48 protein-coding genes (1 of these 48 only partly in view) are annotated in these 57,671 nt (G+C 37.4%); 14 read left to right on the top strand and 34 right to left on the bottom strand.

The features are described from left to right. From greA to H4J39_RS13150, 6 genes are all read right to left on the bottom strand, one after another. Positions 1-147: the beginning of a transcription elongation factor GreA gene (gene greA / locus H4J39_RS13175; protein WP_182177933.1), read on the bottom strand. The gene continues 330 nt to the left of window position 1, outside the view; 147 of the gene's 477 nt are visible here — the first part of the coding sequence; the start codon lies at positions 145-147; the stop codon falls past the left edge of the window. Between the two features lie 120 nt (positions 148-267). Further along, positions 268-3,486, bottom strand: a complete 3,219-nt coding sequence (gene carB / locus H4J39_RS13170) for a carbamoyl-phosphate synthase large subunit (RefSeq protein ID WP_182177931.1) — start codon at positions 3,484-3,486, stop codon at positions 268-270. Positions 3,487-3,518: 32 nt separating this feature from the next. Next, a complete protein-coding gene (gene carA / locus H4J39_RS13165; protein WP_182228879.1) occupies positions 3,519-4,658 on the bottom strand; it encodes a glutamine-hydrolyzing carbamoyl-phosphate synthase small subunit in 1,140 nt (379 codons plus the stop codon). 267 nt (positions 4,659-4,925) lie between these two features. Further along, positions 4,926-5,729, bottom strand: coding sequence for a 4-hydroxy-tetrahydrodipicolinate reductase (dapB, locus tag H4J39_RS13160; RefSeq protein WP_182228878.1), 804 nt, complete (start codon positions 5,727-5,729; stop codon positions 4,926-4,928). A 40-nt stretch (positions 5,730-5,769) separates the two neighbouring features. After that, positions 5,770-6,192: a hypothetical protein gene (locus H4J39_RS13155; RefSeq protein ID WP_182177915.1), complete on the bottom strand. Its 423-nt coding sequence runs from the start codon at positions 6,190-6,192 to the stop codon at positions 5,770-5,772. Positions 6,193-6,436: 244 nt separating this feature from the next. After that, positions 6,437-7,060, bottom strand: coding sequence for an FKBP-type peptidyl-prolyl cis-trans isomerase (locus H4J39_RS13150; RefSeq protein WP_182177914.1), 624 nt, complete (start codon positions 7,058-7,060; stop codon positions 6,437-6,439). 206 nt (positions 7,061-7,266) lie between these two features. On the opposite strand from H4J39_RS13150, the gene H4J39_RS13145 reads away from it, so the two are divergent. Beyond that, a complete protein-coding gene (locus H4J39_RS13145) occupies positions 7,267-8,586 on the top strand; it encodes a Na+/H+ antiporter NhaC family protein (protein WP_182228877.1) in 1,320 nt (439 codons plus the stop codon). A 161-nt stretch (positions 8,587-8,747) separates the two neighbouring features. Here H4J39_RS13145 and H4J39_RS13140 read toward each other — a convergent pair whose 3' ends face one another. From H4J39_RS13140 to H4J39_RS13115, 6 genes are all read right to left on the bottom strand, one after another. Next, positions 8,748-10,769: a TonB-dependent receptor domain-containing protein gene (locus H4J39_RS13140; RefSeq protein WP_182228876.1), complete on the bottom strand. Its 2,022-nt coding sequence runs from the start codon at positions 10,767-10,769 to the stop codon at positions 8,748-8,750. A gap of 288 nt (positions 10,770-11,057) precedes the next feature. After that, the gene (locus H4J39_RS13135) at positions 11,058-11,864 is read right to left on the bottom strand and encodes a M48 family metallopeptidase (RefSeq protein ID WP_182228875.1); all 807 of its coding nucleotides are present in this window, start codon (positions 11,862-11,864) and stop codon (positions 11,058-11,060) included. Positions 11,865-11,950: 86 nt separating this feature from the next. Further along, positions 11,951-13,432 carry a HAMP domain-containing sensor histidine kinase gene (locus H4J39_RS13130; protein WP_182228874.1) on the bottom strand — a complete coding sequence of 494 codons (1,482 nt, stop codon included), beginning with the start codon at positions 13,430-13,432 and terminating at the stop codon, positions 11,951-11,953. Next, positions 13,429-14,154, bottom strand: a complete 726-nt coding sequence (locus H4J39_RS13125) for a response regulator transcription factor (protein WP_259368837.1) — start codon at positions 14,152-14,154, stop codon at positions 13,429-13,431. The genes H4J39_RS13130 and H4J39_RS13125 overlap by 4 nt, the downstream gene beginning before the upstream one ends. A 176-nt stretch (positions 14,155-14,330) precedes the next feature. Continuing rightward, on the bottom strand, positions 14,331-15,074 hold the full coding sequence (locus H4J39_RS13120; RefSeq protein ID WP_182228872.1) for a spondin domain-containing protein: 744 nt from the start codon (positions 15,072-15,074) through the stop codon (positions 14,331-14,333). Between the two features lie 11 nt (positions 15,075-15,085). Continuing rightward, positions 15,086-15,823: a spondin domain-containing protein gene (locus H4J39_RS13115; protein WP_220462194.1), complete on the bottom strand. Its 738-nt coding sequence runs from the start codon at positions 15,821-15,823 to the stop codon at positions 15,086-15,088. Positions 15,824-16,041: 218 nt separating this feature from the next. Here H4J39_RS13115 and H4J39_RS13110 point away from each other — a divergent pair, with 218 nt between their 5' ends. Further along, a complete protein-coding gene (locus H4J39_RS13110) occupies positions 16,042-16,404 on the top strand; it encodes a hypothetical protein (RefSeq protein ID WP_182228871.1) in 363 nt (120 codons plus the stop codon). A 66-nt stretch (positions 16,405-16,470) separates the two neighbouring features. Here H4J39_RS13110 and ligA read toward each other — a convergent pair whose 3' ends face one another. The 3 genes from ligA to smc form a co-directional block, all read right to left on the bottom strand. Then, the gene (gene ligA / locus H4J39_RS13105; RefSeq protein ID WP_182228870.1) at positions 16,471-18,513 is read right to left on the bottom strand and encodes an NAD-dependent DNA ligase LigA; all 2,043 of its coding nucleotides are present in this window, start codon (positions 18,511-18,513) and stop codon (positions 16,471-16,473) included. Between the two features lie 75 nt (positions 18,514-18,588). Next, positions 18,589-19,653 (bottom strand): cell division protein ZipA, encoded by a 1,065-nt coding sequence (gene zipA / locus H4J39_RS13100; protein ID WP_182228869.1) that lies wholly within the window; start codon positions 19,651-19,653, stop codon positions 18,589-18,591. A 56-nt stretch (positions 19,654-19,709) separates the two neighbouring features. Next, entirely contained in the window at positions 19,710-23,210 is a 3,501-nt protein-coding gene (gene smc / locus H4J39_RS13095) for a chromosome segregation protein SMC (RefSeq protein WP_182228868.1), read from the bottom strand. 154 nt (positions 23,211-23,364) lie between these two features. On the opposite strand from smc, the gene cysZ reads away from it, so the two are divergent. Continuing rightward, complete coding sequence (gene cysZ / locus H4J39_RS13090) at positions 23,365-24,123, top strand: sulfate transporter CysZ (protein ID WP_182228867.1); 759 nt, start codon at positions 23,365-23,367, stop codon at positions 24,121-24,123. A gap of 177 nt (positions 24,124-24,300) precedes the next feature. Next, positions 24,301-24,687, top strand: a complete 387-nt coding sequence (locus H4J39_RS13085; RefSeq protein ID WP_182228866.1) for a hypothetical protein — start codon at positions 24,301-24,303, stop codon at positions 24,685-24,687. A gap of 96 nt (positions 24,688-24,783) precedes the next feature. Here H4J39_RS13085 and H4J39_RS13080 read toward each other — a convergent pair whose 3' ends face one another. Together H4J39_RS13080 and H4J39_RS13075 are read right to left on the bottom strand one after the other, a co-directional pair. Further along, a complete protein-coding gene (locus tag H4J39_RS13080) occupies positions 24,784-26,634 on the bottom strand; it encodes a M1 family metallopeptidase (RefSeq protein ID WP_182228865.1) in 1,851 nt (616 codons plus the stop codon). A 101-nt stretch (positions 26,635-26,735) separates the two neighbouring features. Further along, positions 26,736-27,602 carry an OmpA family protein gene (locus tag H4J39_RS13075; RefSeq protein ID WP_182228864.1) on the bottom strand — a complete coding sequence of 289 codons (867 nt, stop codon included), beginning with the start codon at positions 27,600-27,602 and terminating at the stop codon, positions 26,736-26,738. A 184-nt stretch (positions 27,603-27,786) separates the two neighbouring features. On the opposite strand from H4J39_RS13075, the gene rnt reads away from it, so the two are divergent. Beyond that, positions 27,787-28,500 carry a ribonuclease T gene (rnt, locus tag H4J39_RS13070; protein ID WP_182228863.1) on the top strand — a complete coding sequence of 238 codons (714 nt, stop codon included), beginning with the start codon at positions 27,787-27,789 and terminating at the stop codon, positions 28,498-28,500. 10 nt (positions 28,501-28,510) lie between these two features. Here rnt and H4J39_RS13065 read toward each other — a convergent pair whose 3' ends face one another. The 3 genes from H4J39_RS13065 to H4J39_RS13055 form a co-directional block, all read right to left on the bottom strand. Beyond that, positions 28,511-28,864: a hypothetical protein gene (locus H4J39_RS13065; protein WP_182228862.1), complete on the bottom strand. Its 354-nt coding sequence runs from the start codon at positions 28,862-28,864 to the stop codon at positions 28,511-28,513. 210 nt (positions 28,865-29,074) lie between these two features. After that, on the bottom strand, positions 29,075-29,680 hold the full coding sequence (locus tag H4J39_RS13060; protein ID WP_182177885.1) for a peroxiredoxin: 606 nt from the start codon (positions 29,678-29,680) through the stop codon (positions 29,075-29,077). A gap of 138 nt (positions 29,681-29,818) precedes the next feature. Beyond that, positions 29,819-30,157, bottom strand: coding sequence for a Grx4 family monothiol glutaredoxin (locus tag H4J39_RS13055; protein WP_182177883.1), 339 nt, complete (start codon positions 30,155-30,157; stop codon positions 29,819-29,821). A gap of 311 nt (positions 30,158-30,468) precedes the next feature. Here H4J39_RS13055 and sodB point away from each other — a divergent pair, with 311 nt between their 5' ends. From sodB to H4J39_RS13035, 4 genes are all read left to right on the top strand, one after another. Next, entirely contained in the window at positions 30,469-31,050 is a 582-nt protein-coding gene (gene sodB / locus H4J39_RS13050; RefSeq protein WP_182228861.1) for a superoxide dismutase [Fe], read from the top strand. Positions 31,051-31,412: 362 nt separating this feature from the next. Continuing rightward, positions 31,413-33,347 carry a PrkA family serine protein kinase gene (locus tag H4J39_RS13045; protein ID WP_182228860.1) on the top strand — a complete coding sequence of 645 codons (1,935 nt, stop codon included), beginning with the start codon at positions 31,413-31,415 and terminating at the stop codon, positions 33,345-33,347. 45 nt (positions 33,348-33,392) lie between these two features. Further along, positions 33,393-34,670: a YeaH/YhbH family protein gene (locus H4J39_RS13040; protein WP_182228859.1), complete on the top strand. Its 1,278-nt coding sequence runs from the start codon at positions 33,393-33,395 to the stop codon at positions 34,668-34,670. A gap of 26 nt (positions 34,671-34,696) precedes the next feature. After that, entirely contained in the window at positions 34,697-36,211 is a 1,515-nt protein-coding gene (locus H4J39_RS13035) for a SpoVR family protein (RefSeq protein ID WP_182228858.1), read from the top strand. Between the two features lie 39 nt (positions 36,212-36,250). On the opposite strand, the gene fadR is transcribed toward H4J39_RS13035, so the two are convergent. After that, positions 36,251-36,961, bottom strand: coding sequence for a fatty acid metabolism transcriptional regulator FadR (fadR, locus tag H4J39_RS13030; protein WP_070376454.1), 711 nt, complete (start codon positions 36,959-36,961; stop codon positions 36,251-36,253). A gap of 231 nt (positions 36,962-37,192) precedes the next feature. Between fadR and nhaD the strand changes: the two genes are divergently transcribed. The 3 genes from nhaD (at position 37,193) to H4J39_RS13015 (ending at position 40,057) form a co-directional block, all read left to right on the top strand. Further along, the gene (gene nhaD, locus H4J39_RS13025) at positions 37,193-38,590 is read left to right on the top strand and encodes a sodium:proton antiporter NhaD (protein WP_182228857.1); all 1,398 of its coding nucleotides are present in this window, start codon (positions 37,193-37,195) and stop codon (positions 38,588-38,590) included. 134 nt (positions 38,591-38,724) lie between these two features. Beyond that, the gene (gene dsbB / locus H4J39_RS13020; protein WP_182228856.1) at positions 38,725-39,243 is read left to right on the top strand and encodes a disulfide bond formation protein DsbB; all 519 of its coding nucleotides are present in this window, start codon (positions 38,725-38,727) and stop codon (positions 39,241-39,243) included. Positions 39,244-39,340: 97 nt separating this feature from the next. After that, positions 39,341-40,057 carry a ZIP family metal transporter gene (locus H4J39_RS13015; protein ID WP_182228855.1) on the top strand — a complete coding sequence of 239 codons (717 nt, stop codon included), beginning with the start codon at positions 39,341-39,343 and terminating at the stop codon, positions 40,055-40,057. Positions 40,058-40,159: 102 nt separating this feature from the next. Here H4J39_RS13015 and H4J39_RS13010 read toward each other — a convergent pair whose 3' ends face one another. The 3 genes from H4J39_RS13010 to H4J39_RS13000 all read right to left on the bottom strand — a co-directional run bounded on the left by H4J39_RS13010 (position 40,160) and on the right by H4J39_RS13000 (position 43,325). Further along, positions 40,160-41,536, bottom strand: a complete 1,377-nt coding sequence (locus H4J39_RS13010; protein ID WP_182228854.1) for a DASS family sodium-coupled anion symporter — start codon at positions 41,534-41,536, stop codon at positions 40,160-40,162. Between the two features lie 47 nt (positions 41,537-41,583). Beyond that, positions 41,584-42,597 (bottom strand): beta-N-acetylhexosaminidase, encoded by a 1,014-nt coding sequence (nagZ, locus tag H4J39_RS13005; RefSeq protein WP_182228853.1) that lies wholly within the window; start codon positions 42,595-42,597, stop codon positions 41,584-41,586. 107 nt (positions 42,598-42,704) lie between these two features. After that, entirely contained in the window at positions 42,705-43,325 is a 621-nt protein-coding gene (locus tag H4J39_RS13000) for a TetR/AcrR family transcriptional regulator (RefSeq protein ID WP_182228852.1), read from the bottom strand. A 517-nt stretch (positions 43,326-43,842) separates the two neighbouring features. On the opposite strand from H4J39_RS13000, the gene H4J39_RS12995 reads away from it, so the two are divergent. Next, the gene (locus H4J39_RS12995) at positions 43,843-46,371 is read left to right on the top strand and encodes an acylase (RefSeq protein ID WP_404842693.1); all 2,529 of its coding nucleotides are present in this window, start codon (positions 43,843-43,845) and stop codon (positions 46,369-46,371) included. Between the two features lie 229 nt (positions 46,372-46,600). After that, positions 46,601-48,442 carry a M2 family metallopeptidase gene (locus H4J39_RS12990; RefSeq protein WP_182228850.1) on the top strand — a complete coding sequence of 614 codons (1,842 nt, stop codon included), beginning with the start codon at positions 46,601-46,603 and terminating at the stop codon, positions 48,440-48,442. A gap of 185 nt (positions 48,443-48,627) precedes the next feature. Here H4J39_RS12990 and H4J39_RS12985 read toward each other — a convergent pair whose 3' ends face one another. The 10 genes from H4J39_RS12985 to H4J39_RS12940 form a co-directional block, all read right to left on the bottom strand. Then, positions 48,628-49,548 carry a hypothetical protein gene (locus H4J39_RS12985; RefSeq protein WP_182228849.1) on the bottom strand — a complete coding sequence of 307 codons (921 nt, stop codon included), beginning with the start codon at positions 49,546-49,548 and terminating at the stop codon, positions 48,628-48,630. 63 nt (positions 49,549-49,611) lie between these two features. Beyond that, a complete protein-coding gene (locus tag H4J39_RS12980) occupies positions 49,612-50,259 on the bottom strand; it encodes a hypothetical protein (RefSeq protein ID WP_182177861.1) in 648 nt (215 codons plus the stop codon). Positions 50,260-50,343: 84 nt separating this feature from the next. Next, the gene (locus tag H4J39_RS12975) at positions 50,344-50,805 is read right to left on the bottom strand and encodes a hypothetical protein (RefSeq protein WP_182228848.1); all 462 of its coding nucleotides are present in this window, start codon (positions 50,803-50,805) and stop codon (positions 50,344-50,346) included. A gap of 55 nt (positions 50,806-50,860) precedes the next feature. Then, positions 50,861-51,121, bottom strand: coding sequence for a DnaJ domain-containing protein (locus H4J39_RS12970; protein ID WP_182177859.1), 261 nt, complete (start codon positions 51,119-51,121; stop codon positions 50,861-50,863). A 212-nt stretch (positions 51,122-51,333) separates the two neighbouring features. Beyond that, a complete protein-coding gene (locus H4J39_RS12965) occupies positions 51,334-51,771 on the bottom strand; it encodes a group 1 truncated hemoglobin (protein WP_182228847.1) in 438 nt (145 codons plus the stop codon). Beyond that, entirely contained in the window at positions 51,771-52,601 is an 831-nt protein-coding gene (locus tag H4J39_RS12960; RefSeq protein ID WP_182228846.1) for a DUF3034 family protein, read from the bottom strand. Before H4J39_RS12960 ends, H4J39_RS12965 begins: the two co-directional genes overlap by 1 nt. Beyond that, positions 52,585-54,912, bottom strand: a complete 2,328-nt coding sequence (locus tag H4J39_RS12955) for an EAL domain-containing protein (RefSeq protein WP_182228845.1) — start codon at positions 54,910-54,912, stop codon at positions 52,585-52,587. Before H4J39_RS12955 ends, H4J39_RS12960 begins: the two co-directional genes overlap by 17 nt. Further along, on the bottom strand, positions 54,902-55,567 hold the full coding sequence (locus H4J39_RS12950) for a methylamine utilization protein (protein ID WP_182228844.1): 666 nt from the start codon (positions 55,565-55,567) through the stop codon (positions 54,902-54,904). The genes H4J39_RS12955 and H4J39_RS12950 overlap by 11 nt, the downstream gene beginning before the upstream one ends. A 289-nt stretch (positions 55,568-55,856) precedes the next feature. Further along, a complete protein-coding gene (gene speE / locus H4J39_RS12945) occupies positions 55,857-56,714 on the bottom strand; it encodes a polyamine aminopropyltransferase (RefSeq protein WP_182228843.1) in 858 nt (285 codons plus the stop codon). Then, entirely contained in the window at positions 56,704-57,666 is a 963-nt protein-coding gene (locus H4J39_RS12940) for an adenosylmethionine decarboxylase (protein WP_182228842.1), read from the bottom strand. The genes speE and H4J39_RS12940 overlap by 11 nt, the downstream gene beginning before the upstream one ends. Positions 57,667-57,671: the final 5 nt, after the last annotated feature.

Here is a 57,671-nt window from a genome sequence, read left to right as displayed (position 1 = left end):
ATGATATTCTGCATTTTCTTTTAAATCACCATGCTCTCGGGCAACCGCAATGTCTTTTACAATGCGAGGGCGTTTTTCTGTTTTTAAAACTCTAAGCTCTTCTTTTAGCTGTTCAGCACCAAGAAGTGTCATTGGATATTTTGTCATTTTTCTCTTCTTTTTCAAATGATAAAGGTGGCTTACTTAAAAAGTATAACCACCCTTATATAATATATTTTTAATAAGGTATTTACTTAATGGTAAGCAAACACCCTACATAGTTCGATATTAACTACATTGTTTATGCAGTTCTTGTATCGATGTTACCGTATTTCTGTCGTCAGCGGAATGAGATTGGCATGTAGCAAATGCTGCATTCAAGGTCGTAGTATATTCCACCTTATAGCGCAATGCTCCTCCACGCAAGACTTTAGAATCTTCAATCGCTTTGCGACCTTCTGTGGTGTTAATAATATAACTATACTCACCATTTTTGATTCTATCAAGAATATGCGGTCGCCCCTCTTGAACTTTATTTACAAGACGGCATGGTATATTAGCTTCACCCAATATTATCGCTGTTCCATGAGTCGCATCAACATCATACCCTAAAGCAACCAACTGTTTCGCTAATTCAACAACACGTACTTTATCACTATTACGAACAGAGATTAACGCACGGCCTGATTTAGGTACTGAAACACCGGCACCCAAACAAGCTTTTGCATACGCTTCTTCAAATGTCTTGCCAACGCCCATCACTTCACCCGTAGAGCGCATTTCTGGTCCTACTAATGGATCACTGCCATGAAACTTGTTAAACGGAATAACAACTTCTTTCACAGAGAAATAAGGTGGAATAATTTCTTTCGTTATACCTTGCTCTTTCAATGACTTTCCTGCCATAACACGTGCACCTATTTTAGCTAAAGGAACAGAAGTCGCTTTAGATACAAAAGGAATAGTACGTGCAGCACGAGGGTTTACTTCAATAATGTAAACTTCGTTATCCTTTACCGCCATCTGGGTATTCATCAAGCCAACAACACCTAGCTCAAAAGCTAAATCAGTGACTTGTTTGCGCATAACATCTTGAACTTCTTGGCTTAAGCTATAAGCAGGCAATGAACATGCTGAATCGCCTGAGTGAACACCTGCTTGTTCAATATGTTGCATAATCCCGCCAACAACCACATCGGTACCGTCACAAATAACGTCAATATCAACTTCAATCGCATCATCAAGGAAATGGTCAAGTAATACTGGCGAGTCATTTGAAACGCTAACCGCTTCGGTCATATAACGACGTAAATCGTCTAGGTCATAAACAATTTCCATTGCACGGCCACCTAGAACATAAGACGGACGAACAACTAATGGGAAACCAATCGCTTCGGCTTTCGCCATTGCTTCTTCGATTGACGTAACAGTAGCATTTTCAGGTTGCAATAAACCTAAACGTTCAACGGCTTGTTGGAAGCGTTCTCGGTCTTCTGCTCTGTCGATAGCATCAGGAGACGTACCAATGATTGGCACACCGGCAGCTTCTAAGGCACGCGCTAATTTAAGAGGCGTTTGACCGCCATATTGCACAATTACGCCTTTAGGCTTTTCAATACGAACAATCTCAAGTACATCTTCGAAAGTGATTGATTCAAAATATAAACGGTCAGATGTGTCGTAATCGGTTGAAACAGTTTCAGGATTACAGTTCACCATAATTGTTTCATAACCGTCTTCGCGTAGTGCTAATGCAGCATGAACACAACAGTAATCAAATTCAATTCCCTGACCAATACGGTTTGGACCGCCACCTAAGATCATAATTGATTCTTTATCGGTTGGGTTTGCTTCACACTCTTCATCATAAGTTGAATACATGTAAGCTGTATCAGAACTAAATTCAGCGGCGCAGGTATCAACACGTTTATAAACGGGGAAGATATTAGCATTATGACGTTTTTTACGCACTTCAGCTTCAGCGATACCAATTAAATCAGCAAGGCGAGAATCAGCAAAACCTTTGCGTTTAAGTTTGCGTAAATAATCGGCTGTTAATATTTTCAAACCGCCTTCAGCAACTTTTGCTTCTTCTAAAACGATATCTTCAATTTGAATAAGGAACCAACGGTCAATCATGGTTAAACGGTAAATATCATCAACTGTTAATCCTAAACGGAACGCATCTGCAATATACCAGATACGGTCAGAACCCGCTTCTTGAAGCTCGTGCATAATTTTAGTTTTAGCGCCAGGTTGCGTTACATCAACCATAGAGTCAAAACCATTAACACCGACTTCTAAGCCACGTAATGCTTTTTGTAAGGATTCTTGTTGGTTACGACCAATTGCCATTACTTCGCCAACAGATTTCATTTGCGTGGTTAAACGGTCTTCACAACCCGCAAATTTTTCAAAGTTAAAACGTGGGATTTTAGTAACAACATAATCGATAGTTGGCTCAAATGATGCTGGTGTTGCGCCACCAGTGATATCGTTAGTTAATTCGTCAAGCGTATAACCTACTGCTAATTTTGCAGCGATTTTTGCTATCGGAAAACCTGTTGCTTTGGAAGCTAATGCCGATGAACGAGAAACACGTGGATTCATCTCAATGATAACCATACGGCCAGTCTTAGGACAAATACCAAATTGTACGTTTGACCCCCCAGTTTCAACACCGATTTCACGTAAGACTGCAATCGAGGCATTACGCATAATCTGGTATTCTTTGTCTGTTAACGTTTGCGCAGGAGCAACCGTTATAGAATCACCGGTATGAATACCCATAGGGTCAAAGTTTTCAATCGAACAGATAATAATACAATTATCATTTTTGTCACGAACCACTTCCATTTCATATTCTTTCCAACCGATTAATGATTCATCAATCAATAATTCAGAGGTTGGAGAAAGATCTAAACCGCGCGTACAAATTTCATGGAATTCTTCGCGGTTATAAGCAATACCGCCACCACTGCCACCCATCGTAAATGAAGGACGAATAATACAAGGAAAACCTAGAACTTTACTGGCTGCATGCGCTTCTTCAATCGTATGCACAATTTCGGCATTGGGTGTATCTAAGCCAATCGCTTTCATTGCTTTGTCAAAGCGAGATCTATCTTCTGCTTTATCAATCGCATCAGCGGTTGCGCCGATCATCTCAACATTGAATTCTTTTAGTACGCCTTTTGCTTCAAGTTCTAAAGCACAGTTTAAAGCGGTTTGACCACCCATTGTCGGTAAAACCGCACAAGGACGTTCTTTTTCAATAATTTTACGTACAACTTCCCAGTGAATAGGCTCGATATAAGTTGCATCAGCCATTTCTGGATCAGTCATAATTGTAGCTGGATTTGAGTTAACTAATATAACTCGATAACCTTCTTCACGAAGTGCTTTACAGGCTTGTGCGCCTGAATAATCAAATTCACAGGCTTGACCAATAACGATTGGACCCGCGCCTAAAATCAAGATACTTTTTAAATCAGTACGTTTTCCCATTTTTTAATTCTCTCTTATATCTTGTTGAAGGGCTAAGCTTTTTTATCGTTCATTAGATCGATGAAGTGATCAAATAATGGTGCAGCATCTGCAGGCCCTGGGCTTGCTTCTGGGTGACCTTGAAAACTAAAGGCTGGCTTGTCTGTGCGATGAATACCTTGAATTGACTGATCAAATAACGAGACGTGCGTGACTTTCAAATTCGCGGGCATTTTGTTTTCATCAATCGCAAAACCATGATTCTGCGCAGTTATCATAACGACATTGCGTGCGAAGTCTTTAACTGGATGGTTGCCACCATGATGACCAAATTTCATTTTTACGGTACCCGCGCCACTGGCTAAGCCAAGGAGTTGATGACCCAAACAAATGCCAAAAATTGGGGTGTCTGTTTCTAAAAATGTCTTGATTGCGGAAATGGCGTAATCACAGGGTTCTGGATCACCAGGTCCATTTGATAAAAATATACCATCGGGATTCATAGCAAGAACATCACTAGCAGGTGTTTGTGCTGGTACGACGGTTACTTTACAACCGCGGTCAACTAACATACGCAAAATATTACGTTTGGCACCAAAATCGTAGGCAACTACGTGAAACTGTGAATTTTCAGGAGTAATATGACCTTTACCTAATTCCCAGCTACCTTCTGTCCATTGATATTGCTCTTTCGTTGAAACAACTTTTGCTAAATCCATACCTTTAAGGCCCGGAAAAGCTTTAGCTTGAGCTAAAGCCTCTTTTTCTAAAGCCTCAGACATTGTATCAACAGTCATGATGCAACCGTTTTGAGCACCTTTTTCACGAAGAATACGCGTTAATTTACGCGTATCAATATCTGCAATCCCTAAAACATTACGTGCTTTTAGGTAGTCGCTTAAATTCTGTTCATTTCGAAAATTACTCGCTAATAGCGGTAAGTCACGAATAACTAAACCTTTAGCCCAAATAGTGTTTGATTCTTCATCTTCACTATTGGTACCTGTATTACCTATATGCGGGTACGTTAGGGTAATAATTTGCTCTGCATATGATGGGTCGGTAATAATTTCTTGGTAACCGGTCATTGAAGTATTGAATACTACTTCACCAACAGCCGCTCCGTCTGCACCAATAGCGGTGCCTTTAAATACAGTGCCGTCTTCAAGCACTAAAATGGCAGATTTAGTCAATTTAACCTCCGTAAAGAAGAAAGAAGCTTAACGATGCAACTAAAAAACATCATTAAGTACAAATTACGTGTCGGCTGTTTCCTATAGAAACACCCATAAAAAATGCCAAAAATTTCGTTATTACTAACAGAACCACTAAATTTTTGACAAAATCCACTTATTTTACGCTTGTATCACATATTCGTCTAGCGATAATTGTAAAAACTAAGCGTTTAATTGAATATTCAGTTAAAACAGCCAAAAGTAACTGTTTTCCTTAAAATTTTATTATTTTAAGCCTAAAACATCCTGCATATCATAAAAGCCATTATCTGCTTCACTTAACCAGAATGCGGCTCTCATAGCACCAAGAGCGAAAGTCATTCTTGAACTAGCACGATGGGTGATTTCTAACCGTTCACCAATATCTGCAAAAAAGGCGGTATGCTCACCAACAATGTCCCCTGCTCGCACTGTGGCAAAACCAATGGTTTCTTTATCGCGTTCACCAGTAATACCTTCACGGCCATAAACAGCGACTTTATTTAAGTCTCTACCTAGAGTATTTGCTATAACTTGCCCCATTTTTACCGCTGTTCCAGATGGAGCGTCTTTCTTAAATCTATGGTGTGCTTCAAATATTTCTATATCAGTATAGTCACCAATTGCTTTTGCGGTAACTTCTAGTAGTTTAAACATTAAATTAACGCCGACGCTGGTATTGGGCGCCAAAATAACAGGCATACTTTTTCCTGCTTCTTCAATAATGTTAACTTGTTCATCACTAAACCCCGTAGTACCAATAACGAGTGCTTTATCGTGTTGTTGACACCACTTTATATTCTCTAACGTTGTTTCAATTGATGTAAAATCAATAAAAACATCCGCATTTATTAAGTCGTTTAAGTTTGTTGATGTTTTTTGGCCAATAGCGCCAATACCGGCGAGTTCACCTAAATCAAAATGAGCAAACGATGATGACTCTCGTACGCTGCCACCCACAAGTTCAATAGATTGGTGCTCAACGGCAGCTTGAATTAAGTTACGCCCCATGCGGCCGCTACATCCTAAGATGGCTACTTTTACTTTCATTTTAAATCTCTATAAATTTATATTCTGATACAAATCACTTTTAACGTACCAACACTAATGGTATTGCTAACTCAACACTGTTGGTTAAGTCGTGTGAAACAACACTGACTATTTTAAAGGCCTCGGCTATCTTAACAATATGAAAAAAAGCGGTAAAGTCAGCATAGATTTCATCATTGTTATCAATAAAAGCCCAATCAATACAAATATCGACTGATCCGTTAGCTGATTGATTATAGCTTGCAATTGTAGGGACTATTTTTTGTGTGTTTGCGTGCTTTAATACCGTAAAAATATTTTCAAATTCTTGATTGAATGTTTCACTATCCACTAAATAAGCAATTTTATCGGGGGTATGTAATGTACAAGGTAAATGGTAACAAGCACGTGCAGCAGCTAAATTACAATCTTCAAAGGCAGAAATATAATCTTTAAATAATTTGATCAGTGCTCGCTCTAACATGCGTTCCTACTTTTATGACATTGTTAAGGTTAAATATCTATTTACTTATATTAGTTATGTTTGCAGGGTATTCAACATTCATTACTATTACGGAAAGACTTCTGCGTTACTTCTTGCATCCATATAGTCAACGCACCACGATATTGCTGGCAAGGACTGTGGTACTTAGCTTTTGTCTGCAACTAAAGCTGACCAAGCATCACGCCCATAAAAAAGCCCTCAACGGAGGGCTTTAAAAAACGAATTAGCTAACAATGGCTAATAACTCAACATCAAATACCAATGTTGAGTATGGTGGTATAGCACCTTGTGAGCCTTGCTCACCGTAAGCTAAATGGTAAGGTACGTATAAACGCCACTTAGAACCTTCAGCCATTATCTGTAAAGCTTCTGTCCAACCAGGGATAACGCCACCTACTGGAAATTCAGCAGGTTGGCCACGGTCTACAGAACTATCAAAAATGTCGCCATTAATAAAAGTACCGTGATAATGAACACGAACCATACTTGCGGCTGTTGGCTTTTCGCCTTCACCCGTTGCTAATACTTCATATTGAAGACCAGACTCAGTAACCGTTACTTCATCACGCTTAGCATTTTCAATTAAGTATGCTTCGCCTTCAGCTGATTTTTCTTTAGCTGCAGCTTGTTCTAACTCTTGCATTTTTTTCGAAACAACTGAAAACGCAGCATTTAAATCTTCGTCTGATACTTGGCTTGCTGAATTAGCAATAGCATCAGCTAAACCCGCTTGTACAGCAGATACGTCAAATTCTTTGAAAGGGTTATTACGTAGTTGATCACCTAATTGACGACCTACACCGTAACTTACGCGTTGCTCAATAGTTTCAAATGTATTTTCTGACATGATATTCCTTATGTTTTCACCGACACAGTTATTGTGCAAAATGGCGATTAGATAAAAATTCGCGCAAGGATAACATAAAGTGGGGCTGGTCTGTAGCCTGAACTTAATACATTTTTTAATTTCCAGTTATGTCGCCCTTTTTTATCGTTTTGCTATCAGTAAACTTTACGATAGACTAGCGTTAACTTAATGTTAAAGATAATTTTATGAATACTGAAGTCGTGACAACTCCCCCTAAAAAACGTTTAGTTAGTCTATTACCTTTTGCTGTTTTTCTGGGCTTATTCCTCGGTACAGGTATTGTACTGACGCTACAAGGCGTTGAGTTTGCTTTTTATCAACTCCCTGCCAGTATCGCCATTATTCCTGCAATCTTAGTTGCTATATACCTAGGAAAAGACAGTATTAATGATCAAGTTAGCCAATTCATTTCGGGGGCTGGTCATGCAAATATTATTACGATGTGTGTAATTTATTTACTCGCAGGGGCTTTCGCTACGGTCGCCAAGACAACGGGGAGTGTTGATGCCAGCGTTCAATTAGGTTTGTCATTTTTCCCTGACTATTTACTGTTGCCTGGTTTATTTTTAGTGGCTGCTTTTTTAGCAACAGCCATGGGGACCTCTATGGGAACTATTGCCGCTATTGCTCCGGTTGCACTTGGGTTCATCGAGTCTGCAAATTTAGATGCTTCAATTGTTGCTGGTTGCATTATCTCTGGTGCTATTTTTGGAGATAACTTGTCAATAATCTCTGACACCACCATAGCCTCAACACGGAGTCAGGGAGCACATATGAAAGATAAGTTTAAGGTTAACTTTAAATTTGCCGTACCTGCTGCACTTTTATGTTTGCTTATTTATGCCTCGATGGGGGTAAGTATTCCACACGAGCAAGTTCAAGATATTAATGTGCTTGGTTTACTGCCTTACTTGATCATTTTAACGCTAGCTTTAATGGGCATTAATGTCTTTGTGGTTTTAATTGTTGGTATTATTCTCGCTGCAGCAATAGGCATGTATGATAACGGTTACCAATTGTCCAAATGGATAAGCGATATAAATGCAGGTTTTGGCAGCATGCAAGACATTTTCATTCTGTCGCTGTTTATTGGTGGTTTAAGTGAACTGATAAAGCGCCAAGGGGGATTAGCCGCCCTAACCCATAGTATTGAAAATTTTGCGCGTAAACTTAACCCTAACAATAAAAAACGAGCGGCAGGTTTTGGTATAGCTTCATTAGCTTTTGCCTGTAATTTTTTCACCGCAAACAATACGGTATCCATTATTGTCACAGGTGAAACGGCGAAAGAGCTTGCTGATGATGGTGGCGTTAGCCCTGCACAGTCTGCAAGCTTATTAGATATTTATGCCTGTATAAACCAAGGACTACTCCCTTATGGTGCTCAAGCACTATTATTAGGCGCAACCTTAAAAATATCACCCATTGAGGTGGTGTCGAGTGCTTTTTATCCGATGATTTTACTGGTTGTAGCAAGTATTGCCTTTTGGCGCATGACTAAGTAATGTCGAATACTCTTCTCTTTGCGTGCTTGTTATCAAAAATAAGTGCACTAACCCTTTAACTTAATTTTAGCTACTATGATTGTATAAATAACGCCCTTCAAGGGCGTTATTTATAGTGACAAGCTTTAAACAGGGTTATTAATAGCTCTATGTACTAAAGCCTAAAATTGATAACCGTATGTCAACATAGTTTGTCGACCACGTGCAGGGTATTCTTGAACAGACTGATTTTGGTTATTAATACCAAGAATAGAATAAGACGAGGTGTCGTAATTTATATCGGTCAAATTTTTCACGGTTAGCTTAAGAGTCGATTGATGGGTCAACTTCCACTGCACATGACTATTAACCAGCCATAAGTCATCTTCGTCAATCAGTACCTTAACCGATGAGCGCCAAGTACCATTAAGATTAAAAGACCATGCCTTCTTTTTATAATCAATGGAATAATTCATATAGGTGTTAGGCGCTATTTCTTCAGAAGTAGGTAAATCAATATATTCTCCCCTAGTGGTTTGGTTTTTCCATAAGTGAGTCACAGAGCCTTTAACACGTATGTTGTTGATAGGCTGCCATAACCAAGTAAACTCGACCCCTTGTGCTTCGTTGTTAGCAACATTGGCAAGTACTTGTTTGTCAGAGACGTCTGGTGTAAAGCCTATCAAATTTGACTGTTTATTATAAAAAAGCGTACTACTAATTTCAAAGTGAGACAACGACAGGAAATAAGCGAGTTCAGTTGTTCTTATCTCACTAGCCTTCAGGCTTTTACTGCCTATGGTTAAGCCACTTTCTTCATCATACAAATCCCCAAGTGAAGGTGCCCGATACCCTTCGCCATATAATAGTTTAATGGTTTGCTGATTATCCACTTGATAAATCAAACCAATTCTAGGCATGACTACATTATCAACATCGTTATAACCATCGAAGCGAAGTCCTGTGGTTAGGTTGAAACTGTCATTCAACTGCCACTTAGCTTGTAAATATAAACTGGTGATAATACGCTTTTTATCTAAAACTACACGTTGATCATCCCCATCAAAAATGATTACATCCGGCAGCTGTTCAAAGTCGCCATATAAATCAAAGTTACTTTGTAAAAAGCCCTCAGGAACTTGGCTATTAACATAAGATAAACCGGCATTGAGTAACAGTGAACTCCCCCATTGATATTTCCCATCAAGGGCAAGGTTTGCTGAACGATAAGTAAAATTTTCGCCAAATAAAAAATCGACGTCTTCAAATGGCTCCTCACCTTTAGGCTCAAGGGCTGTTAATGACTTTCTTTTACCTTGTTGGTAGCCAGCTGAAAAGTCTAAAGAAGCAGTGTCAGTATTGTAAAAATTATGATTAAGGCCCAACAAAATATGCCGTTGATTGATCTCACTAACATTATCCCTCAAGCGTCTAAATAAATAGTAATCTTGTCGTTCAGACTCTACATACTGGCCAAAAAATTGAGTTTGTTCATTCTCAAGATAAACACGAAGTTGTGTCGCGTTATGTGGATCTTTAGTCGTGTTTTGCAAACTATTGCGATCGAACACATCGGTAAATAAATCGCCATCATCTTGATAATGAGAAAATGTTGCACCTAACTGCCAATTTTCCAATTTATGAGTATAACTGGCGAGTAGTTTTTTGGCGTTGAACTCTCCCACAGAAAAAGCGACACGGTTTTCACTTTGAGTAATAATATTGATCACACCGCTATAAGCATTAGAGCCATATATAGCAGAACCCGGACCACGAATAATTTCCACCCGTTGCACATCAGCTAAATCCATATAGCGGATCAGATAATTAATACCGCCAGTGTAGTCGTCATTTATTCGATGGCCGTTTAATAAGACCAATAACGTATTGGCATATTTTTGAGCATGACCGCGGATAATTATATGAGATTGGTTTCCTTCTACTGCATTCATCATATTATAAAAACCAGGCACTTGGCTGAGTAAATCAGTCCAATTATTAATGCCAAGTTCGGCAATATCATGATAATTGAAAACAGTGACCGAAGAGGCAGTTTCACGAATAGATTCGGTGTTTTTCGAGGCGATAGCAACTTTAACGTCCCTCAGATCCGATAGGGATAAGGCAAATAAGTCGGTATTATCATTAGCGCTAAGCGGTAGGATAAAAAGTAAATACAGCGCATAAATCCATTTATTAATCACAGTAAATATTTTAATTTTTCACAAGCTCCTCTTTGATATGTGTTTTTATTATAGCAGAATTTTTATTATTGATAACAAACAAGATTATCAATGTATTTGGGCAATCCTCCTATTATCAAATTGATAAGTTCCTTCATTTATATAGCTGCAAACACAGTTAAGCGATGCGATTAACAGCGAAGACATGATTAACTCAAACTATTGGGCTAATCATGTCAGGGAGATAATCGCTAATTTTATCAATAACTCTTTTAAAGCGTGTCTTCATCCCCCTCCCATAATTAGCTTTTATATGTTATTTGGCTTTTTACAACTGGGCGCGTTACTCGCTTTATAATAAGTTAGAGACTTGGGTAAGTGTGCCGTTAACTGATTAATACGGGTTTTATTGGATGGGTGAGTAGACATAAATTCCGGTGGCGCTGCGTTTGAAAGTTTTGCCATATTCTGCCATAACGTGATGGCAGCCGAAGGAGCAAATCCGGACTTTGCCATTAAGTCTTGCCCTACAATATCTGCTTCACTTTCGTGGGTTCGACCATATGGCATTAACACACCATATTGTAAGCCTAAACCTAAGCCCGACATCCATAAGTTACGATTCTCTACATTTCCAGCAGATAATGCCGTGTCGACAACCGCCATGCCTGTTTGAGATATTTTACTTGATGACATACGTTCGTTCGAGTGACGTTCAATAACATGCCCAACCTCATGACCAATAATTGCACCCAGTTGGTTTTGATTTTCTGCAACTTTTAAAATACCGGTATAAACACCAATTTTCCCACCCGGTAAAGCAAAAGCATTCACTTGTTCAGAATCAAAAACAACCACTTCCCACTCACCTTGATGAGCTGATTTAGGCACATTAATTGTGATCGCTTTAGCGACACACTGTACGTAATTATTCACGGCTATATCAGTACTAATTTTTTCTTTTTCTTTCATTTGCTCAAATGAACTTGCCCCCATTTGGTCAAGCTCTGAACTTGAAAAAAGTGTTATTTGATTACGACCAGTAGAAGATTTTGCGCAACTTGCTAAAACAACGAGTGCAGCAAGCGTTAATGAGAGGGTAATTTTATTATTCAAAATTTTTCCTTAGGTGACTGCTTAAATGAAATCCTTGTGTGTATTCTAAGGAAATTAACAAGGAATTTCGACCGTTAAAATAAAACCTACAATATAACTTTACGTAAGTTGAATGAAAATGAGCTTCCTTTACCTAAAGTACTGGTTACTTTTATATCTGATTTTAATAATTCTAAAAGTTTTTTAGTGATCGCAAGACCTAGCCCTGTATGTTTTTCTTTGTCTTGTACCGCATTACTTGCGCGATAACGCGTATCAAAAATATAAAGTAACTCTTCTTCTTTAATGCCTGTTCCTGTGTCAGTAATCGTTAATTGGCATTGATGCTGATTGATATCAGTAATAACTAAGGTGATTTCCCCCGAGACAGGCGTATGGCGAATAGCATTCTCTAATAAGTTACTTAGCACGCGTTCTAATTTACCAATATCACTATGAACTTGGGTATAAGAACACTCAGGTATAATATTAATATCAATATTCTTAGCTGCAGTTTGCAAACTAAATTTAGCAACAACATCATATAACAGCTCGGCTAAATTGAATGCTTCAAGGTTTAAGGAAACTTGCCCGCCTTCTAAATGCGCTAGCTCAAAAATTTGATCAATAAGTCCCTTCAATTGTTGAGCATTTTTCAAAGCAATTTCAACATACTTCTGTCGTTGCTCTTTAGTGACCTGATCACTCTTTAAGGAGAGGGTTTCAATATATCCTTGCAAAGAAGACAATGGTGTTCGCAAGTCATGAGAAATATCAGCCAATAATTCACGTCGTTGCTCATCATGTTGTTGCAACATGTCAAATTGTTGATTAATTTGCTTAACCATTTGCTCAAACGCTACGCCAAGTTGATGCACCTCATTGCGACTGTTTGGCATCCATTGAGCGAGCTGTACTTTGTTTTTATCAAAGCCAACAGCTTGAAGTGCTTTAATGTCTTTACTTAATTTTCTTAATGGTCGAGTAAAATAAGAAAATATCCCTAACATCACCACGAATAAGAAAAGCATAGCGCCAAACATAACCATAATAGAAAGCTCTATTTTTCGGCTTGACTGCAAACGATTAAAGGCTGATTCATAACGCTCGCCCGCAACAATCACATATAAGTAGCCTTGCAAACTATTACCATTAAAAACGGGGGCAGCAGAAAATATTTTTTTGCGAGAAAGATGTTGAGGATCATCACCATAAATAGGTAATGGCGCTTGATTTTGTGTTAATTGAATTAGCGGAAGTAAATCAATTTTTGTACGTTTTATTAATGATGGCGCAATTGAATGAGTAACAATTTCACCTTCTGGGTCAACAAAGTAGAATTCAAATGCCGGTCCCATAACCATTAAGGTATGAAATAAATTTTTCAACGCTTTGTGATCATAAACTCCTTGTAGTAATAACGGGTTATCCCTGGCTAGACTTGCTGCTAACGATAAGTGTAAATGTTGCTCAGACTCATATCTTGTTTTCTGCTCGAGCTCTTGTGCCAAAATATAAAACACACTGATAATTGCGATAAATACCACCAATAAAGAAAGCGACAAACGGTGATATAAAGACAATTTCATGCGGCAACACCTTGTTTATTAAATTTATAACCCACCCCCCAAACTGTTTGTACTATTTCAGGTTTAGTGGCATTTTTTTCAACTTTATTACGTAAACGATTGATGTGGGAGTTTACGGTATGCTCATAGCCACTGTGGTGATAACCCCATACATTACTCAGTAGTTGCTCTCGAGAGAAAACTTGGTCTGGATGAGAGGCTAAAAATAACAGTAAATCGAACTCAGTAGACGTTAACTCTATTTCTTTCCCTGCTAATAACGTTATATGAGTGGTATTGTTTATTTGTAATTCACCCAACGTTAAATGCTGCTCAGGTTGTTGTTGCTGTGATTGTTGTTGTTCACGCTGAGCAGATAAATGTAAACGTCTTAGCTGGCTGCGAACGCGAGCTTGTAGTTCGCGAACACTGAAAGGCTTGCTCATGTAATCGTCTGCACCAAGTTCAAGGCCTAAAACGCGATCAATTTCACTGTCACGAGACGTTATCATTAAGATCACTTGTTCCGGTTTTTGTTCTCTAAGTTGACGGCAAACATCTAAACCTGAAATCCCCGGTAGCATGACATCCAATAAAACCAACGAATAGTTATTATGGCTTAGTTTATCTAGCGCTAACTCACCGGTGAGGCAATGTTCAACCGTTAATGACAGTTCTTGTAAATTCAAAATCATTAAATCTGCAATATCTTGATCGTCTTCAACCACTAATATCGTGTCCATGTATAACTCACTATTTATGTTCATGTTTTATTGATGAAATAAGAAATATAAATAGGAACTAAAATACAACGGTTAACATAAATACTCACCAACTTACTTGACTGATTGCACGCCTAAGTGCCCTCTCGTAAAGTCTTGTTGATGAGTATTTTAACGTCTTTACAACATTAAATTTATTACTCGGTGCGCGTGACCACGACGGCTAACGTTGGATTATCAAAACGATGTGCTTGTGTTAATGCTGAAACCATTAAACCATCATCAACAGAAACAATACCGCCGTGCATAGCCACTTTGTCAATATCGTCACGCTCAGCATTAAAGCCTTCACCTGTTCCACCGCCTGCGGGACCTGGAATAGTTGTCATTAACTCAGAGTTTTTTTCAGTACCTGAGTCATAAGAACTTGTTGTGAATGAAATACTTTCACCCTCAACTAAATTATTTATGGCTAAAGCATTTATACCTGTAAAAGCGTCGTTGGTATTGACGAGCATTGTCGCTAACGATAGCATCATCGGCGCGTTATTTACCTCTGTAAAAGTATACGAAACATCAATCACTTCAGTCATTCCTGGCAGTAAAAGCCCTGCACCTCCTTGTCCTGAAAGTACAATAGGGTCAACTAGTACTGCTGAGTTATCACCACTTTCTGCTAAATTTTCTAAAGCAACACTGGCCATTGCACCAATTGACCATAGCTGACCTTCATTATGTAAAATCAGCGCCACTGGCGACATAGGTTGTGAGTGAGTTAAATTTGTTATTTTTACTTGGTAGCTATAAGTGATCATAGCGACTGGTTCAGGCTCAGGTACTTCAACTACCATTTCTTTTGAGCTCGAAGATGAGCCACCACATGCACTTAGTATTACTGCTGTTAGTGCGGTTACCACTAGTTTTTTATTGATTGAAATCATGAGGTCGCCTCTTAATTAATCGTTACGGTAATACGAGCAACAGGGTTTAACCAACGATGAACAGTATTATCTAAATCACTTTTACCACCCGTTAAGTTATCATCACCTAAGCTGCCACGGTGTATGTGTACAGCAGTATTATCTTCTGTCATGGTAACGCCTGAACCACCAGTACCTGCATTCATGCCTGGTGCTGCTGGAATGCCTGCAACACCGGGAGCACCTCCACCCGTGATCATTTCATCATTCGCTTCAGTTCCTGCGTCATAAGCATTGACGGTAAACGAGTAAGTTCCTGCTTCTGTTGGGATTTTCCAACTGTTTAAACCTATAAAACCATCATTAGTGGGTAGCATCATCGCCACAACAGATAAATACATATTACCATCAGTGGTTGATAGCATTGCTGAAGTTGACATGGTGGGGGCTAACAATCCCATGGCTGGATTTTCTGCTTTATCCGCCGTTGTTAACATTGTTGATAATCCAGAAATGTCGCCACCTTCAGCCATCATTTTAAGTTGCGATGATGCCATAACACCCGATGTAAATAACTGTGTATCGCCATCATGTGCAGCAATTAAAATAGGTGTAAAGTGAATACCTTGAGTAAGGTTGGTTACCTTTATATCAAGCTCTTGTGCTTGTGTTAAAGCGGAAGTGCTTAGCAGTAATGCTGTTGATAAAAATAACGCTTTATTTTTAATTTTTGTTGTTTTCTTTACCGTATTTGAAAGTAGAGTATTCATAAATTTCCTTAGCTAATTAAGATGTCGAAATCAATTATGCAGAGGAAATATTACGAAGGTTTCACGAAGTTATCACAAATTTATCACAAGAATTAATTGTAAAAGTAATGAAATTTTTTTAAGAAAAGACGTTCTGTTGTTGATAATATTTTTAGAACTTGCAAATTCAGCATTAAGCATGACAAAATTATTATCAAATATAGTCTTTTAGAATTTATATGAAATATCGGTTAACACCAGCGTTATTTAATAACATCGCCATTACCTTATCTTCTTTTCGCTGGGTTTTATTAGCATGGAGCGGATTCTTCTTTGTGCTGTTTTTAATTTTAAGTAAGCAGATTACCCAAAGCACGCCAAGTGTTTTAGTGTGGTTCGCTATTTTCATTTTGTTTGCTGCCTTACAAACACTAGTTATTGCCAGTTTTATTTTTTTCTTTCAGGTTTTACCGTCGAATAAAGAAGAAAACAAACCATGGCAAAAGTTCTACCGCACTATTGAATGGTGTGAAGCCATCATTTTTACTATTATTTTGCCTTTACCCATGATGTTGTTCATTTACGCACTGTTCATTGTTTAAAGCACTTTCAATAACTTTAAGCCTTACTAATAAGATGAAATAAGGCTTAAATAATCAATTGTCGTTTTATTTATATTGAGTCAGTAACGAAACTAACTCATCTTCAGTGAGTATTTCAACACCCAGTTCTTGCGCTTTAGTGAGCTTTGAACCTGCCTTTTCGCCAGCAACTAAAAAGTGTGTTTTTGCCGAAATACTACCTGATACTTTAGCGCCAAGTGCTTGTAATTCAGCTTTAGCTTCGTTGCGCCCCATTTGAGTTAACGTACCAGTAAGTACAAACGTTTTATCTTTTAATGGCTGTTCGTCTTCAGATTTTACTTCAATGTCGGGCCACGAAATTATCGTTTCAAGTTCACTGACCACTTCAATATTATGGTCTTGCTGGAAAAATTGCGTAATGTTTTTAGCGACAATTGCTCCAACATCGGGTACTTCTTGCAATAAGGCTTCATCAGCCACTTTTATCGCAGAAAAATTCAAAAAGTAGTTGGCTAAATTAGCTGCCGTTGTTTCCCCTACTTCTCGAATACCCAGTGCGTAAATAAATTTGGGTAACGTGGTGGTTTTCGCTTTAAGTAGCCCAGCAATTAAATTGTCTGCTGACTTCTTTCCCATCCGCTCCATCGTGCTTACGTCTAGCTCGGTCAGTTTAAATAAATCAGCAGGCGTTTTGATCAGGTTTTCATCCACTAATTGCTCAACTAATTTATCTCCTAAGCCATCAATATCAAGCGCTTTTCGTGAAGAAAAATGTTTAATGGCTTCTTTGCGCTGAGCCGCACAGTATAAACCTCCCGTACAGCGTAATATCGCCTCTCCTTCAACCTTAACCACAGCAGAATCACAAACAGGGCAACTGATTGGAAAAGCAATATCACGGGAATTTTCAGGACGTTTTTGCAGTTGAACACTGACAATTTGTGGAATAACATCTCCAGCACGTCTAATGGTAACGAAATCATTAATCTTAATGCCTAACCGGTTAATCTCATCTTGATTATGCAAGGTCGCATTACTCACGGTAACGCCTCCGACAAAAATCGGATTTAAGCGCGCTACAGGAGTAATAGCACCGGTTCGTCCCACTTGGAAATCAACATCAAGTAATTGTGTCGTTTCTTCTTGAGCCGGAAATTTGTAAGCCGTTGCCCAACGTGGTGCTCGAGCAACAAACCCTAATTTTTGTTGTAATGCAATATCATCAACTTTGAAAACGGTTCCGTCTATTTCATAGGTTAAATTGTCACGTTCTTGCATGATATATTGATAAAAGCTGGCAACTTGTGACGAATCACTCAGTAACTTCACTTCAGGACACATAGGTAAACCCAATGTTTTTAACTGACAAAGGCGTTTATAATGTGAATTTTCTAACCACGCTTCGCCAAGTGTTTTACTGGCGGCTTGTTCAACATAACCAATGCCATAAACATAAAAAGCTAAGTTACGTTTAGCCGCTACTTTTGAGTCAAGTTGGCGCAAACTTCCTGCCGCTGCATTTCTAGGGTTAGCAAAAGATTTTTCACCTTTTTTTAACGCATTTGCATTTAAAGCATTAAAACTAGCTTTAGGCATGAAAACTTCACCCCTAACTTCTAATATATCAGGATAATTATCACCCTTTAGCTTTAATGGTATTGATTTAATGGTTCGAACATTTTCAGTGATATTTTCGCCAACAGCACCATCACCACGTGTTGCTGCTTGTACTAAAACGCCATGTTCATAACGTAGACTCACCGCTAGACCATCTAGTTTAGGTTCAGCACAATATTGAATTGTTTCTTTTGACGCAAGACGGTCTTGTACACGTTTTGCAAAAGCTTGCCACTCGTCAGCAGAGAAGACATTATCAAGCGATAACATCGGAACTTGATGAACCACTTGACTAAATGACTTAAGTGGTTGTCCTCCTACCTTCTGACTAGGAGAGTCAAGGTATTTTAATTCAGGCTCTGCAGTTTCAATCGAGATAAGTTCACGCATTAAGCGATCATATTCCGCATCTGGAACACTCGGTGCATCAAGGTCGTAATATTGATGATTTAATTGATTAATGAGTTGGTGAAGCTCTTGTATACGAATGGCGTTAACAGATGATGACATAAAGGTTATTTACTTTTGAAGGCGTTTAAATAACAGGCTAATGGCTATATTAACCTGTCGATGGTTTAATTAATATTAAGACGAAGCGATTAAATTTCTTCGCTCAAATTCACGAATTTTACCCGTGTAGTGTTGTTCTGTTTGTTTGGTCATAACATTACGTTTATCGTCTAATAGTTGCCCATTAAATTCTAAAGCGAGTTGTTTCGCGGCATTTAACATTTGTTCAAAAACAACAGCAGCATCTCCCACATTGGGTAACGTCATAAATAGACTAATACCTTGTGTTGTAAAACTTTCCATATTGTCGAGATCAAAGGTTCCGGGGTTCATAATATTCGCTAAGCTGAAGGTTACTTTACCCTTACCGGCGTTATCTTCATGGCGGTGAAAGATATTCATATCACCATATTTCATACCCAAGGTTAATAACATCGGTAAAAGCGCTGCGCCCGACATTTGCTGTTTTTCTGGCATAACAACTGAGACAATAAGCACTTCAGGCTCGATATTAACTTTTTTATGCTTAACTGTATCTGGGGCTTGTTGAGCCGTGCTTTGGGTTTTCTTGTTTTCATTACCAAAATTTATTTCTATTTGATCTCGCTTAATCGGTGCTTTATGACTAAAACGAGCACTGTTTTTTAATGGCTGCTTAGCTGATATTACCGGTGTTTGGTAAACCGTCGTTTCAACTTTTTTAGTCAGGGTCGCTTCTTTGTCTTTAACGTTATCAACCAAAGATGCTTCATGACCGTGAATATCAGATGTTTGGTTGCTTTTCTCTTTCGTTATATCATCTAAAGCAGACATATCGCCTAAACTTGGTTCATCATCTTCAGCACTAAATTCTCGATATGAACGATGTTGTTCTTCATAATCAGAGCGAGTAGACATGGGAATTTCTTGATCGTACGCTTCGTCGTCGAGCAAATTGTCGACCACTCTAGGCTTACTCACCCCATCTTGATCAAAACCTGAACCGTCAAAACCTCGATTATGCGGTTCAAGCTTCTCAGATTTTGCTTTGAGTTTATAAGGGTTTTTATTTTTTCTAATTGTCCAAAAACCATGAACAAATATTGCCGTGATCACTACAGCACTAATAACAATCAATGCGGTTCTGAAATTATATTCCATCTGATAGCCTTTTATTATTCTATTTCAGCTTTGTTTAGCTTTACTTTATTTTGTGCTTACGCTAATTCAGCCATAGCAATTGCTTCATCAATATCTACAGCGACCATTTTCGAAACGCCCGGTTCAAACATCGTCACACCAGTGAGTTGACTCGCCATTTCCATCGCTATTTTATTATGACTAATATAGATAAACTGCACGGTTTGTGACATTTCTCGAACCAAATTACAAAAACGGCTTACATTAGCATCGTCAAGTGGCGCATCTACCTCATCAAGCATACAAAATGGCGCAGGGTTTAATCTAAAAATTGCGAACACTAATGATAATGCGGTCAGCGCTTTTTCGCCACCCGATAATAAGTGAATCGTGCTATTTTTTTTACCTGGCGGTCTTGCCATAATAGTAACACCCGTTTCAAGCATGTCATCATCAGTTAACGCTAAATAAGCACTACCACCACCAAACACCTTAGGAAATAATGCTTTGAGATCATTATTAATTTTTTCAAAAGTGTCTTTAAATTTATGGCGGCTTTCTTTATCTATTTTAGCAATAGCTAATTCTAACGTATTAATTGCTTGGGTTAAATCTTCATCTTGTTGATCCAGATATGTTTTACGTTCAAATTGTATTTCATATTCATTAATAGCAGCAAGATTGATCGCGCCTAAACGATTAATATCTTTTCCCAAGTTAACAATATGAGCTTGCCATATTGCCTCTTTTGCCTGTTCTGGCATAGATGATTGCACCGCCAATAAATTTTGCTGCATTTCGTTTAATTGTTCAAGCGCGGCATCAGCTCGCAATCGATAACTTTCTGCTGTTAGGTGCACAGCATTAACCTGTTCTTTCTTATGGTTGATTTTTTTAGTTAATTGTTGAAGTTTTGTTTCAGCAGCATTGATTAACGTTTTAGTATCGGTTGTGTCATGTTGAATTTTTGCTGTTTTTTCATCAATCTTAGCAACATCGATCAACCATACTTGCAATTTTTGCTCATCTGCTTGTAAAGGTGATACAGAGTCTTCAATCATCTTTTGATGCATACGTTGCTGTTCAGTAAGTTGCTGAATACTCTCTTGCGCACGTATCAATGCTAATTGCCCCTGCACTTGTTCATGGTTTAATTTTTCAATCATTAAGGCTTGCTGGTGCTTTTGCTGATGGAGTTTTTGTGTACTCCCTTGACTGTCTTGAATTTTTCTTTGTAAATTCTCTTGTGCTGTACTGATGTCAATAAGCTGATTAGTATCATGTTTGGGCAATTGCGCTAATGTGTTTTCTTGTGCAAATAGTATTTCTTTATTTTTAATGAGAAAACGTTCAAGCTCGATAAGTTCTTGCTGATAGGTAGCACTTTGTTTATCACGCTGCTCTTTTGCTTGCTTGGCTAATGCGATCTGTTGCTTTAAAGCCTGCCCTTGATGCATAGACGCTTCAATAGTCGCGCTAAGCACTTTCGCTTCGCTAGCAAGCTGTTCTTTATGATGAGTGAATTGGTCCTCTTCATTTTGACCACTAGTTACATTGAGTTGTAGCTGACTAATTTTTGATGACGTATTCGTAATATTTTCAGATAACTGCAACAATGCGTTGAAATTTTCAGCACGGCCTTTTCTTAAAAAACGAGCGCTGAGCCACGTACCATCTTGACAAATAACTGACTGATGTTCGGCAATAGACAAGATAATTTTTTGTGCTTGTTGGTAATCATCTGCGATCAATATATTGTTTAAAAAAGCAGTAATTGCAGATAAACCTTTAACTTTCTCAGCTAAAGTACCTTTTATTGCTTGCACACAAGTCAACGAAGACGTTTTACCTTCTGTATCTCCGAGCACCAAAAATAAAGGGTCAATCGTTAATTGTTCTGGAAAACTTTCAACGAGCTCTCCTTGTAGCCAATGATGTAATACTAATTCAACACTTGCCTGCCAAGCTGTTTCAACGTCGAGTGACTGATAAACGGTACCTAAGACCTTCTCACCTTGCTCGGCTAGCCATTCCTTTTGCTTAACACTCCAATCTGCTTGTTGATTTTTTTGTGTCTGTAGCTGTTTTAAAGACAGGTTTAATGCTGAGATTTCACCACTACTCTGGGCTTGCAGTTGTGAAACTAGGCTAATTTTTTTAACGAGTGCTCGTTGCTTTATCTCATTCTCGTTATGTTGTTTCACAAAAGTCTGGTGCTGAATTTCTTGCGTGAGCAACTTGGTTTCAATATCAGCTAGACTTTCAACATTTTCTGAATGTTCTTCATCAGATAAACTGACGAGTAAGTGCATTAACGTCTTTTTTCGCTGCTGCTGCTGGTTTATTTGTTCGCTTAACTGAGATATTTTTTGTTTAACATTCAGTTGCTGATCGTTTGAATTTTTATGTTGGTGTTGCAAGGTTTGCCATTGCTGGTGTTCGTCGCGCTGTTGCTCAATAAAACTATCGAGTTGAGCTTGGCTCTCGAGTAATTGTTGATCAATTAATTCAAGCTCAGGTAAATGTTCAGCTATTTTAAACGAACATTTTTTAAGATGTTCTTGTTCAGCTAAAACCAACTGCTGGGCATTAATCAGTTGCTGTTGTGTAACACTGTTATCATGTTGGGATTTTTGTTTTTGTTGTTTTAAGTGTTTTATATTTTGCTCTACACGAGCAATATCATTACTTAACAATAATTTTTTCTGGTGGAGATCGCCGCTAGACTCTCCCCCAATCGTCATTTTTTGTTTAGCATCAAACAACTCAATATCAATTTTCTTTTGTTCAACAACTAATGCTTCAATTTCAGTTTGGTATTGGCTTACTTGTTGTTTTTGTTCATTGGCTTGTTGATCAAACTTTTGCCATTTTAAGACAGTGAACTCTGCTCGATATTTTCGCTCTTTAGTTTTTAAGGTTTTAAAACGTTTGGCGGCTTCCGCTTGCTGATGAAGTTTGTCAATTTGCACACCTAGCTCTATACGAATATCGTTTAAGCGTTCGAGATTTTCTCGCGTATGCCTAATTCTATTTTCAGTGTCTCGGCGGCGTTCTTTATACTTAGAAATACCTGCCGCTTCTTCAATAAAAACACGTAATTCTTGAGGTTTTGATTCAATAAGCTTTGAAATGGTGCCCTGCTCTATAATCGCATAACTGCGAGGACCCAGACCTGTACCAAGGAAAATATCCGTAATATCTCGACGACGACACTTACTGCCGTTTAAGTAATAAGTATTTTGGCTATCACGATTTATTACTCGTCGAATGGAGACTTGACTACGATCGGCCATATTACCTTGAATACGACCATCAATATTATCAAATAACAATTCAACGGATGCCTGACCAACGGGCTTTCGCGTAGCTGCTCCGTTAAAAATAACGTCGGTCATGGCGTCGCCACGCAAATTTTTCGCTGAGCTTTCACCAAGCACCCAACGAACCGCGTCAATAATATTTGATTTCCCACAACCATTCGGCCCAACTATAGCCGTCATTTTTTGCTCAAATGGCACTTTGGTTGGGTCAACAAACGATTTAAAACCCGCAAGTTTTATATGCTTTAAACGCATAAAACACAGAAACCTTTTATGTTATATTAGGATTAAACTTAACATTAAAATTTTACCAGAGTTATCTACTATTTGTAACATGAAACATCTGTTCAATTTATGAATTTATTTTATAATCACAAGTAAAACAGCGTGTAAGGATAAAAATCACCCAATGAATACAATTATTAATCAACCGTTTGCGAACAGTGGCGCAGGATATTTTATTAAAGGCTTTGAACTCATTAATATAAAAGGCATTCGCCGGTTTGTTTTTATACCTCTATTAGTCAATTTGGTTTTATTTAGCTTTGCCTTTTATCGTTTATTTATCGAACTAGAAACTTATATGGCTATGCTCGATAACTGGCTTCCTGCTTGGCTTTCTTGGTTAAGCACTTTTTTATGGCCAATCGCTTTACTCTTTTTGTTAGTGATGTTTTCTTTTATTTTTAGTTCTGTTGCGAATTGGATCGCAGCGCCTTTTAACGGCTTATTGTCAGAAAAAATGGAATTATTACTCTGTGGTAAAACAATCCCCCCCTCTTCTACCCTTGATGTTATAAAAGATGTACCTAGGACATTATCGAGAGAGTGGTGTAAGTTGCGTTATTATCTGCCACGCGCTATAGGATTTTTCATTCTTTATTGGATACTGCCTGTTGTAGGCCAAGTTATGTGGTTTTTGTTTTTAGCTTGGATGATGGCGGTTCAATACAAAGACTACCCTTTTGATAATCATAAAATTGACTTTAATGAAATGCGTCAAGCGTTGAAACAAAAACAAGGCTTAAGTTATAGCTTTGGGATCACAACCGCAGTATTTTCAATGATCCCCGTGGTTAATTTAGTCGTTATGCCTGTAGCAATATGTGGTGCAACCGCATTATGGGTTGACCATTATCGAGATGATTTTGTTGACCGTTCAGGTTAATTAATTATTAATCATTTAGTTAGGGATATTCATACAATTAGATGATTAATGACCCTATTGCTATTTATTATTTAAACAATAGATTAATACACATAAGTCTACGATTATTAAAAATAACCTTGATAGTTACGTTTCAACACACTAAATTGAAAAGAATCAGTGAAAGGATCAAAACCTATGCATAACCTTCGTCCCTTAAATTTCTCAAAAAAGTTAACCTGTTCACTCAATGCAATATTGTTGACTTTAACGCTAACAATCGTTAATCAGGCAGTTGCAGATGAGACGACAATAGTTACGATACCTACTATGAATGATGCTCGAGTTTTTGCAGAATTCAAAGATAAAATGCCTGCTGTCGTTAACTATTTCACTAAAAGTACTGAGGAAGATGTTATTGGTTTTTATCAAAAAGAGTATGGTCAAGCATTAAATCAAGAAAGAAAACGTGGACGTTTGACTCTAAACTTTAGCCAAGAAAAACATGATATTCGAGTGGTTATTTCACAGCAAAACCACCTTAGGCAAGTCGATGTGATTATTGAAAATAGTACGAGTAAATAATATAGAGTCTGCATAATTAATTGAGATAAAAAAAACGCCACGCTAAATAACGTTAACGTGGCGTTTTTTATGATTACTTTTTTGTTTTCTAAAAGGCTAATTAACCTTTAATACACCGTCGATAGTACCTTGAGCTAAACCATGATAACCCGGTCGTGCTTTTGCATAGACTTCAAGTGCCCAAGCTTTGCCTTTTGGTGTTTCAGCTAGCGCTTTATATAAAGGAACAATTAATTTCCGGCGACCGATTGATATTAGGTATTTTGACATCGCAGGATATACAGCATCGTAACCCGTTCTTAATGCTAATAAGTACCATGCATGAGCAATTTCGGCATTTGTACTAGCGGTTAGATTAAACGCTTTATCGAGTGAATTCATGCGCTCAGTAGACAAGTTTATAGGTAGGTTATTAATAAAATGCAACCATTCATGTAATGTCCACGCTTTAGTAGGTAAATTCGCTAAGGTAATTTTATCACTTAATAAACTATTGATTTGACCATCGATAGTTGTAAATGCACTTGAGGTAGGCTTTGGCGCATAACTCGGTAAACCTTGTTCATAAATCCATTCATTCACGACTTTGTCACTAACAATATTTGGATATTTATGCGTAAGATGCTTCTTCAAGTAGATAACAAAATTAGCCGTTCCTAAGCTTTCAAAAGCATGGCTATTAAAATAATCTAAAATGAATGGGTCAAACTTATCTCGACCAAATTTAGCTTCTAAAAACATTAAAAACAACTGACCTTTTACATAAGGTACACCAGAAAATGCATCGTCTGGATCTCGCCCTTTAAGATCAATGTAAAGTTGAGTATCACCTGGTGCTAATTCAGCAATTTCGTAGTTTAAGCTTTGTGCGCCAAGCGCTTGTTCCATAACCGCTCTTTCTTCACCAAATACCGCTTCCATAATACGATTTTCAACATAACTGGTAAAACCTTCGTTTAACCATAAGTCGCGCCAACTTTCATTAGTGACTAAATTGCCTGACCAAGAATGAGCAAGTTCATGTGCAATTAAATTGACTAAGCTTTTATCACCCGCAATAACGGTTGGCGTTATAAAAGACAAACGTGGGTTTTCCATGCCACCAAACGGGAAGCTAGGCGGTAAAATAAGTAAATCGTAACGACCCCAACGGTACGCACCAAAGATTTTTTCTGACTCGTCAATCATCGCCTGTGTATCATCGAATTCAGCGACTGCTGCATCTAATATACTCGCTTCAGCATAAATTCCTGTTTGTTTACTCATCGCTTTAAATTCTAAATCACCTGCACTAATCGCAATTAAATAAGGGGGAATAGCTTGTGGCATACTGAAAAAATAATCACCATCACGAGCAGTATCAGGTTCATTGTTCGCGCTCATTACCGCTAACAAGTTATCAGGAGTAGTAATACGTGCTGTGTAGGTTACACGTACACTGGGTGTGTCTTGTACGGGTATCCATGAACGCGCATGAATGGCTTGATTTTGACTAAATAGAAAAGGATACTTTTTACCCGCTGTTTGTTCTGCTGATAACCACTGCAAACCTGACGCTTTTTCAGTAGATTGGTAATAGACACGAATTTTTTGTGCTTTAAAGGTATTGTTAATTGTTAACTTTGAACCTAAAACGTCATCACGCTCAGCAAGTTTAAAACTTACCCCGCGCCACTGACCCGCTTTAGTTTGAGCCATAACGCGGTCAATGATCAAATCTCGGGTATCAAGAATAATCGGTTGTGAATTTTTACTTAACCACTCTAGTGATAATTCGGCAAAACCGATAAGTGATTTTTCATCAAAATTCACCGCTAGGTCTAAATAAATGTGGGTTGTTTTTACTTGGTCGTAATTAGCATAGGTGTAGGCATCATTAGTTTTTGCCAAACTTGTAAAGCTTGATAAAACCAATAGTGCAAATAGAAATTTAAACAATGGTCGCATTATGGAAGATCCAATAAAAAAATAGGCTGGTAGATTAAGATAACCTACCAGCCTATTCAACTGAATCTTTGTAAAATAATTTTTTAACAGTAAATTCGTCTTTACGGTTGTTCCATTCGGATCACGACACGTCTATTTTGTGCTCGACCAATAATGGTGTTATTTGAGGCAATATGACGTTTTTCCCCATAACCATTTGCTTCAATTCGACTCGGGTCAATACCATTTTTAACAAAATGTTCTCTAATGGTATTTGCACGGCGATTCGATACTTTCAAGTTATCATTTCTGCCGCCGTAACTATCGGTATAACCATCAATCAATACCAGCTCTAAATTTTTATCAAGCGCAAGATACTCGGCAATCATGCTTAAACGCTTTTTAGATGATTTAGTTAAACTGTCACCACCAAATTGATAATTTAAAACCGTGTAAGAGATATCATCAAAGTTATAGTTAAGTAAGTTACCAACACAGCCAATAAATTCTTGGTAGACACGGTTAAATTTAGCGGTTGAGATACCAACTGAAATTCTTTCATTATCACTATACCAATCATTATAGTAAAAAGTAGGGTTCATACCCTGCTCTAATTCATTAAGCATGTTCCAAGCAACTTTTTTAGGGAGGCTCGGAGCAAACTGCTTATAGAGTTTCATATCAGCAATAGTTCTACCGCTTTTTCCCGGACGCCAATTAGGCGCAACAGATCTAACTTCTGCTAAGGAATAAGTATCAGGTAGACGCATCATATCTAGCTCAAATTCCATATTCATTTTACGGTTTGCCGTACTGTAGAATTTTGCTTCACCGTAATTAGGTATTTGATGTGAGAGCGTACACTCTAGCCTAGAGTTATTGGTTAATTGCCAATTAGCGTGCTCTAAATCAGCGCCATACTGACGAATACCAGCATTGGCTTGGCTAACAAATATGCATAATAATAATGAGATGATAGTTTTTTTCATAAAATATTTATCTTTTATCTTGCCACTTATCTATTATCGACCAAGGTTTATATAACTTTAGCAGTTATCAGCAATATTTTCATAACTTTCAAGATTCATCGTATCGTTCGCATAGTGTTTCCATTTTTTTTCTGCGATAATTTACTTATTGAAATTGAATGCTAACTTAAAAAAAGATGTAAACATGAGTAAAAGCCCAGATAATAAAAATAATACTTCTGCTGATAAAAATACTAAGAGTGCTTTTGCACAACGTTTTAGAGGTTACTTTCCTGTTGTTGTTGATGTTGAAACCGCTGGTTTTAATGCCCAAACCGATGCTTTATTGGAAATAGCCGCAACGACTTTATCGCTCGATGAAAGTACGGGGCAATTTACTCTTGATGAAACTATTCACTTTAACGTTGACCCTTTTGAAGGTGCGAACCTAGAGCAAGCAGCATTAGAATTTACTGGCATCGATCCAACGAACCCATTACGTGGTGCAGTTGATGAAAACCAAGCACTGACCGATATTTTTAAATTAATTAGAAAAAAAATGAAAGCCGCGGGTTGCCAACGTGCGGTAATGGTTGCTCATAATGCTTCTTTTGATTTGGGTTTTGTTAATGCTGCTGTAGAACGTTGTTCAATAAAGCGTTCTCCTTTTCATCCTTTTGTCAGCTTTGATACAACAACACTTGCCGGCTTAGCCCTTGGACAAACCGTGCTTGCTAAAGCGTGTATGGCTGCAGGATTAGAATTCAATAATAGTGAAGCACACTCAGCACTTTACGATACCGAAAAAACAGCTGAACTTTTCTGTTTTATTGTTAACAAATGGCAAAAAATGGGAGGGTGGCCTTTAGCAATAAACGATGAAGAGCAGCAAGATGCTCAATCGTCGCCTGTCATTTAAAGTGCTTAGCCTAACTGATACGATTACTGTGGCGACACAATAAATTTCTAATGGCTAAAACAATCAACGTAAAAGCACAGAATTGAAAAAGTGCATTTTTTGTGACCATTATCGTAAAAACACCGACCGCACCATAAATATAAGGTAAATATTCATAAAGCAGCTCTGGTAATTTATTTTTAATACCAAGCTGTTTTTGTTTATCAAGTCTTCGAGATGCTGACCGCTTAACTAACATGATACAACCCGCACTATAAAATAACCCCGCTGAAGTTAGCATTGGCCACGTCATGTCAAAAGTGAGCAAATAACCACTGACGATAAAGTAAGCGAAAGGTAAGTTCTCATAAATAAACTTAGGCACAAACAAAACAATTCCATAAATCAATAAGATGATGCGTTAAGTGTAGATTGCTTTTCAATTTTTGATTAGCTTAAATATAAATATCGCTACTTGCTATTTTTAGCCTCTTACATAAAAACGTTGTCACCCTGAACATAAAAAACCGCAATTAAGCGGTTTTTTTAACTAACGATAATAACTAAAGGCTGACTACAGCCAAAGACTTTACGCTTAAAGTTTGTCTGCGTTATCAGTTAAGTAAGATGCAACACCTTCTGGAGAAGCTGTCATACCTTTGTCGCCTTTGTTCCAGCCAGCTGGACAAACTTCACCATGCTCTTGGTGAAATTGTAATGCATCAACCATACGGATCATTTCGTCAACATCACGACCTAATGGTAAATCATTAATCACTTGATGGCGTACATTGCCTTCTTCATCAATTAAGAATGAACCACGAAATGCAACGCCAGCTTCAGGATGCTCAACATCATATGCTTTACAAATTTCATGTTTAGTATCAGCAACTAAAGTATATTGAACCGGGCCAATACCGCCTTCGTTTACTGGGGTGTTACGCCATGCGTTATGTGAAAATTGTGAATCAATAGAAACACCAATAACTTCAACACCACGATTTTTAAATTCTTCCATACGGTGATCAAAAGCTAATAGCTCAGATGGACAAACAAAAGTAAAATCTAATGGGTAGAAAAATAATACCGCTTTTTTACCTTTAATTGCTGTCGATAACGTAAAGCTATCAACAATCTCGCCACTACCTAAAACAGCTGCTGCTGTAAAATCTGGTGCTGCACGGCCAACTAATACACTCATTTCATTCTCCAATATTTTTATTAAATTTATTTAAATCAAAAAACTGACGTATACCTATTATTGAGACGATAAGGTGTTTTTCAACTTATTTTCATCATTATTGATAAAAAAGTTAACGCCATCAGTTTTTATATTTGATTAAGCTTTTTCTTGTGAATTATTTTTCTCTGCTGCTTCTTTTATCAAGGTTTGTAATTCACCTTGTTGAAACATTTCCATAATGATGTCACAACCACCCACTAATTCACCATCAACCCACAATTGTGGAAAGGTCGGCCAATCAGCATATTTAGGTAATTCAGCACGGATATCAGGATTTTGTAAAATATCAACGTAAGCGAACTTTTCACCACATTGCATTAAAGCTTGTGACGCCTGAGACGAAAAACCACAACTAGGTAATTTCGGTGAGCCTTTCATGAAAAGTAAAATAGTGTTTTCTGAAATCTGTTCTTTAATACGTTCAATAGTGTCCATGGAGTACCTCTAAATGCGACCGAAACGATGACGGTCTTTAATATATAAAAATTTAATGTTTATTACTTTGATCAATTGAGTCTGACATTAAAATAATCAAGGCAATAAATACTAAAAGTATTTATTTAATCTAATAAGTAATAACAAGCTTGATATTTACACTAGCAAAACCTATATAAGTGGGTACACTATGCAAGCCTTAATAATACTTGACTAGTTTACTAGGTTTTAACTAAGTTTTAAATAAGAGCAAACAATTTCTTTATTTTTGCGCAAAAATAAATTTTTACAAACCATTTCTGGAGAAAATAATGGCTATTGAATTACCTGCATTACCATATGCACAAGATGCACTTGTACCACACATTTCAGCTGAAACGCTTGAGTTTCACTACGGTAAGCATCACAACACTTATGTTGTAAAACTTAACGGATTAATTGAAGGTACTGAGTTTGAAAGTAAGTCTTTAGAAGACATCGTTAAAACTTCATCAGCAGGCATTTTTAATAATGCTGCACAAATTTGGAATCATACATTCTATTGGAACAGCTTAAGCCCTAACGGTGGCGGTGAACCAACAGGCGCTTTAGCTGACGCAATCAATGCAAGCTTTGGTTCTTTCGCTGAATTTAAAACGAAATTTACTGAAAGTGCAATCAACAACTTTGGTTCAAGTTGGACATGGTTAGTGAAAAACGCTGACGGTAGTCTTGCTATTGTTAATACTTCAAACGCTGCAACACCATTAACTGATGATAGTGTAACGCCGGTATTAACTGTCGATTTATGGGAACATGCTTACTACATTGATTACCGTAATCTTCGTCCAAGCTACATGGCTGGCTTTTGGGCATTAGCTAACTGGGATTTTGCTGCGGCAAACTTCGCTTAATTTATATTCATTAAAGATTAATTTATTAACCTTTAATTAAGCATTTTATTAAAAACCAGAGTATCTACTCTGGTTTTTTTATGCTTAAAATTCAATAAAAGTGTCCTTTTTCTTTTTAATTCAATATAAAAGACTTTTATATTTTCCTCTTTACTTACAAAAAAATCTCTAATTATTCTCTACCTTAAAAAATAACGTCTAGACTTAATGGTAGACATACTCGTTTCAATGCAAAGTTTAGTGTCTTGTTGGAGCGAATATCGATAGTTTCTCGGTCTTATTTGAATGAGTTAAACAATATCGACTTTGTACTACGGTAAGTTTTTACTCATCTGCAAATTTTTTCCCTTATGGAGGCAGTTATGAGTATTTTTCAGCATTATCAATCACGTTACGATGAAGCTAAAGAAGAGAGCTTTAGTATTCAAGAATTTCTAGCTATTTGTCAAAAAGACAAACTTGCTTACGCCACCGCTTCTGAGCGCTTATTGAAGGCCATTGGCGACCCTGAAATGATAGATACCTCAAATGAACCTACCTTAAGCCGTATATTTTCTAATCGCGTAATTGCTCGCTATCCTGCCTTTAAGGAGTTTTATGGCATGGAAGAAGCTATAGAGCAGATTGTTGCCTACCTTAAACATGCTTCACAAGGACTGGAAGAACAGAAACAAATTCTCTATTTATTAGGACCTGTGGGTGGGGGTAAATCATCATTAGCTGAAAAATTAAAAGCATTAATGCAGCAAGAGCCTATCTATGTGCTCAGTGCTAATGGCATAAGAAGCCCGGTAAATGACCACCCTTTTTGTTTATTCGACGCAAATGCAGATGGCAAGATATTAAAAAAAGAATATAAAATACCAGAACGTTATTTAAAGACCATTATGTCACCTTGGGTGGCTAAAAGGCTGCATGAATATGAAGGTGATATTGCAAAATTTGAAGTGGTTAAGTTATATCCTTCAATTCTAGATCAAATAGCCATTGCAAAAACAGAGCCTGGTGACGATAACAATCAAGATATTTCAGCCCTTGTTGGTAAGGTTGATATTCGACAGTTAGAGCACTTTTCACAAAATGATCCTGATGCCTACAGCTACTCAGGCGCATTGTGTCGAGCGAATCAAGGCATGATGGAATTTGTCGAAATGTTTAAAGCCCCTATTAAAGTATTGCATCCGTTGTTAACAGCAACACAAGAAGGTAATTATAATCCAACAGAAGGGTTATCAGCCCTACCCTTTAATGGCATTTTGCTTGCGCACTCTAATGAGTCAGAATGGCAAACCTTTAGAAATAACAAAAACAACGAAGCCTTTTTAGACCGCGTTTATATGGTCAAAGTACCTTACTGCATGCGTGTTTCTGAAGAAGTAAAAATTTATAAGAAATTACTCGAAAACAGTGAATTAAAAAATGCACATTGTGCGCCGGATACGTTAGAAACCTTAGCGCAATTTTCTGTACTATCACGTTTAAAAGATCCAGAGAACTCTAGTATTTATTCTAAAATGCGCGTTTATGACGGCGAAAGCTTAAAAGACACCGATCCAAAAGCTAAGTCGTATCAAGAGTACCGTGATTATGCGGGTATGGATGAAGGCATGTCTGGGCTATCAACACGTTTTGCTTTTAAAATATTATCACGCGTTTTTAACTTTGATCATTTAGAAGTTGCCGCAAATCCAGTACATTTATTTTATGTACTCGAGCAACAAATTGAACGAGAGCAATTACCCCAAGAAACAGCCGAGCGGTATTTAGAATTCATTAAAGGTTACTTATCTGCTCAATACATAGAATTTATTGGCAAGGAAATTCAAACAGCTTATTTAGAGTCTTATTCTGAATATGGACAAAACATCTTTGATCGCTATGTCACTTATGCTGATTTTTGGATACAAGACCAAGAGTATCGCGATGCTGAAACCGGCCAACTTTTCGACCGAGAAGCCTTAAATAATGAATTAGAAAAAGTTGAAAAACCTGCAGGCATTAGTAACCCTAAAGATTTTCGTAATGAAATTGTCAATTTTGTACTACGTGCTAAAGCGAATAATAACGGTAAGAACCCTAACTGGACAAGTTATGAAAAACTCCGCACGGTTATTGAGAAAAAAATGTTCTCTAATACCGAAGATTTATTACCCGTTATTTCGTTTAACACCAAAACATCGAATGACGACCAGCAAAAACATGACGATTTTATAGAACGCATGATGAGTAAAGGCTATACAAAAAAACAAGTGCGGTTACTGTCAGAATGGTATTTACGCGTAAGAAAATCTTCTTAACTTGTACTTTATTGTTTTTAAAAGCCAATAAAGTAGGAGAAAACTATGGCGAATTTTATTGATAGACGCTTAAACAGTAAAAACAAAAGCACGGTTAATCGCCAGCGCTTTATTAAACGCTATAAAAGCCAAATAAAGAAATCGGTTGAACAAGCGATTAATAAACGTAGTGTTACTGACGTTGATCGTGGTGAGGACATTACCATCACCAAAAAAGATTTATCTGAACCTGTTTTTCACCAGGGCAAAGGGGGTATTAAAGATAGGGTTCACCCGGGTAATGACCAATTTACAACTGGTGATCAAATAAAACGCCCTCCTCCGCAGCAAGGACAAGGTAGCGGTAAAGGCGATGCCAGCAACACTGGTGAGGGAAATGATGATTTTATTTTTTCTATTTCTAAAGATGAATATTTGAACTTACTTTTTGAAGATCTCGAATTGCCAAATTTAGAAAAGAACCAATTGGATACGTTAATTGATTATAAGACTGTTCGCTCCGGTTATTGTGCTGAAGGCGTCCCCTCAAATATAGATATTGTAAAATCTCTACAGGGGTCAATAGCAAGACGTATTGCCATGACATCAACCAAGCGTAAAGAGTTGAAAGTCCTTGAACTCGCCTTAGCGGCATTAATGGCTGATAAACATGATCATGTCCAAAAAATTAAAGACCTAAACAATCAGATCGACATTCTTAAAGGTAAAATTAGTAAGGTCCCTTTTATTGACACCTTTGATTTACGTTTTAGAAACTATGCAAAACAAGCCCTACCTACGTCAAAGGCGGTGATGTTCTGTTTAATGGATGTTTCTGGCTCTATGGACCAAGCCACTAAAGATATTGCCAAACGTTTTTATATTTTATTGTATTTGTTTCTCACACGCACCTATAAAACGATTGATGTGGTCTATATTCGACACCACACGCAAGCAAAAGAGGTTGATGAAGAAGAGTTTTTTTATTCGCAAGAAACTGGCGGCACTATTGCTTCAAGTGCATTAGATTTAATGATTAAAATAATGGATGAGCGTTATAAGGAAAGCGAATGGAATATTTACGCCGCGCAGGCCTCAGATGGTGATAACTGGGCCGATGACTCTCCTCGTTGTCAAAAATTACTCACTGAACATATTCTACCTAAAGCACGCTACTTTAGTTACATTGAAATATCACAACGACCTCATCAAACACTTTGGCAGCAATATCAAGAAATTGCAGTATATACAGAGCATTTTGCAATACAACATATTAAAAGCGTTGAAGATATTTATCCTGTTTTTAGAGAACTTTTCAAGAAAAAACAAAATAAAGCAGCCTAAGTTAATAACGGCAAAGGAGGCAGAAAGTGGACAAACGTAACCCCTTAAGTGACCAATGTGACTGGAACTTTGACTTACTTGATCAATATCAAACTGAAATTGCACGAGTTGCAAAGCATTATCGATTGGACACTTACACCAACCAAATTGAAGTGATCACCGCAGAGCAAATGATGGATGCATACGCTAGTGTCGGTATGCCTATTGGATATAACCATTGGACATTTGGTAAAAAATTTATTCAAACAGAGCAAAACTATAAACGTGGACAAATGGGGTTAGCCTACGAAATTGTTATCAATTCTGATCCTTGTATTTCATATTTAATGGAAGAAAACTCTATGACCATGCAAGCACTCGTTATGGCACATGCTTGTTACGGACATAATTCTTTTTTTAAAGGTAATTATTTATTCAAATCCTGGACTGATGCGAGCTCAATAATTGACTATTTATTGTTTGCTAAAAACTACATTAGTGAATGCGAACAAAAATTTGGTATTAGTGAGGTTGAATCATGTTTAGATGCTTGTCATGCATTAATGAATCACGGTGTTGACCGCTATAAACGTCCACAAAAAATTTCATTAGAGGAAGAGTTACAACGTCAAAAAGACCGTGAAGCATATTTACAATCACAGGTGAATACATTATGGCGAACCTTACCCCAAAATAAGGGTGATGATAAGGATAAGAAACCGACATTCCCAAATGAACCACAAGAAAACATTTTATATTTCATTGAAAAAAATGCGCCCTTACTAAAACCATGGCAAAGAGAAATTGTGCGTATTGTTCGTAAGGTCTCGCAATACTTTTATCCGCAAAAACAAACACAAGTCATGAACGAGGGCTGGGCCTGTTTTTGGCATTACACACTGTTGAACCATTTATATGATGAAGGCTTAGTCACCGATAAGTTCATGATGGAATTTTTACATAACCATACCAATGTTGTCGCTCAACCCAATTACAACAGTCCTCATTATTCTGGTATTAATCCTTATGCGTTAGGCTTTAATATGTTTATAGATATTAGAAGAATATGCGAACACCCAACAGAAGAAGATAAACAATGGTTTCCCGAAATAGCTAACAGTAACTGGTTAGATACTTTACATTTTGCCATGGAAAATTTCAAAGATGAAAGCTTCATTAGTCAGTATTTATCACCAAAACTAATGCGCGATTTCAAGTTTTTTTATTTACACGATGATGAAAAAGAAAATTTTATTGACGTGGCGGCTATTCACAATGAAAGTGGCTACAAAAAAATTAGAAGCGCGTTATCTGAACAGTATAACTTGAGTAATCTAGAGGTTAATATTCAGGTAACAAATGCTGATGTTGACGGTGACAGATCGTTAACATTGAAATATACACCACACCAAAATGTTCCGCTAGACGATTCAAAAGATGAAGTGATGAAACATTTATATACCTTATGGCAATTTAACGTGCGGTTAGTACAAAACAATGAAGAGGGGGATGAAGAAGTTATTGCGCAATGCCCAGAACGAGAGAGCAATGAAGATAATTAAAAGGCAAGTTAACCCTTGCCTTTAATCACTATAGATAATTTATTCAGATAGCTCTTTTAATACGTCATCTTTAAGTTCTAGCCAAAGTTTACCTGACTCGATACCATATTTACGTACGGCAAATATAGATTCATCAAATTTATTTTCGCTGGCTAGTTCAATTAATTTTTTATAATAGTCGCGAGAAATTTCACGACCTTTAGGATGCGCAAAGTATAAAGTGCCTAAACGAGAGTATAAGCCTCTAAAACCATTTAAAATCAGTAGATATATAGAGTTTCCAGATGCAACCACTAACTCTTTATTTAATCGGTAATCAAATTCAGCAAAGGCTTCACCGTTATCTTCAACATCTTCATAGGCTTTAATGAGCTCAATCGCTTTTTCAGGGTTATTTTTAATCGCCCCACGAATGTAAATGGCACTGATATTTGTCCGAGCAGACATTAAATTATCAACAAGGTCAGGGATCCCTTCTTGATCAAGTTGAGCCAATGTTTCAAGAATATTTAAGCTAGAGGTTTCCCAGAAATTATTCACTTTAGTGGGTTTACCATGTTTAATGGTCAACCAGCCATCACGTGCTAATCGCTGTAATACCTCTCGTAACGTGGTACGAGTAACACCAATGAGTTCAGATAACTCACGTTCAGCCGGTAATATAGAGCCGGGAGGAAAACCACCATTCCAAATTGATTCAACAATATATTGCTCTGCAAACCCTGCTGGGCTATGTGCTTTAATAACCATACTGCTCCACGCAATATCTTAAAATTTTAACTGATTGTACCAGAACATCTATTTGGCACAAGTGGATTAATTCAGCATAAAAATAATTTAGTGGTATATCAAAAAATTTATTAAACATTTAAACAGTTGTTAACTAGATACTAATATTAAGCTTTGATATATAATCTTGTTATTTTTTTGATATTATTAAATAAATTAATACTAATAATTTCATCATCTTTTGGGAATAATATGATAAAAATTTTGCTCTCACTGCTAGCAATATGTGTCCCTACAATTGCTTTTGCCTCTGATTCAGTCCATAAAACAATTAACCTTACCAGTCACTGGGTAGGATATGCGTCTATTGCAATTTTTGTACTTGCATACATATTGGTTATTTTAGAGGAGCAACTTCACTTAAGAAAATCTAAGCCAGTATTGCTGGCGGCAGGTATTATTTGGATTTTGATTGCTGCATTTTATGGCTCTCAAGGTATGCCACATGCTGCAGAAGTTGCGATTCGTCATAACTTCCTTGAATATGCTGAGTTGTTCTTCTTCTTACTTGTTGCGATGACCTACATCAATGCGATGTTAGAACGTAATGTTTTCGATGCACTTCGTGACTGGTTAGTCGCAAAAGGCTTTAGCTATAAAACATTATTTTGGTTAACCGGTACGCTTGCTTTCTTCATCTCGCCGATTGCTGATAACTTAACAACCGCATTAATTATGTGTGCAGTCGTACTCGCAGTAGGTAAAGATGAACCTAAGTTTATTGCAATAGCATGCATAAATATTGTTGTCGGTGCTAACGCTGGTGGTGCATTTAGCCCCTTTGGTGATATTACAACCTTGATGGTATGGCAAAAAGGAATGGTGCAATTTAGTGAGTTCTTTTCCTTATTTATTCCTTCTGTTGTTAACTTCATTATTCCTGCATTTATCATGCAATTTGCTATTCCAAAAGGTAATCCTGTTGCAGAATCAACAGAACTGACACCAATTAAGTATGGTGGTTTAACAATCGTTGCTTTGTTTGTCTTAACTATTATGACCGCGGTTTCATTCCATAACTTTTTACACTTACCCCCCGTATTTGGCATGATGCTAGGTTTGGCTTATCTTAAATTCTTTGGCTACTTCATTCGTAAAGTAGGAAAAAGTGGATTTGATGAATCAGATAGTCCTACAGGCCATCAAATTGAAGATGACTTTGATATTTTTGATAAAATAGCAAAAGCAGAGTGGGATACTTTATTCTTTTTCTATGGCGTAATTTTAGCGGTTGGCGGTTTAGGCTTTATTGGTTACTTAGGTATGGCATCTGAATTTATGTACGGGGAACTCGGCGCAACTAATGCAAATATTCTTGTCGGAATATTATCTGCCATTGTAGATAACATTCCGGTCATGTTTGCTGTATTAACTATGAATCCAGATATGTCTCACGCTCAATGGTTATTAGTCACATTAACTGCAGGAGTTGGTGGTAGTCTATTATCTATTGGTTCTGCCGCGGGTGTTGCTTTAATGGGACAGGCACGTGGTTACTACACTTTCTTTAGTCACTTAAAATGGACACCTGTCATTGCTTTAGGTTATGGCGCAAGTATTTATGTTCATATTCTAATAAATGGTTCTTAAATATATCCACCATTAACGTGTTAATATCAAAAGCTTCTAGAAACATTTAGAAGCTTTTTTTTTGCCTAATTATTATTAAATTATGTACAATCTTTGATATTTGGCCTTTAACTAACAATAAATAGGAATCTGTCGTGAAGTTTTTAAGTGATTTATCAGTAAACACCCGAGCTTGGCAATTACTTGCCCTTACCGCTTTTGGCTTGGAATTATCTGCTCTTTATTTCCAATACGTGATGGGCTTAGCGCCTTGTATTATGTGTATTTATCAACGAACTGCGCTATGGGGAATATTCTTTGCTGGGATAATAGGAAGCCTAGGCAATAAAAATAGCGTATTACGCTTAATTGCATTTGCATTATGGGGTGTTAGTGCAATATGGGGGTTATTAATAGCCCTTGAACATGTCGAGATACAGTCAGCCACTATGTCATTTTTATATAGCTGTGAATTTATACCTAACTTCCCTAGTTGGGCACCTCTGCACGAGTGGTTACCTTCTCTTTTTGAAGCAACAGGAGACTGTGGAGATATTAATTGGCACTTTTTTGGTTACACCATGCCACAAATGATGATTGTTGTTTATAGTGGTTTTAGCGTCGCTTTAGTTGCTATCTTATCGGCTCGATTTGTTGATAAAAGAAAGCTTTAAAATAATAAGTACGAAGAACGAGAATAGTCAGCTATTTTCGTTCTTCACCATTACATACTTTTTGATGAAGCACTGAAACCCCCTAAAGGATCAAGTCATGTCTCTCTTACTGACCGTTATCGCCTCTACATTACTCGCTGGTTTAGCTATGCCGTTAGGTGCGCTTATTGCCTGTTTTGAAAAGTTTAAAAGTGATTGGCTTGAGCAAGAATTAAGACATACTGTCATGGCTTTTGGTGGTGGTGCGTTATTATCAGCTGTGGCGTTGGTTTTAGTCCCTGAGGGAATAGCAAACTTATCCATGTTACCTGCTTGCATTTGGCTTATCGTTGGTGGGCTTAGCTTTATGGCGCTTGATATTTACCTTAAAAAAATTGACACCCCCGCGAGTCAACTTGCCGCAATGCTTTCAGATTTTATTCCAGAATCAATCGCTTTAGGCGCCGCATTCGCAACAGGAAGCAGCAATGCTTTTTTACTTGCAGGTCTGATCGCATTACAAAATTTACCGGAAGGTTTTAGTGCCTACCGTGAATTAAATGCATCGGCAGCTTATAAGCCCAAGAAAATTATAATCACGTTTACTTTAATGGCATTATTCGGCCCTATCGCTGCAGTTTCTGGTTTTTTATGGTTGTCAGAGTCCCCCCAAATTATTGCTGCGGTTATGCTTTTCGCTTCTGGTGGCATTCTTTATTCAATATTTCAAGATTTAGCCCCTCAAGTAAAATTAGAAAAGCATTGGGCTCCTCCCATGGGAGCTATATTTGGCTTTACTCTGGGTATGTTGGGTTTGATGTTAACAACATCATAAAAAACCATGAAAAGTTAACTGATAATCCGTATTAATTGCCCAAAAGTAAGCTTCGAAACAGTTAACACGGATAAATTCATAAATAACAGTTAATCGTGGTGATTAGAACAAAAAGAGAAAACAGACTATTGCGATTAAACAAGACAAAATAAAACTCAGTATTGCTCCTTCTTTCACCATATCTTTAATTTCAAGTTCACCAGTACCAAAGGCTATCGCATTAGGCGCTGTTGCAACAGGCAACATAAACGCACAACTTGCGCACATAGCTGCGGGGATCATCAAGACCATAGGGTCATAGCCCGCTGATGATGCTACAACCGCTAATATAGGCATCAGTAGCGTTGCTGTTGCGGTATTACTAATGATCTCAGTAAGATAAGTGACTACTAAACAGATTGTTAAAATCATCACTATTATGGGTAAATTGGCTAATGAAGAGAACCAATCACCCAGTATTTGGCTTAACCCAGAAGCAACAAACCCCTTCGCTATAGCAATACCGCCAGCGAACAGTAACAACATACCCCATGGTATTGTTTTAGCTGTATCCCAATCAAGTAAACGAGAGCCTTTACCGTTGGGAATTAAGAACATTAAAACTACAGCGAACAGAGCAACAGTGCTATCTCCAGCGATAGGAATATTTAACCAGTCACTCCAACCGCCAAAGGGTTCTTTGCGCGTGATCCATGCAAGTGCTGTTAAACCAAACACCCAAAGGGTTCTTGTTTCTTCACTTCGCCACTGCCCTTGCTCTGGTAATTTAATTTCTTGCTCAAGTTTTATATTTCTTGTTAACCACCATGCCATAATAGGTAGCGCGATGAGAACAATAGGGACACCTATTTTCATCCATGACAAGAAACCAAACTCTCGACCTGTATGCTCTTCATATATGCCCATAAATATAACATTTGGCGGGGTCCCTATTGGCGTACCAATACCGCCAACCGATGCTGCATAGGCAATACCTAAAATAAGCGCCACTTTAAGTTCCCTATTGTCAATATGAGCAAGAATAGCTAATGCAATAGGTAGCATTATTAAGGTAGTTGCCGTATTCGAGATCCACATACTTAATAAACCAGACGCCAACATAAAACCAAATACTAATCGACGTCCGCTTGAAACCCCAACTAGCCTGACCATATAAACAGCTAATCTTTGGTGAGCACCACTTTTTTCTATCGCTTTTGACAGCATAAATGCCCCCATTAGCAATAAAATAACATGACTTCCTAAGGATGAAGCCACTGTTTTATGGTCAACCACACCAAATATCGGGAGTAATGCAAAAGGAACAAGAGATGTCGCTGGAATAGGTATTGCTTCACTGACCCACCAGATAACAGTCAGTAAGGTAATCGCGGCGGCAGTTGCCGGTTTTTCAGCTAACCCAAACCATAGCAACAGAAAGTAAAACCCGAAGGATATCAGAGGCGCTAGTACAATAAGACTTTGTTTTGTTAGCTTCATTAAGGGCTCTATTTTTATTATTTTTAAGAGGGAAAGTTAAAGTTATTTTATAAATATTCAGCTAGTACTTGACGAGCATTTTGCCAGAGAGCGTTATTACGTAGTTCACTTAATCCTCCGGTTGACGTTTTTAATAAACGTAACAACCGTTGATTGCTCTCTTCATCAATGCAGATGTTGGCATTATCGATCACATCAATACAGCCTTTTCGGTTGTTACACAGTAATAACATATCACAACCCGCTTGTTGAGCAGCCTCAGCTCGTTCAACATAGCCACCAACACATGCAGCACCTTCCATGGATAAATCATCACTGAAAATAACACCATTAAAGCCAAGTTCCTTACGTAAAATATCTTGTAGCCAATACGGAGAAAAGCCAACCGCTTCAGGAGAAATTTCAGGGAAAATAACATGAGCGGGCATTAGAGCATCCACTTTTTCACTCTTAATTAACGTCTGAAAAGGCAACATATCGACCGCGAAGATCTCTTCACGTGAACGGGGATCAATAGGTAAAGCAAGGTGAGAATCTGCTTCAACACTGCCATGACCTGGGAAATGTTTACCCGTAGCCTTCATGCCAACAAGATGTAAGCCGTCAACAAAAGCACTCGCTAGTTTACAGACAATTTCAGGGTCTTTATGGAAAGAACGATCACCGATCACCGCACTGATATCATCAATATCGAGAATAGGTGCAAAACTAATATCGATACCCACCGCTTGAACTTCTAATGCCATTAATATCGCACTTTGTTTAGCCAGCGCTTGAGCTTTAATAACATTTTGATCAGCAAATTTCCAAATTTTCCCCATCGCTGGAATAAGTGAAAAACCCTCACGAAAACGCTGAACTCGACCACCTTCATGATCGACAGCAATAATAAGGTTTTTATTGGCGGCAAGGCGAATACTGGCCGTGAGTTGAGCGAGTTGCTCAGGAGATTCATAATTGCGAGTAAATAAGATTAACCCGCCAACAAGAGGATGTTGCAGAAGCTCTTTGTCTTCTGCCGTTAAAGATGTGCCAAGCACATCTAACATAATAGGACCCATAAACACGCTTTTAAAATAATAAGTTATTAAAGGTGCTACTTTACCTAAATCAGACTTAATTACAAAGCTTGATGTTGAACTATCCTATTAAAAAGAAGAATAGACCTTTAAAGTAATGGTGCAGAAACACCTGCTGCAACATAGGGGATCACTTTTTTGATAACGCCAGCAATATCCATCGTTTTATCAAAGTCACTTTTTGCAATATCCATTAATGCATCACTAGATGACATCGTAAATACCACTGTTCCCATGGTGAAGTGTAAGCGCCAAAACATTTCTTCAGCCGTTAATTCTGGATAAGCTTTTTGAACAGCTTTTACAAAATTGTTAATCACACCTGGGTACTGAGTCGTTAAAAACCAGCGGAGAAAACCTTGGCTATCGCTATAACCTCGTCCAAGTAATTGCAGGAAATTGCTCGTACCATTTTCTTTAAAATCGTTTAATGATAATAAAGGTTCGATAAAGGCTGAAAACACTTCTAGTAAATTCAAATTTTCACGTTCACAGACTTCAATAAGAGCAGACTCTAAGCGTGGTGAAAGTTCATTCATATAACGTGACATTACCGATTTTATTAGCTCTTTTTTTGAACCAAAATGATAATTAACTGCCGCTAAATTAACTTCAGCTTGACTGGTTATTTCTCTTAATGAAGTGCCATTAAAACCTTGTGTAGCAAATAAGCTTTCAGCTGCGTCTAGAATTTTATTTTTTGTACTCATCTTCTAACAATACCTTTTAACCACATCTGAATGAAATATTTAATACTAACTTAAGCACAGTTTAAACAAGCGTTTGAAATAACGCAACAATGAATCTCAAGTACGAATTTTATCTTTAAAATTCAACACCATAATATAATTTATTGTAAAACTCACCATCCGTTATAATATATAAACAGTAAAAAACATCAAAGACCTCGCCATTATCTAACGTTTAGAAGGTCGTCGCTTACATCACGACTTATCGGTCTAGTGCTCTTATTTTTTAATTGAGATACTGCTCAATGCATTTACGCAACGATTCACAGGCCTTAAATTGATCTAGCGCCATGTAAGATTTGTCCTTACTTATGATGGGCAAATCTCTGTGCCATTTTTTTCAACTGAAAAGAATGTTTTGTTTGAAATTTAAGCAAACAAGTGTTTGATCTTGATTTATTACTGTGCAAGTATTGTGGGTACATTCGGTCTTAGCACTGTATGAATTAAAGCAATAATAATATATAAAAAGGAGTTTATTTTGACATATTCATTTCAATACATACGTACACCGTTAACCGCCTTAAGCCTATCTTGTTTACTTGCTGCCTGTGGTGGTGACCCCGCCTATGTAAGTAAACCAGAAACTGTAACTCCAGAGCCAATAACACCCCCCGCTGTCGTTATCCCCGTCCCCTCATTTGATGAAGATGGCGTATTATCAGCAAATATTCGTTGGACCGATTATGGCGTTCCACATATTACAGCTGACAACTTAGAAAGTATGTCGTATGGCGTAGGTTATGCGTTTGCTAAAGATAATATTTGTGTACTCGCTGATCAAATCCTTAAATACAATTCGCAGCGAGCAAAGTATTTTGGACCTGACATGGTTCCTGCCTCGGGTGACTCAGAGCATTTAATTAATGACTTTGGCTTTCTAACGTTAGGTATTCGAGAGCATGCAGAACAAAACATAAAATCGCTTTCGGCGAACAGCCAAGCTTTATTGTCAGGTTACGCACAAGGGTATAATAAATACCTCGCTGATACAGGTGTGGCTAACATTGATGGTTCATGTGCCAATATGTCTTGGGTACAGCCTATAAGCGGTGTTGACATGCTGACATATTCTTTAGGTATTGCCTTATTGCCTGGTGCCGCTAACTTTCTTGGCCCCATGTTTTTAGCCGCACCTCCAGGTGAAAATTTTGCACCTTACCCGCAAAGTGCGGCGGTGAGTAGCTATAAAGTGAATGCAAAACCAATCATTAAGCTCCCTGAAAAGAATCCAAGTGATTTAGGTTCCAATGGTTGGGGTTTAGGAAAAAGTAAAACAGAAAATGGTAAAGGAATGGTCTTAGCTAACCCACATTTTCCACATACAGGCAATTTACGATTTTGGCAATTTCATATTACTATTCCAGGTCAATTGAATGTGATGGGGGGCTCTTTAACGGGAATGCCTGGCGTGGTAAATATTGGATTTAATGAAAATGTTGCTTGGACCCATACCTTTTCTTCTGCTGAGCACTTTGTTGTTTATCAGCTGACGTTGGCTCCCGATGATCCTAAAAGTATGTCGCAAGTAATTGATGGAGCAAACCGTTTAATCACTCGAAAAGAACTCGCCATTGATGTTGCTGTTGGCCCCGGCCAAACGATTAAGTTAGCAAAAATGAGTTACTCAACACATCATGGTCCTATGATTTTGGTGCCAGGGAGTTTTGAATGGGGGCCAGGTGGAAGTGCCTTTGCAATAAAAGACGCTAACTTAGGCAATGTTGATATTATAGATCATTGGTTAGCCATGAATTTAGCCGGCAATATCGCTGAATTCAAGCAAGCTTTTAAAGACTACGACGGTGTTATTTTTAACAATACTATGTCGGCGGATAGCGAAGGAAATGTATTCTACATAGATGATTCAACAGTGCCGAACTTAACGGATACCGCGATTAAAGAAATGACAACTAATCCATTACTTATTGGCGCGAAAAGAGTCGCTGGGTTTACTGTGCTGCCTGGCTTTTTATCAGCATTTGATTTTGAACGAGCGGTTCCTTATGAAAATGCGCCAAAATATTATGGCACAGATTACGTCCAAAACTCCAATGATAGCTTTTGGCTGACTAATACTACGACACCAATAACTGGCGTTTCACCGTTATATGGCGCTGTTAATAATCAGCAGTCACTGCGTTCAAGAATGGCGCATAAATTATTAGCGGATAGTGCCGGCAGTGATGGTTTATTCAATCCCGAAGAAGTAGAACAAGCCTTGTTGAGTAATCGCAGCTATTTGGCTGAAAGTATACTGACGGCGCTATTAAGTATCTGCCAAGCCCAAGGAAGTACCACTGTGGCAATTGGAGCAAATAATGTCGATATTAGCGCGGGTTGTTCTGCATTAGCTTTGTGGGATGGAAAAATGAATAAAAACAGCAGCTCTGCTCATCTATTTAGAGAATTCGCGTTTCTATTTTATAAAGACCCACAATGGACTGATAGTTTTTCGAGTGAAAATCCAATGATAACCCCTAGTGGCCTTGTTAATAACACCACGACACTTGAACAATTTGCTCAAGCCATTGTTAATGTTGAGTCAGCAGGTCTGGCTTTAGATGCAACATTAGGCACCGTACAGTTTGTCGAACGCAGTTTACCTGACGGAAGTGCTACAGGTATAAAAATGCCTTGGTCAGGTGCCCATAATGTAGAAGGCGGTTTTAATGTCTTTAATACGCGCACAGGCAACGACAGTACTTTACTACGTCGTCATGTTTACCCTGCACAAAATAGTGACTCTATTTTAAGTGCTCAAGGAGGTGGCTACCACATTAATTATGGTAGCAGTTGGATGACGGTGGTTAACTTTACCGATGAAGGTCCGGTTGCGAGAGGCTTATTAAGTTACTCACAGTCACATGAATATGGCAGCGATCATAATGTAGACCAAACGTTGTTATATTCACAACAACCTCAACTTAGACCTTTGCGTTTTACCGAGGCTGACATTGAGGCTAACAAAGTGTCAGAAATGACCATTAGTTCAACACAAGAATAAAAGTTAAACAACGTGAAGAAAACCTACAGTTCTATTTAAACCTTTCAGTTAAGCTGTTCAAAGCTGATAATAAAAAGTAGAAGGGTATACAAAGCACTGAGCGTGAAAACGTTTAGTGCTTTATTTTGTATAAAGTTTACCGTGATTTTTTAATCGTAAAGCTTTAAGCCCTCTGCACAATTTTATATACTCCCCTTCACTCTCCATTAATAATAAAAATAAGACGTTTATGATAAAGCTATTTAAACAAACGAGTATTGCCTTATGTGTACTTGCATCGCTTAGCGCTTGCAACAATGAAAGTACAAGCAAAACTCAGCAAACACCAAAGCAGGTTGCGCCCGTATTGACGGCAAAAGACGCTGATGCATTTCTTATCGCTACCGAAAAAGAATTAATAGCCTTGGGTATTGAAGGCAGCCGCGCAGAATGGATTTATTCAAATTTCATTACCGATGATACTGCAGCACTTTCAGCAGCCGCAAATCAAAAATCAACAGAAGCGGGCGTTCGTTTTGCTATGTCTGCAGCTAAATTTGATCATATTGAGGTAACAGAAAATCAACGAAGAAAATTAAATACCTTAAAACAAAGTTTAGTAATGCCCGCACCACAAGATTCGGAGAAATCTGCTGAGCTTGCAAAAATTGGTTCAGAACTCGGTGGTATGTACGGTAAAGGTACTTACACAACGAAAGCCGGTAAAACGCTAAGCTTAGGTGAAATGACGTCAACAATGGCGACTTCACGTGATTACGACGAATTACTCGAAATGTGGCAAGGCTGGCGCACTATTAGCCCCGACATGAAACCATTATTTATCCGTCAATCGGAATTAGGCAATGAAGGAGCACAAGGTTTAGGTTATAAAGACTTAGGCACTATGTGGCGTTCAAATTATGATATGCCTGCTGACGATTTTGCTAAGGAACTTGACCGCTTATGGGGACAAGTAAAACCCTTATACGATGACTTACATTGTTATGTTCGCGGCGAACTTGCAAAAACTTATGGAGCAGATAAAGTCCCACAAGACCAACCGATCCCTGCACATTTATTAGGTAACATGTGGGCACAATCTTGGGGCAACATCTACGAGTTAGTCGCTCCTGAAAATGCAGATCCTGGTTATGATGTTACTGAACAACTAGCCGCTAAAGACTATGACGAAATTAACATGGTAAAAGGCGCGGAAACCTTTTTTACCTCGTTAGGGTTTGATGAATTACCTGAAACTTTCTGGACACGTTCACTCTTTACCAAACCAGCAGACCGTGATGTTGTCTGCCATGCTTCTGCATGGGATCTTGATGCTAAAGATGATATACGCATTAAAATGTGTATTCAAAAAACAGGTGAAGAGTTTAATGTCATACATCATGAACTTGGACATAACTTCTACCAGCGAGCATATAAAGATCAACCTGTTTATTTCCAAAATAGTGCCAACGATGGTTTCCATGAAGCAATTGGCGATACCATTGCACTTTCTGTTACACCTAAATATCTAAAAGAAATAGGCTTAATTGATACTATTCCTGATGAATCAAAAGATATTGGCTTATTAATGAAAATGGCACTAGAAAAAATAGCCTTTATTCCATTTGGTTTAATGGTTGATCAATGGCGTTGGAAAGTTTACTCAGGTGAAATAACACCTGAAAATTACAATACTGCTTGGTGGGAGTTGCGTGAAAAATACCAGGGTGTAGCCGCACCGATAGCGCGTGAAGCGAATGCTTTTGATCCGGGTGCAAAATATCATGTTCCTGGTGGCGTTCCTTATAGCCGTTATTTCCTCGCCCATATTCAGCAGTTTGAATTTCATAAAGCACTCTGTGAAATTTCGGGTAATACCGACCCTATTCATCGCTGTTCAATTTACAACTCTAAAGAAGCCGGCAAAGCACTTAATACCGTATTAGAAATGGGCTCAAGCCAACCTTGGCAAGAAGCTTATAAAGTTTTAACTGGGAGTGAACAAATGGATGCAACTGCTGTACTTGACTACTTTGCTCCATTACAAGTTTGGTTAAAAGAAAAAAATAAAGGTAAGCAATGTGGTTTCTAAGCTTTTAAGTTAACGATAAAGTGGTCTTATTAAAAAAGCCTGATAATTTATTTATCAGGCTTTTTATTGTTAAGATATTTTTACTTATGACCAAGCGTTAACAGGTAAGTGAACAATTTAAAGTGATATATAATTTCATAAGTAACGTTTAACAAATTCGCCTTTTTAACAACGAAAAGGCCTTATTATGAAGCATCAGGTCTTAAATAAGCAATATCATCTTCATCATCAGCGTGGAAGTCATAACCACCGTCAAAATCGCCATTCAACTCATTTGCTAGGGTGATAGGCAGTTCTAATATTTCTTGGATATAAATAGAAATATTTTCTTGCTGGTCAATAATACCCTTTAGCTCAGTAAAGCTGAGTAAATTAATATCCTGCAAATAACTTTTTGTTGAAATTGGTAGTTGTTCTGTAAAGCGGGCAATGCAAGCCTCCACTTTGGCTAATAACACCTTTTTATCGGTATTCGTCAGATAAGTATTCAGTTGTTCATACAAGCTACTAGTGAAGACTTTTCTTTCTGAATCAATAAGTAATAATGAAATTGCAGTATTTAAAAACTTTTGCAATTCAAACAACAAAACGTCTTCATCATCATCGATAAGTAAGGTATTTGCTGAAAAGTCTGCTGCTATACTTTTATAAACTTGCAGAAGCTTTGCACTTTGATAGCCTTCATTAACAAAGGTAGTGTGCATTAATCTTATATCAGAAGTATCGTTAATACCGAGCGCATAACTCCGGATAGATATTTCTTCAAAGTAGGAGGGCGATATTGTCTTTAATTGAGCATACTTTGCCCAGCCGGCTCTAAAACAATAAACAATACCTTGAGTTTTTAGTATGTCTTTAGCTTTATCTGTGTCGTTATCACACAGTTCTAATAAGCCTAAGTTACTCATACCCAAAACAATTTCACAGCCCTTCTTTATTTGATCAGCATAAATTATCGATAGATTATCAGAAGCGATTCTTAATGACATATCAGATAATTGTTGTTTGGTTTTATGCATAAATTCAGGCGTAAAAAAGCCGTCACTTTCTCCGTCTCTTAATACCAAAAGTAAAAACGGATAATTTCTTAACTCTGCAATGTTCATTGATGAATTCCAATCAATTAAAGCGGTTCATATAGATTAAATAATACGGTTTTTGTTGGCAAGTTAGAGCGGTGCAAACATATCGTCGGTGTCCATTTCAACAGCAGTTACTCGTTGTTTGTTCGCATTTTGTTTTAACGCATTTTCAATATTTTCGAGTGTTCCATTTGTACTAACCGTCATGACTTCACGATAAGCTTCTTCACTTAGCGTTTTTATTTTCATTAACAGTTCTTCAATGCTCCCTGATGTTTGCTCTTCATCTTCTTCTAATTCTGAAAAGTCATGACCGATAAAGGGCAAAGATAAATATAAAAGACCAAAGTCATCTTCAACTATCGCGTTTAATACTTCTAATTGCTTTTCTTCGTCATCTGAAGAAAGAAATATTTGTGTTAATAAACTATGCGCTTCTGTTTGCGCACAAAAAACATGCTCTTCATCCATATTTTGCCAATACGATGGCTCTACATTTAAGAGTTGTTTAATTGATTCGGCATCCATTAACCATGTTGCAATAGACGGAATAGTCGCATCGTGCTCTCTGACAATTTTTGCTACGGTTAAGATGTCCATTTCTGTTAGTACCGCAAGCATTTTTTCGTCGCCCTGTTCAGAGGCAATCGCTTCTAAAGAGGTACCCGCACGTCTGCCACTGTATTGTGCTTGTTCGATAATGTCTGTCGCTAGAATTAATGCATTTTTTGTCAAGGTTATTCCTTAAAACTTATATATAGTACAAATAAATTTATGAATATAAAATTCTGCTTTTATAGAATTTTATATTTATCTCGCTTAGTAATTTTCATCATAGTCATTAGATTCATCATCATCGACTTGAGCATATTCATCTTCTTCAGCTTTTAAAGGTGTTGCATCATAACGGTTATAAAAATGGATGAGCAAAACAGCTGTTTTTAGGTCTTCTTCTGCGTGGGTCATTATTTCGGTAATACAAGCTCGAGCATCAGCATGAACGCCAACAAAAGGTTTAATTTCCGCCCAAGAAGGTTCATCTGCCAGTTCAAGTGTTGACAGGTTTTTGCTATCAATTCTGATCTTGGTTGATATCGCCATCGCTAGTTGGTCAACCATACCATTAAATAATAAGGGCATTTGCTGCAATTGTTCAAAGAGACTTGTTAAATAATTTGATAATAAATCAGGGTTTTCCGGATCGTCTAATGAATTCATATTTTCTAAATACATAGAAAAATCATCCGTTAAATAATCCGGTAAGTTTGTTTGGGATTGCATTCATATTTCCTAATAGAAAGTCTAAGAGAGGGGCTCATTGAGCACTCATTTACGCTTAGTTAAAAGCACTTTGCCAAAAAGAATCAGCAATTTCTCGCGGATCTGTTATCACGGTATAGTTACTTTTTAAGTATACCGACCGTTTTTTGGGATCAGAAATAACATCATATGCTTTTTGAATTAACTGAAATTTTTCTTTAGCTTCAATATTGTCGTTTCTATCTGGGTGATATTTATTAGCGAGTTTTCGATAAGCTTTTTTAATTTCGATGGTCGTTGATACTCTACTTACACCTAACTGTTCAAAATAATCCATAAAATTTCAACTACCTTTGGTAAGACAACATAAAGTGACTGTTGACACAATTAGGTCAATTTTACCTTTGCAATTACATAATTAACATCATTATGTTTGCTTATTTTCTGTTTATATACATGTGTTGATTAACGCTGTTGAAACTAAACACAAATAATTTTGGGTGAGACAGCAAATAAAGTCGAGAATGTTTAGGGAAAACTAAAACAATATTATATTTTTATTATTTCAGCTCTGAAAACAGCTAGTTTTGCGAGTATTCTATTTTGGGATGAGTAAGGAATACCAACATCTTCCATGGCCTGTATCAGTAGTTCAACCACACGATTGAAGTCTCCTTCATTAATATTCATGCCGGTATGAATATCAATCATGCTATCGCCATTATATTTACATGGCCCGTTTACCAACCCACATAAATGATTGATAAAACCTTGTTTGAAATGTTTGACGCTCGACTTAGCAAAATAAGGCAATATGACTTTATCTTTCACAATTCTTTGCACAAACGCATCAACAAGGTTTTCTAAACCTTCATGACCACCAATTTCAGCATAAAGCTGCTCACGTTGTTCTACTCGTTGGCTGCTACAACCCAAGCATAGTTGCAAAGCGAAGACAAAAATAACAGTGCTAAAATATTTAGACATTAATAGGATCCTGACAACGACAAATACCAACCTTTTTGATCCGACAATCCCGCAATAGTACCTAAATCAAGGTAAGCGAGAGTAACATTCACGTGTTTATTTGGAAACCATGCAACAAAAACATCTTGCCAGTCATCCTCTTTAAGCCCTAAATTATCAGGTTTATGTCGATATTCAGTACCTACAGCAATATGTTTATTAAATAATACCGCCACAGACATTTCAGTTTGTAACGCGCCATTACCATTAGGTCCGCTAAATCCGAGCAGTCCCATTTCATTGGCTTGTGTGTATCGTAAAGAGACATTCCACAGTACGTTATAACCCGCTAAAAGGCCTAAATGTAGTTTACTTGCCGCTAAATAAAAGTCGGTTCCTGTATCCTCTTTAGCGCCTAATGAAAAAGCAACATCAGCGGTTGTTAGTGATTTGTGCTGAATACCTACTGATAATTGTGGCCAAGTGCTATAAACCAAATCACCATATAATCTTAATTTAAGACCCAGAATTTCTTGAGACAATGTTAATGACAAAGGCTTTACATCAAAGTGTTGTTTTGCAAAAGAGACCTCTAAGCGATCATAAAAATTAACCTGACCACCACAACTGTTTAATTGAAAATCCTTCACATTAGCTTGTGTACAAAAGGCAGAAAAGGCTAATTCATCTTCTGTTGCATAACCTGCTAATTGAGCCCAAGGAACTAAACCGCCACCACCTGAGCCCTCTACTTGAGAAACACCTGGGGTTGCTAATATCTTACCATTAGCAAAACTCACTAGTGGCAGTAACATAAACAACAATAAGCTAAAACTAAAGCGGCGATTCATAGGTTTTATACCATTCAATAAATTTTTCAGCGCTAACCGGTCTCGATAAATAATAACCTTGTGCATAGTCGCACTTAAAGTCATTGAGTAACATTAAGCTTGCTTTATTTTCAACACCTTCAGCAACAACACTCAGCCCAAGTTTATGGCCTAGAGAAATGGTTGAGGCGACAATATCTTGATCCTTTTGACATTGCTCTAATGTTAAAATGAACGTTTTATCGATTTTTAATTCATCGACAGGCAAGCTTTTCAATTTAGCTAATGAAGATTGACCAATACCGTAATCATCAACTGAAATAGCAAAACCCAATGATTTTAAATGAGATAAACGTGCAATCACTAACGCTTCATTTTCGGCGATATCTCGCTCTGTTAACTCCAGTGTTATTTGTGTTGTAGCAACGTCATGATTGTTCACTGTGGTAAGTAAATAGTCGACAAATTGTTCGTTTTGAATATCTTGGGCAGATAAGTTAATCGAAACCTTAAAATGGTATCCCATTTTATTCCATTGTTCCGTTTGCTGAATAACCTGTAAAATTACCCAGCGAGTTAACGAAACAATTAAGCCCGCCTTTTCAGCTAAATCGATAAATAATTCAGGGTTTACAAATTTTTCCTCTTTGTTAATCCAACGAATTAAGGCTTCAAGTTTATCAATTTTGCCGGTATTCATATTTAATTTCGGTTGGTAATTCATAAAGAGCGGACTGTCTTCACTTTCAAGGGCTTCTTTTAACTCTTCAATTAACCGCAACTTATAAAGATAGTTTTCATCTTCGCCTTCTTGATAAAACCTTAACGAAACCTGCTCTTGATAAGCTAAAGAAACTGCCATAGTTGAGCGCCTAATCAAGCGTTCAGCATCAATCCCATGATCAAGTGAATTGGCGACACCAAAATAAAGTGACAAATTAATTTTAATATCATCAAGCCAAAAGGGTCGGTTTAGTTCACTTTGTAATAATTCAATAAAATGGTTTATTTCATTTGTATCATTAATTGGAATAGCGATTAAAAACTCATCTGAATTGGTTCTTGCTGCCATAGTATCGTCTTTTAAGACTTGGTTTGACTTTTCAATAAAGACAATGATACGAGCAGCGATGTCTTTCAATATACTATCGCCATTACTGAGACCAATTGTGTCATTAAGGGCTTTGAAGCCCTTAATGTTAAGAGTAATAACCACTAAGTTGATCTTTTCTTCAAAAGAGTCAGCAATAATATTTAATATTTTATGACGGTTATACAAACCCGTTAGTACATCGCGTTCTGCTTGATAAAGGATAGCTTGTTCGCGGTTTTCAATAGCGGCCCCCATAACTGAAAACCCTTGATAAAGTTCACTAAATTCAACAGGCAAACGCTTAGCTAATGTAGGCACATTAAGTTCACCACGACCAATTTTTTTGGTTAGCTCCATTAAAATGTGCAACGGGGTAGATAGGCCTCTAGATAAAAGACGAGATAAAGTAATGGCAATCACGATCACAATCATAGCGATAATTAACATAGAGTAAATCAAACGATTAAAGTCACTCTGAATCTGTGTTAAAGAAGCAGACAACGTCGCTTTTACATCTTTAGAGCCACCAAAACTAATCGTTTTGTGAAAGTAATCGGAACGGGTTAGGAGTAAATTAGGAGATGTTTGCTGATAGCCTTTTAACAATTTTTTTATAATATCTTTATCATCAATACTTGAATCAATAAGCTGATTGTTTTGTACTAGAGTTAAATCTAAAGCGATTAATTCTTTAAGTTTCAATAAGGCTATTTGATCAAATTCAAAGCCAATCACGGTATAGGCAATAACTCTTGGCGCCTTAACAGGGACAACTATGACTTGAAAAACTTTATTTTCGATACTAAGAATTTGAGCATGCACCTCTCTAAAAGGAAGTTTGTTGATATTTCTCTCAATAGTCTTAGTATCCAAAGAATGTAATGAGCTGGTCGTTGATAGCTTGCCTTCTAAGTCGAGTATTAACATCAAATCAGCATTGATACGTTTACCGTGGTTAAGAAGTACGCTCTCTACCGTCTTTTTGTCGCGGGTCGCTACGGCTTGTTTAAAACCAAAATCAGCAGCTAAAACGCTTGCTGTTGTAGTTAACACTTTTTCTTGTGATCTCAGCGTTTGCTCAAGTACATTTTGAGCAAAATACATTTGGCGTTCAATTTGGTTTTCTGCATAATCAGCAAATCGAAACCAATTACTGCCTGTTAAAAAAATCACGGTTAATAAAATTAAACTGGTTAATAACCAAGTAATTTGTGCTTTAAAGCTAAACCTAGTGCTCATGAAAAGCTAACTCTTCAAAACTGTCTCTTGGTTCGGGTGTGTTAACACTTATTACAATAACAATGTCATTCTCGTCTAGCATTTTTTGGTCAATAGTCAATAAGGTATGTTGAGATAAACCTTTAGTGCTATTAGGGTGCCAAACTTTTAATTGCATATTTAACGCTAAAGTACGCGGCAGTAACACCTCACCTTTTTTATTGCTCACATAGGCATTTTCTTTATCAGTGACATAAATATATCCCACCATTGCATCATGAATATTACAGCCCATAACAACAAGACCTTTATCATTAAAACGAACCGGACTTTTAGGTTTGCCCGCGTATAATTTTAATTCAAATGTTTTAGCGGGTGAAAAAGAGTAAACATGATGTCGTATATCATCACTATTAGGAAAGCTGACTAAACTATTAACCTGGACAACTAAAACAAGTGGTTCAAACGCTTTGTTTATTTGATCCATCACATAGATAGGGTCTTCAGTCGATTTATTTACAAGCGGTTGGGGAACCGCATACTCAATGACCGCATTAGGTAGTGGGAGATTATTTTGGTCAACAATTTTTACAAGGGTTTGGCTAAAAGCAGTTTCAGCAAAGCATACTGAACAGAAAAACATGACCATAAGCAATCGAAACTTAAGCGTTATCATAAAGACCTTAGATAATTTTTTTTCGTTTTTAAATCATACCTGTACAAATGACAAGAGTCTAATTTTAATGATGTACTGATAAGCAGACTCCTATTTGAATAAGATGATTTTATCTGCCCTCCAAAAATAGAATAACTTAAGTTTTTATAAAGTGACATTTCTCTATTTTTTATAATTTATAAAGCCAAGAAAAATAGAAGCAACTCCTTTTAAATAACACTTGTCTTCTGACGTTTCATATAATAAATGTAACCTATTGTTCAGCAGACAAGGTTTGATTTTTAGCGGCCTAATTATCGATTAACCCCACCAAGCCCTTTTTCACAAAACTGGGCAAAGCAAAGGAAGCAGCGTGTAAAGGTGCGTTATAATAATCAAAGGTCAAACCTGATTTTTCAACACGCTTAGGATTAAAATCGATCGTGGGATGATATTGCTTAGACGCAAAGGTAAAACTCCACAACCCCCCTGGATAAGTTAAATTACTAAAACTATACAAGTAGCTTTTAGGGAATACGTTATTTAATACTTTCAACAGTGATTGTTGAATATCCATGGCGTACCATGACGACTCTCCCTGTGAAACAACAATTCCATCATCCGCTAGGCAGTTAAAAACATCTTTATAAAACGCTTCACCAAATAAAGGTTGTGCCGGTCCAATCGGGTCTGTGCTGTCGACAATTATAACGTCGAACTTCTCAGTCGTGTCTTTCACAAACTGAACACCGTCCCCTATAATAAGATTGATACGCTCATCATTAAGTGCCGCAGAGGTTTGTGGAATGTGCTCTTTACAGGCATCAACAACCATAACATCGATTTCAACCATCGTGCATTTTTTCACGGATTTATGACGAATAACTTCTCTTGCCGTTCCACCGTCGCCACCACCAATAACTAAGACATTTTTAGGACTAGGGTGAACAAATAATGGCACATGGCTTATCATGTCGTGGTAAGCAAATTCGTCACGCTCGGTGACCATGATCAAGCCGTCATTTAATAACATTTTGCCATGGCCTTTTGTTTCAACAACATCGACAGTTTGAAATTCACTTTTTCCAGAGAAAAGTACCTTTTCTACTTTAAATTTAATGCCCAAGAAATCTTCGAATTTTTCTTCTACCCATAAATTAGAGTGCATGGTTTTCTCCTGAAATATTGAGCGTAATTGGCTCAACAAAGGTTGTTTGAGGCAAGATATAGTTAGCAAAGTTAACTAAATAGCCATTATCAAGCTTTTTGCAAACACGTGATTTACTCACGTATTTGGCTGGAATTAACGTGATGAGTTTTTCTTCAAAAGCCTGCTCATTAAAACTCATTAAATCAAAAGATTTCGGTGCCAATATCTCTAAGAGTGTTGGTGCAAGTGCTAGTAAATCTATATTTGATTCAAAACTAATATAACTACTGTCCATTTGAGGCGTAACGTGAATGGTTAAATATTGCTGTTCATTAAGCGCATTAAGTGAATAACCGTAAGGAGAAAACACGAAATCGTCAATAATAAAGCCCGGCAATATCTTATCAATACATAAAAAATCACGGATCTCTTGGGCAGACAAATTGGCTTGTGTTAAATGTTTCGAGGCTTGTTCACTTATTTGATAAGCCAACAACTCGTAGGTAATATCATCAGTGTCAGCAGTAAAGTCGTTGTCTAAGTGAAAGACATAGTTATGGTGGCTGTCCATTTCACCAAAACGATATGCTTTACCAGGTAAATATTGATTAATTAACTTTATATCATCGCCAAAGCAACTCGGCTGCGCATTTGCAAAGTATTCATTCTTACGCTGATAAGTGAGCTGTTTTATCACTTTCTTACCCAGTTTTTGAATGAAAAACTCTACCGCTTTCACTAACTGTGTTTCGCCACAAGTTAAAATTAATATCCTGTCTTGCCAAACAAATAAGCTTGATTCAGACAATAAAAAGGCTTTGCAGTGTTCATTTTGAATGGATGATAGTATTTGGGCTTGGCTACGATTGACTAATTCTGACCAAAACTCGTCATTAACATCAATAAGTAAAGAAAGCTGTTTACCATCAATTAAGATTTCAGCTTTTTTTTCTGATCCCTCAAAAAACATAACAA

This window comes from Colwellia sp. Bg11-12 (assembly GCF_014076955.1).
Classification (GTDB): domain Bacteria; phylum Pseudomonadota; class Gammaproteobacteria; order Enterobacterales; family Alteromonadaceae; genus Colwellia_A.
Note: the sequence above shows the minus strand (reverse complement) of the source record. Positions and strands in the feature narration are given on the sequence as shown.

Coding starts and splice junctions, on each gene's coding strand:
- H4J39_RS12940 (WP_182228842.1), bottom strand. CDS start 57,666: ATGTTTTTTGAGGGATCAGAAAAAAAAGCTGAAATCTTAATTGATGGT.
- zipA (WP_182228869.1), bottom strand. CDS start 19,653: ATGGAATATAATTTCAGAACCGCATTGATTGTTATTAGTGCTGTAGTG.
- smc (WP_182228868.1), bottom strand. CDS start 23,210: ATGCGTTTAAAGCATATAAAACTTGCGGGTTTTAAATCGTTTGTTGAC.
- H4J39_RS12975 (WP_182228848.1), bottom strand. CDS start 50,805: ATGCAATCCCAAACAAACTTACCGGATTATTTAACGGATGATTTTTCT.
- H4J39_RS13145 (WP_182228877.1), top strand. CDS start 7,267: ATGAATACTGAAGTCGTGACAACTCCCCCTAAAAAACGTTTAGTTAGT.
- H4J39_RS13040 (WP_182228859.1), top strand. CDS start 33,393: ATGGCGAATTTTATTGATAGACGCTTAAACAGTAAAAACAAAAGCACG.
- H4J39_RS13125 (WP_259368837.1), bottom strand. CDS start 14,154: ATGGACACGATATTAGTGGTTGAAGACGATCAAGATATTGCAGATTTA.
- dapB (WP_182228878.1), bottom strand. CDS start 5,729: ATGAAAGTAAAAGTAGCCATCTTAGGATGTAGCGGCCGCATGGGGCGT.
- rnt (WP_182228863.1), top strand. CDS start 27,787: ATGAGTAAAAGCCCAGATAATAAAAATAATACTTCTGCTGATAAAAAT.
- H4J39_RS12970 (WP_182177859.1), bottom strand. CDS start 51,121: ATGGATTATTTTGAACAGTTAGGTGTAAGTAGAGTATCAACGACCATC.
- H4J39_RS13080 (WP_182228865.1), bottom strand. CDS start 26,634: ATGCGACCATTGTTTAAATTTCTATTTGCACTATTGGTTTTATCAAGC.
- H4J39_RS12950 (WP_182228844.1), bottom strand. CDS start 55,567: ATGATAACGCTTAAGTTTCGATTGCTTATGGTCATGTTTTTCTGTTCA.
- H4J39_RS13155 (WP_182177915.1), bottom strand. CDS start 6,192: ATGTTAGAGCGAGCACTGATCAAATTATTTAAAGATTATATTTCTGCC.
- H4J39_RS13055 (WP_182177883.1), bottom strand. CDS start 30,157: ATGGACACTATTGAACGTATTAAAGAACAGATTTCAGAAAACACTATT.
- speE (WP_182228843.1), bottom strand. CDS start 56,714: ATGCACTCTAATTTATGGGTAGAAGAAAAATTCGAAGATTTCTTGGGC.
- H4J39_RS13000 (WP_182228852.1), bottom strand. CDS start 43,325: ATGAGTACAAAAAATAAAATTCTAGACGCAGCTGAAAGCTTATTTGCT.
- H4J39_RS12985 (WP_182228849.1), bottom strand. CDS start 49,548: ATGAACATTGCAGAGTTAAGAAATTATCCGTTTTTACTTTTGGTATTA.
- H4J39_RS13085 (WP_182228866.1), top strand. CDS start 24,301: ATGCATAACCTTCGTCCCTTAAATTTCTCAAAAAAGTTAACCTGTTCA.
- H4J39_RS12990 (WP_182228850.1), top strand. CDS start 46,601: ATGATAAAGCTATTTAAACAAACGAGTATTGCCTTATGTGTACTTGCA.
- nhaD (WP_182228857.1), top strand. CDS start 37,193: ATGATAAAAATTTTGCTCTCACTGCTAGCAATATGTGTCCCTACAATT.
- H4J39_RS13075 (WP_182228864.1), bottom strand. CDS start 27,602: ATGAAAAAAACTATCATCTCATTATTATTATGCATATTTGTTAGCCAA.
- H4J39_RS13045 (WP_182228860.1), top strand. CDS start 31,413: ATGAGTATTTTTCAGCATTATCAATCACGTTACGATGAAGCTAAAGAA.
- H4J39_RS13110 (WP_182228871.1), top strand. CDS start 16,042: ATGAAATATCGGTTAACACCAGCGTTATTTAATAACATCGCCATTACC.
- H4J39_RS13120 (WP_182228872.1), bottom strand. CDS start 15,074: ATGATTTCAATCAATAAAAAACTAGTGGTAACCGCACTAACAGCAGTA.
- sodB (WP_182228861.1), top strand. CDS start 30,469: ATGGCTATTGAATTACCTGCATTACCATATGCACAAGATGCACTTGTA.
- H4J39_RS13150 (WP_182177914.1), bottom strand. CDS start 7,060: ATGTCAGAAAATACATTTGAAACTATTGAGCAACGCGTAAGTTACGGT.
- H4J39_RS12960 (WP_182228846.1), bottom strand. CDS start 52,601: ATGAATCGCCGCTTTAGTTTTAGCTTATTGTTGTTTATGTTACTGCCA.
- H4J39_RS13115 (WP_220462194.1), bottom strand. CDS start 15,823: ATGAATACTCTACTTTCAAATACGGTAAAGAAAACAACAAAAATTAAA.
- carB (WP_182177931.1), bottom strand. CDS start 3,486: ATGGGAAAACGTACTGATTTAAAAAGTATCTTGATTTTAGGCGCGGGT.
- H4J39_RS12965 (WP_182228847.1), bottom strand. CDS start 51,771: ATGTCTAAATATTTTAGCACTGTTATTTTTGTCTTCGCTTTGCAACTA.
- H4J39_RS13060 (WP_182177885.1), bottom strand. CDS start 29,680: ATGAGTGTATTAGTTGGCCGTGCAGCACCAGATTTTACAGCAGCAGCT.
- cysZ (WP_182228867.1), top strand. CDS start 23,365: ATGAATACAATTATTAATCAACCGTTTGCGAACAGTGGCGCAGGATAT.
- H4J39_RS12955 (WP_182228845.1), bottom strand. CDS start 54,912: ATGAGCACTAGGTTTAGCTTTAAAGCACAAATTACTTGGTTATTAACC.
- H4J39_RS13015 (WP_182228855.1), top strand. CDS start 39,341: ATGTCTCTCTTACTGACCGTTATCGCCTCTACATTACTCGCTGGTTTA.
- nagZ (WP_182228853.1), bottom strand. CDS start 42,597: ATGGGTCCTATTATGTTAGATGTGCTTGGCACATCTTTAACGGCAGAA.
- ligA (WP_182228870.1), bottom strand. CDS start 18,513: ATGTCATCATCTGTTAACGCCATTCGTATACAAGAGCTTCACCAACTC.
- H4J39_RS13130 (WP_182228874.1), bottom strand. CDS start 13,432: ATGAAATTGTCTTTATATCACCGTTTGTCGCTTTCTTTATTGGTGGTA.
- H4J39_RS13010 (WP_182228854.1), bottom strand. CDS start 41,536: ATGAAGCTAACAAAACAAAGTCTTATTGTACTAGCGCCTCTGATATCC.
- fadR (WP_070376454.1), bottom strand. CDS start 36,961: ATGGTTATTAAAGCACATAGCCCAGCAGGGTTTGCAGAGCAATATATT.